The organism is Methylobacterium sp. Leaf399 (assembly GCF_001424525.1).
GTDB lineage: Bacteria > Pseudomonadota > Alphaproteobacteria > Rhizobiales > Beijerinckiaceae > Methylobacterium.
Window position 1 is genome coordinate 1 of record NZ_LMQK01000008.1, and the last position, 55,102, is coordinate 55,102.

At 66.6% G+C, this 55,102-nt stretch carries 57 protein-coding genes, 2 tRNA genes, 3 pseudogenes and 2 riboswitches (1 of these 64 cut by a window edge); of the genes and pseudogenes, 23 read left to right on the top strand and 39 right to left on the bottom strand.

Annotated features, from left to right (window positions below):
- Positions 1-377: 377 nt before the first annotated feature.
- The 5 genes and pseudogenes from ASG40_RS21620 to ASG40_RS07255 all read left to right on the top strand — a co-directional run.
- On the top strand, positions 378-913 hold a 536-nt coding region (locus ASG40_RS21620; protein ID WP_443136593.1), incomplete at its 3' end, for a calcium-binding protein.
- An 83-nt stretch (positions 914-996) separates the two neighbouring features.
- Positions 997-1,283: pseudogene (locus tag ASG40_RS21625) on the top strand (calcium-binding protein); the annotation flags it as partial.
- Positions 1,284-1,342: 59 nt separating this feature from the next.
- Positions 1,343-1,650, top strand: a pseudogene (locus ASG40_RS21845) (calcium-binding protein); the annotation flags it as partial.
- Between the two features lie 46 nt (positions 1,651-1,696).
- Positions 1,697-2,284, top strand: coding sequence for a calcium-binding protein (locus ASG40_RS22510; RefSeq protein WP_443136594.1), 588 nt, complete (start codon positions 1,697-1,699; stop codon positions 2,282-2,284).
- Positions 2,285-2,752: 468 nt separating this feature from the next.
- A tRNA-Gly gene (locus ASG40_RS07255) sits at positions 2,753-2,827 on the top strand.
- Between the two features lie 87 nt (positions 2,828-2,914).
- On the opposite strand, the gene ASG40_RS07260 is transcribed toward ASG40_RS07255, so the two are convergent.
- The 6 genes from ASG40_RS07260 to ASG40_RS07285 all read right to left on the bottom strand — a co-directional run bounded on the left by ASG40_RS07260 (position 2,915) and on the right by ASG40_RS07285 (position 6,339).
- A complete protein-coding gene (locus tag ASG40_RS07260) occupies positions 2,915-4,138 on the bottom strand; it encodes an integrase (RefSeq protein WP_055883029.1) in 1,224 nt (407 codons plus the stop codon).
- Positions 4,128-4,379 carry a hypothetical protein gene (locus tag ASG40_RS07265; protein WP_055883031.1) on the bottom strand — a complete coding sequence of 84 codons (252 nt, stop codon included), beginning with the start codon at positions 4,377-4,379 and terminating at the stop codon, positions 4,128-4,130. The genes ASG40_RS07260 and ASG40_RS07265 overlap by 11 nt, the downstream gene beginning before the upstream one ends.
- Positions 4,380-4,383: 4 nt before the next feature.
- On the bottom strand, positions 4,384-4,950 hold the full coding sequence (locus ASG40_RS07270; RefSeq protein ID WP_156387613.1) for a MerR family transcriptional regulator: 567 nt from the start codon (positions 4,948-4,950) through the stop codon (positions 4,384-4,386).
- Between the two features lie 386 nt (positions 4,951-5,336).
- A complete protein-coding gene (locus ASG40_RS07275; RefSeq protein ID WP_055883037.1) occupies positions 5,337-5,564 on the bottom strand; it encodes a hypothetical protein in 228 nt (75 codons plus the stop codon).
- Positions 5,564-5,932 carry a hypothetical protein gene (locus ASG40_RS07280; protein ID WP_055883039.1) on the bottom strand — a complete coding sequence of 123 codons (369 nt, stop codon included), beginning with the start codon at positions 5,930-5,932 and terminating at the stop codon, positions 5,564-5,566. The genes ASG40_RS07275 and ASG40_RS07280 overlap by 1 nt, the downstream gene beginning before the upstream one ends.
- Entirely contained in the window at positions 5,929-6,339 is a 411-nt protein-coding gene (locus ASG40_RS07285; protein WP_156387614.1) for a hypothetical protein, read from the bottom strand. Before ASG40_RS07285 ends, ASG40_RS07280 begins: the two co-directional genes overlap by 4 nt.
- Positions 6,340-6,627: 288 nt before the next feature.
- Between ASG40_RS07285 and ASG40_RS22335 the strand changes: the two genes are divergently transcribed.
- Positions 6,628-6,942: an SH3 domain-containing protein gene (locus ASG40_RS22335; protein ID WP_082523950.1), complete on the top strand. Its 315-nt coding sequence runs from the start codon at positions 6,628-6,630 to the stop codon at positions 6,940-6,942.
- A 1,193-nt stretch (positions 6,943-8,135) separates the two neighbouring features.
- On the opposite strand, the gene ASG40_RS22340 is transcribed toward ASG40_RS22335, so the two are convergent.
- The 3 genes from ASG40_RS22340 to ASG40_RS07295 form a co-directional block, all read right to left on the bottom strand.
- A complete protein-coding gene (locus tag ASG40_RS22340) occupies positions 8,136-8,393 on the bottom strand; it encodes a recombinase family protein (protein WP_156387615.1) in 258 nt (85 codons plus the stop codon).
- A 189-nt stretch (positions 8,394-8,582) separates the two neighbouring features.
- Positions 8,583-8,963 carry a hypothetical protein gene (locus ASG40_RS07290; RefSeq protein WP_055883042.1) on the bottom strand — a complete coding sequence of 127 codons (381 nt, stop codon included), beginning with the start codon at positions 8,961-8,963 and terminating at the stop codon, positions 8,583-8,585.
- 97 nt (positions 8,964-9,060) lie between these two features.
- On the bottom strand, positions 9,061-9,285 hold the full coding sequence (locus ASG40_RS07295; protein WP_244480553.1) for a hypothetical protein: 225 nt from the start codon (positions 9,283-9,285) through the stop codon (positions 9,061-9,063).
- Between the two features lie 25 nt (positions 9,286-9,310).
- Between ASG40_RS07295 and ASG40_RS21100 the strand changes: the two genes are divergently transcribed.
- Complete coding sequence (locus tag ASG40_RS21100) at positions 9,311-9,367, top strand: hypothetical protein (protein WP_244480561.1); 57 nt, start codon at positions 9,311-9,313, stop codon at positions 9,365-9,367.
- A 42-nt stretch (positions 9,368-9,409) separates the two neighbouring features.
- Here ASG40_RS21100 and ASG40_RS20375 read toward each other — a convergent pair whose 3' ends face one another.
- On the bottom strand, positions 9,410-12,772 hold the full coding sequence (locus ASG40_RS20375; protein WP_082523953.1) for a M10 family metallopeptidase C-terminal domain-containing protein: 3,363 nt from the start codon (positions 12,770-12,772) through the stop codon (positions 9,410-9,412).
- Between the two features lie 254 nt (positions 12,773-13,026).
- Between ASG40_RS20375 and ASG40_RS07305 the strand changes: the two genes are divergently transcribed.
- Entirely contained in the window at positions 13,027-14,193 is a 1,167-nt protein-coding gene (locus ASG40_RS07305; protein ID WP_055883047.1) for an FkbM family methyltransferase, read from the top strand.
- Between the two features lie 118 nt (positions 14,194-14,311).
- Here ASG40_RS07305 and ASG40_RS21105 read toward each other — a convergent pair whose 3' ends face one another.
- Entirely contained in the window at positions 14,312-15,823 is a 1,512-nt protein-coding gene (locus ASG40_RS21105; RefSeq protein ID WP_162243300.1) for a calcium-binding protein, read from the bottom strand.
- Between the two features lie 434 nt (positions 15,824-16,257).
- Here ASG40_RS21105 and ASG40_RS22090 point away from each other — a divergent pair.
- A pseudogene (locus tag ASG40_RS22090) lies at positions 16,258-16,815 on the top strand (metallophosphoesterase).
- A 73-nt stretch (positions 16,816-16,888) separates the two neighbouring features.
- Here the strand turns inward: ASG40_RS22090 and ASG40_RS07310 are convergent.
- The 5 genes from ASG40_RS07310 to ASG40_RS07330 all read right to left on the bottom strand — a co-directional run bounded on the left by ASG40_RS07310 (position 16,889) and on the right by ASG40_RS07330 (position 19,996).
- Positions 16,889-17,218, bottom strand: coding sequence for a hypothetical protein (locus ASG40_RS07310; RefSeq protein ID WP_055883048.1), 330 nt, complete (start codon positions 17,216-17,218; stop codon positions 16,889-16,891).
- Positions 17,219-17,463: 245 nt separating this feature from the next.
- Positions 17,464-18,042: a hypothetical protein gene (locus tag ASG40_RS20385; protein WP_082523955.1), complete on the bottom strand. Its 579-nt coding sequence runs from the start codon at positions 18,040-18,042 to the stop codon at positions 17,464-17,466.
- Positions 18,043-18,268: 226 nt separating this feature from the next.
- Positions 18,269-19,306, bottom strand: a complete 1,038-nt coding sequence (locus ASG40_RS07320; protein ID WP_055883050.1) for a hypothetical protein — start codon at positions 19,304-19,306, stop codon at positions 18,269-18,271.
- Between the two features lie 24 nt (positions 19,307-19,330).
- Complete coding sequence (locus tag ASG40_RS07325) at positions 19,331-19,537, bottom strand: hypothetical protein (RefSeq protein ID WP_055883051.1); 207 nt, start codon at positions 19,535-19,537, stop codon at positions 19,331-19,333.
- 93 nt (positions 19,538-19,630) lie between these two features.
- A complete protein-coding gene (locus ASG40_RS07330) occupies positions 19,631-19,996 on the bottom strand; it encodes a helix-turn-helix domain-containing protein (protein ID WP_244480554.1) in 366 nt (121 codons plus the stop codon).
- 98 nt (positions 19,997-20,094) lie between these two features.
- Here ASG40_RS07330 and ASG40_RS21110 point away from each other — a divergent pair, with 98 nt between their 5' ends.
- The gene (locus ASG40_RS21110) at positions 20,095-20,349 is read left to right on the top strand and encodes a hypothetical protein (RefSeq protein WP_156387617.1); all 255 of its coding nucleotides are present in this window, start codon (positions 20,095-20,097) and stop codon (positions 20,347-20,349) included.
- 585 nt (positions 20,350-20,934) lie between these two features.
- Here ASG40_RS21110 and ASG40_RS07335 read toward each other — a convergent pair.
- From ASG40_RS07335 to ASG40_RS07350, 4 genes are read right to left on the bottom strand one after another with little or no spacing between them, the layout of a single operon-like run.
- Positions 20,935-22,341 (bottom strand): phage/plasmid primase, P4 family, encoded by a 1,407-nt coding sequence (locus tag ASG40_RS07335; RefSeq protein ID WP_055883053.1) that lies wholly within the window; start codon positions 22,339-22,341, stop codon positions 20,935-20,937.
- Positions 22,325-23,191 (bottom strand): bifunctional DNA primase/polymerase, encoded by an 867-nt coding sequence (locus tag ASG40_RS07340; protein ID WP_055883054.1) that lies wholly within the window; start codon positions 23,189-23,191, stop codon positions 22,325-22,327. Before ASG40_RS07340 ends, ASG40_RS07335 begins: the two co-directional genes overlap by 17 nt.
- Positions 23,188-23,565 carry a hypothetical protein gene (locus ASG40_RS07345; protein ID WP_055883056.1) on the bottom strand — a complete coding sequence of 126 codons (378 nt, stop codon included), beginning with the start codon at positions 23,563-23,565 and terminating at the stop codon, positions 23,188-23,190. The genes ASG40_RS07340 and ASG40_RS07345 overlap by 4 nt, the downstream gene beginning before the upstream one ends.
- Positions 23,565-23,816, bottom strand: a complete 252-nt coding sequence (locus tag ASG40_RS07350; protein ID WP_156387618.1) for a hypothetical protein — start codon at positions 23,814-23,816, stop codon at positions 23,565-23,567. Before ASG40_RS07350 ends, ASG40_RS07345 begins: the two co-directional genes overlap by 1 nt.
- A gap of 317 nt (positions 23,817-24,133) precedes the next feature.
- Positions 24,134-24,234, top strand: a riboswitch (glycine riboswitch).
- 1 nt (position 24,235) lies between these two features.
- A riboswitch (glycine riboswitch) is annotated at positions 24,236-24,332 on the top strand.
- A 57-nt stretch (positions 24,333-24,389) separates the two neighbouring features.
- On the opposite strand from ASG40_RS07350, the gene gcvT reads away from it, so the two are divergent.
- The 3 genes from gcvT to gcvP all read left to right on the top strand — a co-directional run bounded on the left by gcvT (position 24,390) and on the right by gcvP (position 28,927).
- Positions 24,390-25,547: a glycine cleavage system aminomethyltransferase GcvT gene (gene gcvT / locus ASG40_RS07355; protein ID WP_055883060.1), complete on the top strand. Its 1,158-nt coding sequence runs from the start codon at positions 24,390-24,392 to the stop codon at positions 25,545-25,547.
- 29 nt (positions 25,548-25,576) lie between these two features.
- Positions 25,577-25,939 (top strand): glycine cleavage system protein GcvH, encoded by a 363-nt coding sequence (gene gcvH / locus ASG40_RS07360; RefSeq protein WP_055883062.1) that lies wholly within the window; start codon positions 25,577-25,579, stop codon positions 25,937-25,939.
- 141 nt (positions 25,940-26,080) lie between these two features.
- A complete protein-coding gene (gene gcvP, locus ASG40_RS07365; protein ID WP_055883063.1) occupies positions 26,081-28,927 on the top strand; it encodes an aminomethyl-transferring glycine dehydrogenase in 2,847 nt (948 codons plus the stop codon).
- Positions 28,928-29,006: 79 nt separating this feature from the next.
- On the opposite strand, the gene ASG40_RS07370 is transcribed toward gcvP, so the two are convergent.
- Positions 29,007-30,173, bottom strand: a complete 1,167-nt coding sequence (locus tag ASG40_RS07370; protein ID WP_055883065.1) for a phosphoserine transaminase — start codon at positions 30,171-30,173, stop codon at positions 29,007-29,009.
- 240 nt (positions 30,174-30,413) lie between these two features.
- Between ASG40_RS07370 and ASG40_RS21635 the strand changes: the two genes are divergently transcribed.
- A complete protein-coding gene (locus ASG40_RS21635; protein WP_200944214.1) occupies positions 30,414-30,590 on the top strand; it encodes a hypothetical protein in 177 nt (58 codons plus the stop codon).
- Between the two features lie 13 nt (positions 30,591-30,603).
- Here ASG40_RS21635 and flgH read toward each other — a convergent pair whose 3' ends face one another.
- From flgH to flgF, 4 genes are read right to left on the bottom strand one after another with little or no spacing between them, the layout of a single operon-like run.
- Complete coding sequence (flgH, locus tag ASG40_RS07375) at positions 30,604-31,353, bottom strand: flagellar basal body L-ring protein FlgH (RefSeq protein WP_055883067.1); 750 nt, start codon at positions 31,351-31,353, stop codon at positions 30,604-30,606.
- A 41-nt stretch (positions 31,354-31,394) separates the two neighbouring features.
- Positions 31,395-32,435, bottom strand: a complete 1,041-nt coding sequence (gene flgA, locus ASG40_RS07380) for a flagellar basal body P-ring formation chaperone FlgA (protein WP_055883070.1) — start codon at positions 32,433-32,435, stop codon at positions 31,395-31,397.
- Between the two features lie 23 nt (positions 32,436-32,458).
- Complete coding sequence (gene flgG, locus ASG40_RS07385) at positions 32,459-33,250, bottom strand: flagellar basal-body rod protein FlgG (protein WP_055883072.1); 792 nt, start codon at positions 33,248-33,250, stop codon at positions 32,459-32,461.
- 15 nt (positions 33,251-33,265) lie between these two features.
- Positions 33,266-34,006 (bottom strand): flagellar basal-body rod protein FlgF, encoded by a 741-nt coding sequence (flgF, locus tag ASG40_RS07390; RefSeq protein ID WP_055883074.1) that lies wholly within the window; start codon positions 34,004-34,006, stop codon positions 33,266-33,268.
- Positions 34,007-34,299: 293 nt separating this feature from the next.
- Between flgF and fliL the strand changes: the two genes are divergently transcribed.
- The 6 genes from fliL (at position 34,300) to ASG40_RS07420 (ending at position 38,735) form a co-directional block, all read left to right on the top strand.
- Positions 34,300-34,803 carry a flagellar basal body-associated protein FliL gene (gene fliL, locus ASG40_RS07395; protein ID WP_055883076.1) on the top strand — a complete coding sequence of 168 codons (504 nt, stop codon included), beginning with the start codon at positions 34,300-34,302 and terminating at the stop codon, positions 34,801-34,803.
- A gap of 96 nt (positions 34,804-34,899) precedes the next feature.
- Complete coding sequence (fliM, locus tag ASG40_RS07400; RefSeq protein WP_055883078.1) at positions 34,900-36,117, top strand: flagellar motor switch protein FliM; 1,218 nt, start codon at positions 34,900-34,902, stop codon at positions 36,115-36,117.
- Between the two features lie 9 nt (positions 36,118-36,126).
- On the top strand, positions 36,127-36,663 hold the full coding sequence (locus ASG40_RS07405) for a DUF6468 domain-containing protein (protein ID WP_055883080.1): 537 nt from the start codon (positions 36,127-36,129) through the stop codon (positions 36,661-36,663).
- The gene (locus ASG40_RS07410) at positions 36,660-37,466 is read left to right on the top strand and encodes a MotE family protein (protein ID WP_055883082.1); all 807 of its coding nucleotides are present in this window, start codon (positions 36,660-36,662) and stop codon (positions 37,464-37,466) included. Before ASG40_RS07405 ends, ASG40_RS07410 begins: the two co-directional genes overlap by 4 nt.
- 167 nt (positions 37,467-37,633) lie before the next feature.
- On the top strand, positions 37,634-37,891 hold the full coding sequence (locus ASG40_RS07415; RefSeq protein WP_055883083.1) for a hypothetical protein: 258 nt from the start codon (positions 37,634-37,636) through the stop codon (positions 37,889-37,891).
- Positions 37,892-38,093: 202 nt separating this feature from the next.
- Positions 38,094-38,735, top strand: coding sequence for an invasion associated locus B family protein (locus tag ASG40_RS07420; protein WP_055883159.1), 642 nt, complete (start codon positions 38,094-38,096; stop codon positions 38,733-38,735).
- Positions 38,736-38,813: 78 nt separating this feature from the next.
- Here ASG40_RS07420 and ASG40_RS07425 read toward each other — a convergent pair whose 3' ends face one another.
- The 8 genes from ASG40_RS07425 to ASG40_RS07460 form a co-directional block, all read right to left on the bottom strand.
- On the bottom strand, positions 38,814-39,299 hold the full coding sequence (locus tag ASG40_RS07425) for a F0F1 ATP synthase subunit B family protein (RefSeq protein WP_200944216.1): 486 nt from the start codon (positions 39,297-39,299) through the stop codon (positions 38,814-38,816).
- An 81-nt stretch (positions 39,300-39,380) separates the two neighbouring features.
- Positions 39,381-39,944: a F0F1 ATP synthase subunit B family protein gene (locus ASG40_RS07430; RefSeq protein ID WP_055883087.1), complete on the bottom strand. Its 564-nt coding sequence runs from the start codon at positions 39,942-39,944 to the stop codon at positions 39,381-39,383.
- A 140-nt stretch (positions 39,945-40,084) separates the two neighbouring features.
- Complete coding sequence (locus ASG40_RS07435; protein WP_018044493.1) at positions 40,085-40,312, bottom strand: F0F1 ATP synthase subunit C; 228 nt, start codon at positions 40,310-40,312, stop codon at positions 40,085-40,087.
- A gap of 95 nt (positions 40,313-40,407) precedes the next feature.
- Positions 40,408-41,163: a F0F1 ATP synthase subunit A gene (locus ASG40_RS07440; protein WP_055883089.1), complete on the bottom strand. Its 756-nt coding sequence runs from the start codon at positions 41,161-41,163 to the stop codon at positions 40,408-40,410.
- 110 nt (positions 41,164-41,273) lie between these two features.
- Complete coding sequence (locus ASG40_RS22515; protein ID WP_443136592.1) at positions 41,274-41,453, bottom strand: AtpZ/AtpI family protein; 180 nt, start codon at positions 41,451-41,453, stop codon at positions 41,274-41,276.
- Between the two features lie 467 nt (positions 41,454-41,920).
- Positions 41,921-42,583 carry a DsbA family protein gene (locus ASG40_RS07450; RefSeq protein WP_055883093.1) on the bottom strand — a complete coding sequence of 221 codons (663 nt, stop codon included), beginning with the start codon at positions 42,581-42,583 and terminating at the stop codon, positions 41,921-41,923.
- 89 nt (positions 42,584-42,672) lie between these two features.
- Positions 42,673-43,158, bottom strand: a complete 486-nt coding sequence (locus ASG40_RS07455) for a DUF721 domain-containing protein (protein ID WP_055883096.1) — start codon at positions 43,156-43,158, stop codon at positions 42,673-42,675.
- Positions 43,159-43,227: 69 nt separating this feature from the next.
- Complete coding sequence (locus ASG40_RS07460) at positions 43,228-43,545, bottom strand: TM2 domain-containing protein (RefSeq protein ID WP_055883097.1); 318 nt, start codon at positions 43,543-43,545, stop codon at positions 43,228-43,230.
- A 151-nt stretch (positions 43,546-43,696) separates the two neighbouring features.
- Between ASG40_RS07460 and mutY the strand changes: the two genes are divergently transcribed.
- Entirely contained in the window at positions 43,697-44,986 is a 1,290-nt protein-coding gene (gene mutY / locus ASG40_RS07465; RefSeq protein ID WP_055883099.1) for an A/G-specific adenine glycosylase, read from the top strand.
- Positions 44,987-45,053: 67 nt separating this feature from the next.
- Here mutY and ASG40_RS07470 read toward each other — a convergent pair whose 3' ends face one another.
- Positions 45,054-46,223, bottom strand: coding sequence for an acetate/propionate family kinase (locus tag ASG40_RS07470; protein ID WP_055883101.1), 1,170 nt, complete (start codon positions 46,221-46,223; stop codon positions 45,054-45,056).
- 133 nt (positions 46,224-46,356) lie between these two features.
- On the opposite strand from ASG40_RS07470, the gene ASG40_RS07475 reads away from it, so the two are divergent.
- Positions 46,357-48,861: a phosphoketolase family protein gene (locus ASG40_RS07475; protein ID WP_055883103.1), complete on the top strand. Its 2,505-nt coding sequence runs from the start codon at positions 46,357-46,359 to the stop codon at positions 48,859-48,861.
- Positions 48,862-49,069: 208 nt separating this feature from the next.
- The gene (locus ASG40_RS07480) at positions 49,070-49,393 is read left to right on the top strand and encodes a c-type cytochrome (protein ID WP_055883105.1); all 324 of its coding nucleotides are present in this window, start codon (positions 49,070-49,072) and stop codon (positions 49,391-49,393) included.
- Between the two features lie 204 nt (positions 49,394-49,597).
- Here the strand turns inward: ASG40_RS07480 and ASG40_RS07485 are convergent, their stop codons facing one another.
- The 5 genes from ASG40_RS07485 to ASG40_RS07505 form a co-directional block, all read right to left on the bottom strand.
- The gene (locus ASG40_RS07485) at positions 49,598-50,449 is read right to left on the bottom strand and encodes a universal stress protein (protein ID WP_055883106.1); all 852 of its coding nucleotides are present in this window, start codon (positions 50,447-50,449) and stop codon (positions 49,598-49,600) included.
- A 621-nt stretch (positions 50,450-51,070) separates the two neighbouring features.
- A tRNA-Ser gene (locus ASG40_RS07490) sits at positions 51,071-51,162 on the bottom strand.
- A gap of 13 nt (positions 51,163-51,175) precedes the next feature.
- Positions 51,176-52,006, bottom strand: a complete 831-nt coding sequence (locus ASG40_RS07495; RefSeq protein WP_055883107.1) for a glycosyltransferase family 2 protein — start codon at positions 52,004-52,006, stop codon at positions 51,176-51,178.
- A 103-nt stretch (positions 52,007-52,109) separates the two neighbouring features.
- Positions 52,110-53,666, bottom strand: a complete 1,557-nt coding sequence (locus tag ASG40_RS07500) for an acyl-CoA synthetase (RefSeq protein WP_055883110.1) — start codon at positions 53,664-53,666, stop codon at positions 52,110-52,112.
- Between the two features lie 136 nt (positions 53,667-53,802).
- Positions 53,803-55,102, bottom strand: the 3' portion of a protein-coding gene (locus ASG40_RS07505; protein WP_055883112.1) for a methyl-accepting chemotaxis protein. 92 nt of this gene lie beyond the right edge of the window; the window shows 1,300 of its 1,392 coding nt (coding positions 93-1,392); its start codon lies off the right edge, out of view; it ends in the stop codon at positions 53,803-53,805.

The following is a 55,102-nucleotide window of genomic DNA, read 5'->3' on the forward strand; positions in this document are numbered from 1 at the left end:
TGACCGTTGGGATCACGGCGACGGACGGGGGTGGCGCGACGTTCACGAAGGACTTCACGATCGTGGTCAACGACGTGGACGAGGCGGCGACCGGGGCGGCGACGCAGACGGTGGCGGTGGAGCAGGGGGCGGTCGATGCGCCCCTGGCGATCCAGCCGCTGGTCGACCCCGACGGGACGGCGCTCGCCTACACGGTCACGGCGCTCCCCACCTCCGGGACGGTCCGCCTGAACGGYCAGCCGCTCGCCCTGGCCAGCGTCCTCACCGGCGCCCARCTYGCCGCCCTGGTCTWCACGGTGCCCGACGACGGCGCCGCGGGAACCCTCGGCTTCACCTTCAACGACGGCGCCGAGCGCGTCCTCACGATCAACCTCGATGTGCAGGCCGGGGTCTCGGCGACCTACGACGGCACGGCCGGGGTCGACCGGCTCGACGGYGCGGCGGGCGACGACCGGGTCAACGGCCTGGCCGGCGACGACGTRCTGCTGGGCGGYTCGGGCAACGACACCCTCGACGGCGGGCTCGGCGCGGACGCGATGCGCGGCGGCACCGGCAACGACACCTACGTCGTCGACGAKGCCGGCGACCGGGTGGTCGAACTCGACGGCCAGGGCAACGACCTCGTGCTGTCCGCGATCTCGTTCAACCTCGGCGGACAGAACGCCGAGAACCTCACCCTCACCGGCACCGGCGCCACGACCGGCATCGGCAACTCGCTCGCCAACGTCCTCACCGGCAACGGTGGCGCCAACGTCCTCAACGGGCTCGGCGGGGCCGACACCATGATCGGCGGGGCGGGCTCGGACATCTACTACGTCGACGACGCCGGCGACCGCGCCACCGAGGCCACCGGGGCCGCGGGCACGGATCTCGTCTACGCCGCGGTGTCGTACTCGCTCGCCGGCTCGGACCTNGGACATCTACTACGTCGACGACGCCGGCGACCGCGCCACCGAGGCCACCGGGGCCGCGGGCACGGATCTCGTCTACGCCGCGGTGTCGTACTCGCTCGCCGGCTCGGACCTSGAGAACCTYACCCTGACCGGCGGGGGCAACCTCAGCGGGACCGGCAACTCGCTCGCCAACGTCCTCACCGGTAACAGTGGCGCCAACGTCCTCAACGGGCTCGTCGGGGCCGACACCATGTCCGGCGGCGCGGGGGCCGACACCTACTACGTCGACAAYATCGGCGACCGCGCCATCGAGGCCACCGGGGCGGGCACCGATCTCGTCTACGCCGCGGTGTCGTACTCGCTCGCCGGATCGGACCTCGAGAACCTGATNCATCGGCGACCGCGCCATCGAGGCCACCGGGGCGGGCACCGATCTCGTCTACGCCGCGGTGTCGTACTCGCTCGCCGGATCGGACCTCGAGAACCTGATCCTGACCGGCACCGGCAACCTCAACGGGACCGGCAACTCGCTSGCCAACGTCCTCACCGGCAACGGCGGCGCCAACGTCCTCAACGGCGGTCTCGGGGCCGACACCATGTCCGGCGGGGCSGGGTCCGACACCTACTACGTCGACAACGTCGGCGACCGCGCCCTGGAGGCCAACGGCGCCGCGGGCACCGATCTCGTCTACGCCTCGGTGTCGTACTCGCTCGCCGGAGCGGAACTGGAGGCCCTGGTCCTCACCGGCGCCGGCAANCTGGAGGCCAACGGCGCCGCGGGCACCGATCTCGTCTACGCCTCGGTGTCGTACTCGCTCGCCGGAGCGGAACTGGAGGCCCTGGTCCTCACCGGCGCCGGCAACCTCACCGGGACCGGCAACTCCATCGGCAATACGCTCACCGGCAACGGCGGCGCCAACGTCCTCGACGGCCAGGGCGGCAACGACCTCCTGACCGGCGGCGCCGGGGCGGACACCTTCGTGTTCCGGACCATCGCCAACACGCTCACCGGCAACGGCGGCGCCAACGTCCTCGACGGCCAGGGCGGCAACGACCTCCTGACCGGCGGCGCCGGGGCGGACACCTTCGTGTTCCGGACGGCGCTGGGCCCGAGCAACCTCGACCGGATCACCGACTTCTCGGTGGTGGACGAYACSGTGCARCTYGCGCGCAGCGTCTTCACGGCGCTGGGAGCCGGTCCCCTGGCCGAGGCGGCGTTCAAGGACCTCTCCACCGGAGCGGCCGATGCCGGCGACCGCATCCTCTACGACAAGGCGACGGGSGCCCTGTCCTACGACGCCGACGGCAGCGGCCTGGCCTCGGCCGCGGTGCAGTTCGCCACCATCGACACCAAGGCCGCCCTCACGCACCTCGACTTTTTCATCGTGTGACGGCCGGGCTCACCCGACCTTCCGCGCGCTCGCCCGAGCGCAAGGAGCGGATCGGGTGCGACCGCATCGCGACCGGCACCNTCCTACGACGCCGACGGCAGCGGCCTGGCCTCGGCCGCGGTGCAGTTCGCCACCATCGACACCAAGGCCGCCCTCACGCACCTCGACTTTTTCATCGTGTGACGGCCGGGCTCACCCGACCTTCCGCGCGCTCGCCCGAGCGCAAGGAGCGGATCGGGTGCGACCGCATCGCGACCGGCACCGCCAGCCCGGGCATCCGGACGCTCCCAAGCGTCCGGATGCCCGTCTCGGCCGTCACCGCCTCACGAAACCAGACCGGTGACGGTTCGGCCTGGGAAACGGTGTCGAAGCCCGCTTCGGCACCGACGGACCCTGCTGCTTATGCCGATAGGGAGCCCGCAAGGGCGTTGACACGAGACGCCTAAACCGTTCATGAGGCATCGTGCTGCGGGCGTAGTTCAGTGGTAGAACGTCAGCTTCCCAAGCTGAATGTCGTCGGTTCGATCCCGATCGCCCGCTCCATATAACCTACTGGAACGTCAGCCTTTTTAACGCCCTACCGCTGATCTCGCGTTCCCCATGTTCCCCGTCGCGTTCCCTAAGGCCTGTTCAGGCCCCGTTCTTCACGGCTCGGTGCGCGATCCGAAGATTCGCGACAGCCCGTGATTTCCCGACCGCGCCGCGCGAATAGCGCTGCGTCGTCGATGTTTGCGCATGTGCCGCAGCTGACCGGATGTGGTCGAGGTCCGCGCCTGCATCCTCAGCTTCCGTGATGGCTCCAGCCCGCGCGTCCATGTTCCAGACATGGTCCGGGACGCCGGCGGCTTTGGCGACGAGGCGCCATTCCCGACCATAGGCAGACTCAGCGAATGGCCGGCCGGCGGTCTCGTCGAGGATGAGCGGCCCAATCCTGCGATCAGCCGGCACTCGGTCGAGCAGCGCAACCACCAAAGGGCACAGCTTGAGATCGTGGGCAGCGAACGCGCCGGTCTTCGTCGTGGCCTTGCGCACCACGAGGTCGGCGGCAATGTCAGCCCACGTCAAACCGTTTACCCAGCGCCGGCCATTCAGCACGATCCCTGTTGCAGTCTCACCCTCGGGGATGGGCTCCCACTCGCCGATCACATCCTTCTGACGCATCGCGGTCTCGAACTGGATTGCGGTGCCTAGGGCGAGCGACAGGTGGCCGGTCTCCAGAGCCTGAGTGATGAACGCCTCTACGTGGGCCAGTTCCATCGCGACGCGGCGACGGCCCGGCTGGGCAAATCTGGCATGCTCCAGAATTTCGTAAAGCCGCTTACACTCCGGCAGCTCGGCCATGATCCCGAAGGCCAGGAGTTCGCGCAGCTTCTTGATGATGCCGTAGGCGCGACGGACCCGCTCCGGACCGCCCGGCACCTTCGGTTTCTTGGCAGCGCCGTACCAACGATAAAAGTCGTCGATCTTCAACGCCGCCAGGGAACGTGTGCCGAAGGCCTTCTCGATCAGCACAAGGGTGTAGGTGTCTTTGTTGCGGGTCGAGTGCTTCAGCCGCTTGAACGGGCTCGCGTCATCGGTCTGGTAGCGTCGGGAAAGGCCGAGGATCGTGCCATCGAATCGGTTTGCGGCGCGGGCCCGGCCCGACGACCATTCCAGCATCTCGGCCTGCAATTTCATGCATGTGGCACTGATCAGGTCGCGGTGCTGCGGATCATCGAGACTATAGGGCAGCCGCACCGTTTCGGGCCGGTAGCCGGCCTTCACGAGGTCGGCGCGAGCGACCCAGTAGGCGACCTCAGGGCCGCTCTTTCGTTTCCGGCGCTTGAGGCCGGGGGCATTCATGTCAGAGGGCATTTAGGTTCTCCTGGCCGTCAAGGGCGGACGCCTCGACGTGGGAGAGACCGTAGCGCCGCTTGAGCCAAGCCTCGACAGCGAGCCAGCAGCGACCGCCCATCAAAGGGTCGATGCGCGGCAGGCCGTCACGCTCCAGTACGATGGCCTTGGCTGTCCACTCGGCCGGGTTCTGGCTGAGCCGGCGCGCTACTTCGGCTTCGCTCGGAAACAGACCCTGATCCTGATGGAGGCGACGCGGCATTGCTTCAGCCTCGCTGCCCGTTCCAGCGAAGAGCCCGCAGGTCGGCGATGTGCGTCTCAAAGGCTGCGATGCCTTCGGTGACGTTGCCAGGGTAGGGCGGCTTGTCTGACGCGCCTTCCCTCTCGATCTGGGCGCGCACACGGGGCCAAAGTTCGTCGAAGAGGGGCCAGCAGCGGATCTGGATACTCACCAGCGCGTCGGCGCTGTCGAACTGCACGTACTCTCCATCGTCGTTTCGGGAGAAGAACAGCGTGCCTGGGTAGTTAAAGAGCGGCACCTGATCGGGTCCATAACCATCGGTCAGCATGGCGTGGTAGGGGCCCCGGCTTCGGCGTAGGGCCTTCGCTGCCTCCTCGGCCGACAATCCGCCGTTCTTCATCGCCGCCTTCACGGCTGAGAGTTTGAGCAGGTCGGCCAGCTTGAAGTCGACGTGGTAACCCTTCCCCTTTGGACGAGCCGGGAAGAGGTCGTACCGCGTGAGGTAGTTGCCAATCTGGCCGCTCGTCATGCCGACGAGGACGGCCGCATCACTGCGGGCAAACGCCCAGTTCTCGATCTGCCTTGCTTCCACGACCCGCCCCACCAAAACGTCATAACGATGCTATGATGTTCTACGGTCCTTGTAAAGCATCGATTTGATTTTCTGTTCGGGTGACACCAAAACCGCAGGCTCGAAGTTGCCCATGCGTAAGCCGTGTCTGGCCCAGACGAGGTGACCCGATGACGCCACGGACAGCCGCGACCATTGCCGGAGCCGGGTGCGCCCTGATTGGGCCAGCGGTGGCCCATGCCTTCTCAGACGACCCGACGGATCAGATTGTCTTGTCTCTGATCATCGCCGGATCGGTGGTGCTGACGACGCTGGTCCTCGGACTCAGAGAATGAGGCCCAGCCGGGCCTGGCTGACTGTCCAGTGGGTGGACGGATTCGACCGCTCGAGCGGCCGGGCCCGGATCGCTAACGGTGGGCCCTGGCGAGTCCCATGGCATGATCCCACCGCGCCTGGAGCCTCTCGGCCAGGGCGTCCACGGCGCCGGCAATCACTGACAGCGCTTCGGGATCGACGGACGAGCCGCTGGCCCCCATCGCGTAGAGAACTTGAGACCACCGCCTCACGTTCGCGACGTCGTCCTCTATGTCGATGAGGGCAGACCAGACGGTTTCGGTCGTGGATTGCTGCGCCATCACCGCACCCTCCAATCGCATTCGACCGTGCTGAGCACGAGCGCGGCGCGGGTCGAGGCGGGCGGCTCTGTCCGGCCGTGAAAGCGAACGCCGCCGTTGGCCATCGGGATCATGTCGAACTGGTCAAAGCCGGCGATCTCGCTGGCGAAGGGCTTTGACAGTCGATAGCCGAGGTCGGAGTTGCCGTGCCGCTCCCATTGAAGCCACCGGCGCTCGTACTCCAGCCACGCATCGTAGCTGTCGAGGAGGTCGTCGGTGATGGGGGCGGCGACCGCACTCGGCGCACCAATGAGAGCCACGCTGCCGCCGACCAGCGGGAGGGTGGCGAGGCCGGAGAGAAAGCCCCGGCGGGATGCGGGGCGGCTCATCGGGCACTCACGGGGCGATAGTTGTAGCCGCTGAACTGAGCGGCATAGGAAACGGCGCCGGCATCGTCGGCCCCGCTGTCCTCCTCCGGGTCGAGCGGCTCGTCGTTGATGTCGCCGCCGTGCTCGTTCTCGTCCTCGATGTCCTCGTCGCCGTCCAGCGCGTCGAGGATCGCGAGGTCATGCTCGACCCGATCGGCGATGCGCTTGCGAAGGTTCTGGAGGGCCGTTCGGCCGGCAGCCAGATCAGCCAGCCACTCCGGCGGTAAGGGCGGTTCCTCGCGACGCATGGCGCGGATCGCGGCGGTGACGGGGCCAGGCTGCCGACCGGACCCCGTGGGTAATAAGGGCGTCAGGGCGCCGGCCAGGGGTAATAAGAGCGTGCGTGTGCTATGGGCGTGGTTAGCCATGAACAGCATCCTCCAGATGCGGTTGGTGGTCAGGGCCGAGACGGAAGTTGCTGCTTCCTCTCGGCCTGCTTGTGTGATTAGATGTAGTTGGATTAATTGTCAACTACATTTAATGGATGTCATGGGCCGCCCGCCTGCTACCGCTCCGAAATCCTTGCCAGTCTCCTTCCGGTTGCCGCCGGATGTGAAGGCGGCTGCAGAGAAGGCAGCAAAGGATGACACGCGGTCGGTATCGAGCTTCGTCGAAAAGCTTCTCACAGAGCACTTGAAGGCAAAGGGTTACCTGAAGTGAAGCTCCTCCTCGTCGTCTGCTTTCTCGCCGTTGGCACATCTGTCTGCGCTTATGCGCAAGGCACGCTGCGTGTCATCGACACTGCTCCAAATGACGTTCTGAACGTTCGAGAATTTCCGAGCACGGATTCAAAAATCGTGGGTTTGATACCTCCTGACGGCCGTGGGATCGCATCCACCGGCGAGCGCAACGGCAATTGGGTGTTCGTGCGTTATCGGAAGGTTGAAGGCTGGGTCTCACGCCGGTTTGTATACCCAGAGGCACCTCCTGTCAGGCGCGGGCGTAGTCTGGACCCCGACGAAGGCGAGTAGGTGGCTAGATCACTAGATCAAATGTGCTGTCTCCCTTGACGCCTGGATCGCAGACCAGCCCGAGCCGAAGCCCTCACGTCCGGTGGCTATACGTGAAGCTCTCACCGAGTACCTGAAGGCCAAGGGTTATCTGAAGTGAGCGAAAGCCAGACGCTTCAAGCCGATATGTCGTACAAGAGCGAGCGGCTGGTAAATACTGCCCGCATGGCGATTAACACATGAGATCCGCATGAAGCTGTCGCACCGCCTCTCAAGTCTTATATACCGCCCCAAGTCGCACACGCTTCAAACGCCACTTCCTGGTTTTGATGAGGTATATTATCGGTACTGGTATCGCGACACGCAGACTTATGCAGCAGGCCCACTAGCGCATTACCTAATACTCGGCTGGTTGGAGGGGAGAGACCCAAGTGCTGGGTTCAGTACAATGGGCTATCTTGCTGCGAACCCTGATGTGAAGCAGACAGGACTTAATCCGCTGATCCATTTTCTAGAGCATGGTTTGGCAGAGGGTAGGCTCGGCTGGCAGAAAGATCCTAGCGCTCCGGCACCAGTTCCAACGCATATCAAGCGACCACAGAAGCTTTTGGCCCCTCCCGCGACTACAAAGAGGGATTGATCAATTGCCTTAACCGAGCCAGCCGCGGCCCGCTGGTTGGTCGCAGGCCAAGGCAAATCAGACTCTGTCCGACGACCAAGTTACGCCTTCAACGAACCCTTAGCACTCAACGACTGCCACAGAGCGCCAATCAGCACCTGCAGCCCCAGGCTCACTCCCCAGGGCCCTACGCTTGCACCGCGTCAGTGGCATAAATTTGTGGGGATGATGAAAGCCTACCAAGCGGAGGATCGCCAATCACCCAGGACAAGAGCGGCAGTCAGGATCGTGCCGAAACCCGCGCTGCCAAAGCGGCCGAGAAAGCCGACACCGCCGGGCAGGTTTGGGAAGAGGTAAGGGTGCGAGAGACAGCCCGTGACGATCAGATCGTTCGCCTGAAGGCCGAGCGGTTGGCGCGAGATGCCGACGACGCTGCAGCGAAGGATGCAGCCAAGCCAGCCAAGGCGGCCAAGTCGAAGCCACAGGCGTCATCTTAATCGAGCAGAACGATGAGGGGCACGGACCAAATGCCACCGATCGCCATTGGAGCTGGCGTAGAGTTCTCTTTCGTTGGGCATCGCGACCGTGATTGCGATCAGAGAATCCGGGACACTTGAGTAGCTGTCCATTGACCGCCACGTAGTGCTGGAATGCCACGTTTGTTCAGCTCATTTGCGATACCCACCAGCGAGGTGTTGCCCCGTAGCTTCATTGCTTTGATAAGGTTCAACACTCCTGCCCGACGGTCATTTATGTCACTGCTCTGCTGAGCCCGATTTTGGGTCGAGGTGTGTTCTTGGTTTGACCCTGTGTCTTTCTCGATCTCTCTCTGAACGTTCGAACGATGGCTCATCACGTCTCCGCCGCAAGGTCCAATGAGCCCATGCTATCGGATTGGTTCACCGATCCAAGTCAAAAATTGTAGTGAGGGAAGAGATGGCGCCCCCCCCCTCCTACGAGGACTCAGAGGCTTTTCGTCTTCATCTGACAGCATTTCGGGACCGTCGCTTTCTAAACAGAGCGTCCACAGAAGCGCGGGGCCTCAATCATTCGCCCAGCGCGCCCTGAGCGTCACGTCCTTTTTCAGGTCATCGTAGAGCGCCTGGACCTCACGAATGGCAAGATGACCATGGCTCCAGTTGGTCTCCAGGGTGTTGGTTCCCGTGAAGGCGCTGTGCGAGGTGCCGCCGAAGCCGTTGAAGGCCACAAGGTTACCGTCCGAAGCCATGTAGTCCACGCGATATGAGGGGGCGAACCCCTTTGTTCCCTTGCCACTGACGCCGATCCGCACGCAGGCGTCGCCATGATGCTTCTGGCAGAAACGCATGTTGCCGAGGAGGCGGCGTAGATACTCCTCCGGTTCGGCCAGATCCCTGAAAACGTCGGCGAGGGTCGCGTTGGAAGGAAGATGCTTTCGGATCATGATGCCTCGGACAGGAACGACGGGCACTCGCTTCGACGCCAGCTTCGCCTCAGGGTTCGAGAGAATGCCCAGACCGAAGCGACATGCGGACGCTGCATCAAGTAGAGCGGGCCTTCGCCGCCTCTTCAGCCGCCACCGCCTCGACGGCTGCGATCGCGTTCTCAAGTTCCGAGATCCGTCGAAGGGTGCTGTCGGCAGGAAGGCTATCGGGTAGCGCCGCTTCCATGATGAGGTCGCGTTGGCGCGCCTTGAGGCGTTCGAGCAGGCTTACGAGGTTAGGCATGGTGGCGCTGTAACGAACGGCGCCGATCTCGACAACCACACCCCCGGTGTCGACGAAATTCGAGATGCGCAGCCCACGTTACACGACGCAAGTGGCCGAACTGCCGACGACTCGGGCTTAGCCGTCGGATTTCATCGCAACATCCTGACGATCCTGGCCTACCTCACACCACGAAGAAATCGAGATGAGTAAGCGCGGCCTTGGTGTCGATGGTGGCGAATTGCACCGCCGCCGAGACCAGGCCGCTGCCGTCGGCGTCGTAGGACAAGGCCCCCGTCGCCTTGTCGTAGAGGATGCGGTCGCCGGCATCGGCCGATCCGGTGGAGAGGTCCTTGAACGCCGCCTCGGCCAGGGGACCTGCTCCCAGCGCCGTGAAGACGCTGCGCGCGAGTTGCACCGTGTCGTCGACCACCGAAAAGTCCGCGATCCGGTCGAGGTTGGCCGGGCCCAGCGCCGTCCTGAACATGAAGGTGTCGGCCCCGGTTCCCCCGGTCAGGATGTCGTTGCCGCCCTGGCCGTCGAGGACGTTGGCGCCGCCGTTGCCGGTGAGGGTATTGGCGATGGAGTTACCGGTGCCGGCGAGGTTGCCGGCGCCGGTGAGGACCAGGGCCTCCAGTTCCGCTCCGGCCAGCGAGAACGACATTGAGGAGATGACCAAATCGATGCCGACGGCCCCGGTGGCCTCGATGACGCGGTCACCGACGTTGTCGACGTAGTAGGTATCCGAGCCGGCGCCACCGGACATCGTGTCGGCGCCAAGGCTACCGTTCAGAATGTTGGCGCCGCTGTTGCCGGTGAGGATGTTGGCAATTGAGTTACCGGTCGCGTTGAGGTTTGCAGTTCCGGTCAGCTGCAGATTCTCCAGCTCTGAGCCGGCTAGAGAGTACGATACGGACGAATTCACGAGATCGGTGCCGACTGCTCCATTGACCTCGATGGCGCGGTCGCCAACATTGTCAATGAAGTAAGTGTCGGATCCCAATCCACCGATCATTGTGTCGGCGCTGCCATATCCGTTTAAAACGTTGGCGCCATTGTTTCCAGTGAGGATGTTGGCTAGACTATTTCCGGACCCATTCAGATCAGCGGTTCCCGTGAGAAAGAGGTTCTCTAGCTCCGAAGCCGCAAGTGAGTATGAAATCGAAGCATAAACTAGGTCGATACCAGCAGCTCCATTGGCCTCGATGGCGATGTCGCCAGAATTGTCCACGTAATAGGTGTCCGAGCCGGCCCCACCAATCATTGTGTCCGAGCCGGCGCCACCGATCATTGTGTCAGATCCAAGGCCACCGGTAATGGTATCGGCGCCGCCCAGACCGTTGAGGACATTGTCGCCATCGTTGCCGGTAAGCCTATTAGCGATCGAGTTACCGGTGCCGTTGATTCTGAGGCTTCCTGTCAGGATCAGGTTCTCCAGCTCCGAGCCGCCCAAAGAGTACGACACCGAGGCGATGACTAGATCGATGCCAGCGGCGCCGTTGGCCTCGACCGCTCGGTCACCGACATCGTCGACGGTGTAGCTATCCGATCCCGATCCGCCAATCATCGTGTCGGCGCCGCCCAAGCCGTTAAGGATGTTGGCACCGCTGTTGCCAGTGAGCGTGTTCGGGAGCGTGTTGCCGGTTACGTCGAGATTGCCAGCCCCGAGCAGCCGCAAATTCTCGATGTTGTCCACCAAAGCGAAGCTAATCGTACTTAGTGCAATGTCAGTTCCTTCATTCTCATACTCGTAAATATCCTCACCGGACTCGCTGATTATGAACGTGTCATCGCCGGCTCCGCCAAGGAATATATCTTTTCCAGCGCTGCCATCGAGAGTGTCGTTACCGGCCCCGCCGTCCAGCAGATTGGCCAAGCCGCTGCCGAGGATGCGATTATCTAGGCCGTTTCCGCGGGCTTCATAGCCCTGACCGACGATCTCCATGTTCTCGATATCGTCGTCGGCCTCGATTGTGAAAAAGGACGCACTCGTGACAACGAGATCTATGCCATCACCCAACACGAACTGATCGCCCGCAATGTACCAATCATGTATATTATCTTGTATGTCATCGACGTAGTATGTGTCGTTGCCGAGCCCGCCCGATATCTCGTCGATGCCAGTGCCTCCGTACAAGAGGTCGTTCCCATTGTATCCGTCGAGCTTATCGCTCCCGTCTGCACCATTTAGTATATTGGCGAGCTCGTTACCGGCAATGACGTTGCTCGAACCATTTCCGGTTCCCGTATTTGCCGTGCCGGTCAAGTATAGAACTTCAACGTTGTTGGGAAGGATATACGATGACGTCGTGAAGACGACGTCACGACCCTCGTTTTGATTCTCGACGATGAGATCGCCAGCTTCTTCCGGCCCGAATTCGACGTAATAGGTGTCGTCGTCTGTGCCGCCTTGCAGGGTGTCGCTGCCGGCGCCGCCTTGCAAGACGTCTGCACCCCCGTTGCCGTAGATCGTATCGCCGCCGTCACCCCCTGAGAGAAAATTCGAGACATTGTTGCCGATGATGGTGTCGCTGCTGTAGCCGCCATAGGCGTTCTCGATAATCGTTCCAATGTATATGGAAACGTTTTTCGTCAGTCCGAGTACGCTTGAAAACGAACCATCGTGCAAATCAATCACGTCCGAATAAAACGACTGCGATAGATCGATAGAATCGATTCCGCCGCTATCGTAAATGCACAGGACTGGTCTCGCGTTCACAGAAAAGTCGTAGATGGGCTTTTCCCCACTTGCGGCGTCAAAACTCGAATTGTAGCCGTAGGTATCGTCAGCCGTGCGGACAGTCTGCGCTCCATATAAACGCTGCATGGCTGCGATATCGTGCATGAGCGGGGTTTGTGGACGAGAACTGCCAAAATAGGCGCCTGTTTCACTTTCACTAAAATAGCTCATTATAGTATATTGGCGACTATCTTCAATGTACGACGCTGAATTAGTATAGGTTATTAATTGGCCTGGAGCAGCATTATATTCGCCCGGATGCGAAAGACCAATCGCATGACCTAATTCGTGCAAAATGGTAAGATACCCATACTTGCCAATGTCAAAATAGGTATCGTATGAAGCTTCGGCCGAATTGATCCAGACGTCGCCTTGCTTCCCGTTCGGGCTTGTATCCTTACTCTGCGGACGGTATGCAAAGCCGGCCGAACCATCGTCCGGATTAGAATATAGACCAAACAATATCGCCGCATTGCTAGTGTAGGGCGTCGGTTTCACTTGGACGCCGGGTGGGTAAACGTCGAATCCTTCGCTGAAGGATATGTTGGCAACGTCTCCCCACAGCTGCATAATCATTGTTGTCGTCGTTCTTAAAACTTGGTCGAACGGAGAGAACGTCGATTGAATGCCCTTTGGCTTGATAGTGTTGTCAGCGGCCTTGTAGTACTCCTCGTAAGACGGCTGTGAGCCGCGAAACCCGTACGTGACCGTCGCGCCCTGTCCGAGAGACGGCGACCAAAATTCATTCGTACGGGAGATCTGCCCCCCCCCTTCTGTGGCGGATTTTGAAACCGATGGACCGGGCATGACGTCGTCTTGTGCAAGGTGTGGACGTTTCCGACGTATTCGGTTTTATGTTTTACGTCAAATTGATAGGCAAAGATCGCAATCCAAGATAATAATGTCGTGACTTTAAAATTTTAGAATCCGCTTTTATGGCCGACAGGCCATACCTCTGGTGGGATTACTTATGAGGGGCGAATCAGTGAATGACGGGTTTTGGAAGGAATCCAAATCCAGCTATAAGTAGGTTCCATCCTGTAACGCCAGAAATGACCCGTATGAACGAGACCTCCACCCTGGGAGCGCCGATCGTCTCCACCCGCATCGGGGACATGGTCCTGCCCGATATCGAAACCGACATCATCGGGCGGCATGTGGATCGTTACGGCGAGTGGGCCTGGAATGAGGTCCTGTTCGTCGCCGACCAGATCGGCGCGGGAGGCCGCGTGCTGGATGCGGGCGCCTTTGTGGGCACGTTCGGCCTGGGGTTGGCTTCGCTGAAGCCGGTGGAGTTCCTCTGCTTCATCGAGGCGAACGGTCAGGTGTCGCCGCGGCTGCGGACCAACGTGGAGACGCTGAGGCAGGCCGACGATGCGATCGTGGAAGCCATCCTGACGGACGGATCGCAAGAGGCGGCTCCAACGGGATTGTCGGAAAGCGGCAACCTGGGCTCGACCTCCTACGCACAGGGTGCGACCGGCGACGTGGTGGCCTCGGAGGCCCTGCGCACCGTCACCCTGGCGCAGATCCGCGCTCTATACGGGCCGTTCGATCTTATCAAGCTCGACGTGGAAGGCCTGGAGGCGGACGTTCTGCGGGCCGACGAAGACTTTGTCCGATCCGGACAGTCGGCGATATGGCTCGAATGCAACGAAAGCATCGCCTCCCTCCAGTTGGCAGACATGCTTCTGTCCTGGAATCTGCCTGTCCACTATTTTGCGTTCCCGGCCTTCAATCCTGACAACTTCAGGGGTGCGGCCGAGGCGATCTTTCCTATGGCCTACGAAAGCGGTCTTCTCGTGTCACCGCGCAACCCGCCGGTTCTATCGCCTGCGTTGGTGCGCGCCGAATGCATCCTGAAGCCCGTGACGTCTGTAGAGGACCTCAAGCGGGCGATGTGGCTGACCCCGCGCTGGTGCCTGCCATCATGGGAACGGGCGCCGCGCCCAGAACTCGTTGCGCTCGCCGCCCACGAGATCTGCTGCGACGTGTACGACCGCTACCTGGAAGCCGGCTGGACACGGGGGGAGTTTCTTCTCACCCGAACGGAACGGGCTGAGCATGCTTTCATCGAGGCCGATGCCGAACTCCTGCGGCACAAGAACGAGATCGTCGCTCTGCGGGATGACCTCGCACAAGCCCGCGCCGAATTGGCGCTTCTACGGCTAGAGATGGAGGCCGCACCGGTAGTAGCCACCCCAGCGGTACCGCCAAATGCATTATAAAGCGCAGATTAAATAAAGCCTTTTATTAACGGTATTTGTAGTTACTGATTAGATACAAAGATGCCCGCACAGTGATGCTGTGCGGGCTTTTATATTATACGCCTAAAATAGCGCTATATTAAAACACTAAAAAATCACTTGCGGTCAGCTGAGACAGCTGAACACCGTTCAGGATGACCAGATTTCCATTTCCGCAGTTTACATAGGCAGTCCTTGAGCCTGGATCTTCGATTGTTGCAGCAAAGGCAGCTTCTGCAGAATTGAATATCGAAGTCGAGAAGGTTAATTTGTCCTCGCCATGTGTGAAGCCATTGACGTAATCAATGCCATCGCCTTGCCTGAAGCCGTACACATCACTCCCTGCTCCACCGATGAAGATATCCGTTCCACCACGCCCAACCATCGTATCGTTGCCGTCTCCACCAACGAGGAGGTTATCTCCGCCATCGCCCACCAAGAAATCAGCGAACGAGCTTCCAAATAGCCATTCTACACTCGAATAGTTATCTCCGGCAGCTTCACCAGTATTTGAAAACGAAGCTTCTAGGCTTGCGGTAACGCCAGATGCACTTAAAGCATAATCAGCAACGTCGATGCCGGCGCCTCCAACGATGTTATCTGCACCTATTCCACCGCGAAGAACATCGTTGCCTCCGCCACCAACTACGGTGTCGTTTCCACCATTTCCAGCTATAATATCGGCGCCATCGAGACCATCAAGGTAGTTGTTGCCTGAGTCGCCAGAAATTGCATCTCCAAACTGGGTTGCAATTACGCCTTCAATGCTGAAGAACGCATCTCCAGCCGCGTCGCCGGTATTCGTGTTGTTGGCAACTAAATCGACTACAATGCCACTCGTCGCATTGGCGTAAACGGCAAGATCGAAGCCATCATCTCCGCCTAAATAGTCTGCTCCAGCGCCGCCGTATAGGGCATCATCCCCTTCGCCGGCAGATAAGAAATCGTTTCCACCATTACCACCCAAGGCATCGGCGCCTTTACCGCCATATAAACTGTTGGCTGCCGCATCTCCACTCAAGACGTCGTTGAAGTCCGAGCCGATCAATCCATCAACGCTAACATAACTATCACCGAGAGCCTCGCCTGTATTGGTATTACTATTTAAAAAATCCGCAATCACACCTGAGGTGGCGAAGGAATATGAAATAAAATCAAAGCCATCGCCTCCGTCCAGATAGTCTCCACCTGATCCGCCAGACAAAAAGTCAGTGCCAGCGCCACCAAACAAGAAATCATTTCCTCCAGACCCAAATAAGGAGTCTGAGTTATCAAATCCAAAGATACTATTGTTTCCGTTGTCACCCGTTAATGTATCATTATAGAAAGTACCGACAACATTTTCGACTGAATTGTATGTGTCTCCTGCAGCATCCCCCAGATTTTGGGACGCATCAGCTAAATTCACTACGACCCCACTTGCCGCGCTATCGTATGTCGCGGTGTCAAAACCTACTCCACCATTCAGACTATCGGCCCCTAATCCTCCCCTTAGAGTATCGTTGCCTCCATTACCTAGCAATGTGTCGTTTCCTCCAAATCCATCAAGATAATCGTCTTCAACTCCGCCAGTTAAAATGTTCGGATTATTGTTCCCAGGAATGTATGCCACTGTTGTTTCTCCCGCCGATTTTGCACCACGAGTCATATTGGACCGGATATGCGTTTGTCTAGCGGTGCATGAGTGCTCTTCTCATGGTGCGTTGCAACGGCAGCCCGCTATACAAATTAGAGCGATGACGCTGTGATCAGGCATCCCGTGCTTGGCCCAGTAGGCGTCAAGCACAATCATGGCCTAATCGACGGTCTTGATAAGGGCTATGCTACCAATTTGGCTCGATGGTGAATCGTAGGCACACATCCTCGGGATCATTGTTATGGGTCGCTATGCACTTCGATCCGCTACCATGCCTCTGGATCCTCGGAACTGTCTTGCAAAGCAAGCGACAGAGCGCCGACCCGCTGCTCCCGAAGTCTTTCCCATTTCCATCTGCGACGACACTGCCGTCTTTTGCTCACAGTGAGCGCATCTCACCCATAGGCCGCATGACAACCTTCTTCACGGCCGACACGCACTTTGGCGATGCGCCGCTCGTGCACTGGCGCTAAAATGCTTTCGGCTCCGTCGAGGGACATGATGAGGCGCTGATCGATCTCTGGAACGTGGTTGTCGGAACGTCCGACGAGGTTTGGCACCTCGGCAATTTCGCTGCCGGCGCCAGCCGTGAGCATTGTGCCGCCGTGTTTACCCGCCTCAACGGCATCAAGCGCCGCGTGCGTGGCAACCACGATACGAACCGCGTGCTCGACCTTCCGTGGGCCGATCCGCCCGTCGAGAACGCTCGCATCACTGTCCGGGATGCCGAGGGCCGGCCATGGCGGCTCTTCCTCTCACACTATCCGCACCGGTCCTGGCCGGGGTTCTGGCGAGAAACCCGCCACCTCTATGGCCACACGCATGCCTGCCTGCCGGACACCAGCCGGTCGTGTGATGTCGGCGCTGACGCATGGGGCTACCAGCCGGTCGACGTCAGGAGACTCCTTGCACGCCTAGAGGCGGCCGAGAATGCACCGGAGGAAATGGCGGTACGGGGCCTGCGGTGAAGGTGACTGCGAGTCCTCGATACAACCGTCAGTGAGCCGCGATCGCGTCGTCATCGTGCGGCAGGATCTCCCGTCAAAACTGCGGTAGCCCTACCAGAGACGGTGTAGCCTCCACGGCAGGAGCCACCGCCTCCGCAACTTCGATATCCTGCAGTCCAGCCCAGAGCTTCCAATCGCTCCAGGCGATCGCCAAAGCGGCCGATGCCTCCTTTAGGGATCCGACAGTCGCGCCCCGGCGGAAAGGCGTTGCTCCGATGTCGAGTTGCATGCCCCACATCCACTGTTCGTCAGAAGCAGGGCCGGCAGAGATGCAGTCGATCCGGCCGACGATCAGCGATCCGCTCGTTGCGAAGTAGGTCTCGCGCGGGTGGTCCTGCGGGTGAGTGAAGATAAGTTTGGCCATGGCGATCCCGACGGGTGCGGTGCTAAACGCCGCGCTGAATCAACCGATTTGCTATCCAAATCTAGTGTGTTCGAGGTCCATATGGCAGTTTGATGTTGGGTTTGAGCACCCTTCGAGAGTCACTGCAATCACGGCCACCCGACCCTGGCTCAGCCCCTTATCGGTCAAGCCCTGAGAAGGGGTCGAGCGTCTCTGCCTCCATTTCCGCACCGACAGCGTGTCGGTTAATAGGCCCATTCGCCGAACTACCGTCGAAGGGGTCCCGCCTCAGGCTCGCCCATCTCGGCGAGGTGCTGACGGACGTAAGTGGTGAGGATGGTGGTGAGGGCTCGGGCGTCCACGTTGAGCTCGTCGGCCATCGTGATGGCGATCCGACCCGGCCAAGACTGCCAAGCGTCGCGGTTCTCGCGGGCGGTGTCGAAGAACAGCTTTTCGGCCAGTACGCGTTCGACGAGCTTGCCGGCCTGTTCAGCCTGATCGAGTTCGCGCTGACGCGCCTTCAGGATCAACTCGGCGGTACGCACCTTGCCGAAGTCGACTCCCTTGCCGTCGTCCTGCATGCCTTCTTCGGACAGGATGCGGGCAATCAGGGTGATGGCTTCGCGGGCATCCTTCTCGGTTTTTACCTGCGCACTTTGGTGCGCACCATCATGCGCACCCTGAGTGCGCACTTTACCAAAGGTGCGCACCCTGCTGCGTGACGGGTCTGTCTTGCCGGCCCAGGACGCCCGCGCCGAAACCGGATCAATCCGGCCGTCTGGCAAAACATTGATGCGGTTGTTCTTTATGGCGCTGCGGACGGCGCTCTCCGTCACGCCAAGCATCTTTGCGAACTGGCGACGGGATACCGGGCCGGGGCTGGACGTGCGCACCTAGAATTCAGCCTCTCGCGCTAGAAACACTGGGGGCCCCGACCACCCGTATACGATCTGAGGGCGTAGGGTCCCTGCCGGTCGGTATAGGGGTGGCACCCGCGGCCATGGCCTGAGCCACGCGCCTGCCGCGGGTGCCTACGCCGGGCGAAGGAGAGGAACTCCCGGCGATCTCAGATCAGGCGGCCTGACGCTGATCGGTGAGCCAGGCGCTACGCTGGCGTTCGGTCTCGGCTCGCCGCCAGGCCGCTAGATCGAACTCGATGTCGACGCAGTCCTCCCAGCCGAAACGCCCGCGGACGGCAGCGTGGGAGCCTGCATCCTGGTGAGCGGCCTGCCACTCACGGGACTGATGGTCCGAAGCGACGCTTAACTCGATCGCACGCTCGGCAACCGGGCGCGGGAGGTTCGTGCTCGGCGAGGTGACCATCGTCGGAACGCGGTCGGCGCCGATGTACTGGAAGGGGGAGATCACGAAGACCTGCACCTCGTCGCCGGCCGGGGTGAAGTCGGGCAGAGCATCGTAGTGGATCGGAAGCTCCTGGCCGATCTCCTGCTTGCGGATCTGATCGGCGACCTCGCGGAGGCGCTGGCCGAAGGCGCTGGCCGTCGCAGCCGGGTCCGTCCCCTCGACCGGCTGGCGCATGCCGTAAATCGACCAGGGATTCACCTCGGCGTGGATCTCCAGCCCGGGCATGGCATGGATGAGGCCCTGCAGGACGAGGGCGTTGGCGACGTTGACCGGGCTCGCTGTGCCATATGCGGGGTCGAACTGGCCGGCCGCCGCACCGCTGATGGTGATGGCGAGCATGCTGTGCGCCTTGGCGACGGCGGCGAGGGATTTGGCTAGGTTGGCGGCCGCGGCCTCGATCTCGCTGGCGTTCTGCTCCAGGCCGCCGGCAACACGCTCCCGCTCGGCATCCACCCGGGCCACCTCGATCCGGGCTTCCGTCTCGCTGATGCGGCGCTCGATCTCCGTGAGGGCGTCGGTGATGCCGTAGGCCGTACCCTCGATCTCGCGGCAGGCACGCTCGGCCTCGGCGATGGCGGCGGCGTCACCGTCTTCGATCAGCAGCCGACGACGGGTGGCGACGGCCTGATCGACCTCGACGGCGAGGGCGGACTGACGTGCCTGCAGATTGGTACGGGTGGTGATGAGGCCGGTGAGTTCGGTCTCCGAGTTGGTGCTCGTCGGAATGGGTTTGGCTTTAGCCATAGTGGCGCTCTCCTTCGGTGCGGGTCAGGCTGCGTTGCGGTTGGCTGCAGGCTCCAGCGGTGGGAGATCGACGCCATCGCTGACGAGCTGAGTACGGAGGGCATGGCGCAGGTACTCGGAGGCCGACGTGCGACGCTTGCGAGCCGCCTCCAGAACGGCATCGGCGACACCGCGCTCGGCCCGGAATCGCAGGAACTCGGGGAAGGTCATGGAACGGGCGGCGGTCTGCACGACGGGCTCCTCGGGTAGGGACTTGAAGGTGTGCAGAGGATGCCCGATCAGAGCCGTCCGGGACTACCGACGGCTTCGGGATCTTCGGAGGTTTCAGGCCGATCTCGCCCAGTCCCTCAACAGGCTATCGAGGCCGAGACGATGGAAGTACGGCGCCACGTCCTGCTCCGAACGGCTCCCGGAGAGGTAAGCATTCAGGGCATGCCGATCGTCATCGAGGAACATCGTCAGGGCGACCCGGCTCACGACCCATGAGCCACCGCCGACCCGGCGGCCGATGTCATGGTTCAGGCACCAGAGGCGGACAGTGTCGACCGACTTGCCGGCGATCTTGGCGGCTTGGGCCAGGGACAGCCCCTCACGCCGGTCGAAGGGGATCAGGCAGCAGGGAGTGCTGTGCATAACCCTCGGTGTTGGAAGGTGCCGTTGCTGCACCGCCTGCCGCTCAACCTCAGTCATGGCTTGGCCTCGCGGGCTTTCCAAAACCTGATGCGGCTCGACGGGATGGAAAAGGAGCGTATCATCTTGCTTGCTCCTCTGGGGCAAGGGAGGGAAAAATGTCCGCGAACTGGAAATCAGTTAAAGAGGACTTGGATTGGAGCCTGAACCAAGGCGAAGCCGTGAAAGGCCGCACCGAATTAAAAGAAGCTTTGAGTAAAGGCGACCATAAGGAAATGGGACATGTCATCGAGGCGTTTAATTTAGGCCAGCGAGACAGCCATAAGCAGGCCAACTTAGCGAGGTGCGCGCATGAAGATGACAAGCGTTTGTACAACATCGGCCGAAAGCTGATTGAGCTCAAAGCATCATAGTATCCATTGAGGCAGGTTGAGGCGCCCCTTCCGATTACCTCGCTATTCGCGCCCGTGCGCGTGTGCGTGCAGTACGGCGAACCCGCCTCAACCCGCCTCATCTCACTCAGCCTCATGGCCCACCGCAGTCGTACGGACGCTTCCATGACACGCACGAAGATCGCCATCGCCGCCGCACTGACCAGCGTGCTCGTAGGGTCCGCAGCTGCGGAGACGCTGGCGCCGACTGGCGGCGCCGGGAACACGGGCGTGATGACGCCGTCAATGGCCCCCGGCAGAGTGCCCGAGGCGTCGGATGTGGACGAGCGTCCTGCCCAGCCCATCCCTGGCAATCCGAGCCCCGCGTCTGTCCCAGGAACCACGCCTGGCGTGAATATTGGCGGCACGCCGACGAGTGGTCCGCCCGGCACTGGCGGAACGTCCGGTGGGCCGTCGATCGGCAACCAGTAGGCAGGGTTAGACCACCGCCGACCATCGACCGCGGTCCTGCTGGGGCGCTTTGGGGCGGTCCATCCGGTTACCTTGCTATTCGCGCACGTGCGCGTGTGCGGGGAGACCGGAGGAAGCGCCCCAAAGCGCCCCAACTCACTCTGGCCCATGGCCAGCCTGTGGCCGAACCTCGACCCCTTCGTATCCGCGCGCCCGTCCACCGACCCCAGTCGGGACGTGCTTTTTCTTCCGAAACCCGAGCTTTTCCATCCGGTCGCCGAAGGAGTGCTGGGTGCCAGTCGGTTCATTGTTGAGCCTCGTGTACTCAGACCAGGAGGCAAACAGCTCCTGCGTCGTGGCCATCCGATAGCTGTTCGCCTTGTCCACGATGCACCTGTCCTCCAACCACTGGCTGAAGGTGTCCTGGGCGGTGAAGTACTCGTCGGTGGCGTCCTTCACGACGTCGGGCCGCACGAGGCGGTTGGCCTGCCAGTCGAGGCAGCCCTCGATCATCCAGCGCAGGATCGCCGGCCATTCGGCCTGCAGCTTCTCTTCCAGCCTCGGATCGGGCACCGCCGGCTTGAACAGGAATGGCAGGAGGTTGAACCGGCGCTTGGCGGCGTCATCGACGCTGGAGAGCCCCGGCTTGTTGTTGCCGATGATGAGGAGCTTGAGCACCGGCATGAACTCGAACTCGTCCTGGCGCATGTAGCGCGCTCGCATGACGTCGCCGCCGGTGAGCTGCTTGATCCGGCTCTCGGCCCATTGCCGGCCCTGCTCGGTCTCGGAGGCCGTGACCAGGCGGGCCCCGCGAAGGGCGGCGATCTCGGTGGGATGGCGGTCGTGCTTGGCCGCCGTGAACGTCTCCATGGCCGCGTTGAGGGCGTAGTCCTTCAGGATCCCGGCCAGGACGTGGATGAGCACGCCCTTGCCGTTACCGCCGCCACCGAAGGCGAAGCACAGGGCCTGCTCGCTGGTGTCGCCGGTCAGGCAGTACCCGGCCCATTGCTGGATGAACCGGATGTAGCCGGCATCGCCCTGCGTGACGTCCTGCAGGAACTGGAACCAGGTCGGGCAGTCCGACGCCTCGGCCGGGGTGACCGCTGTCAGCTTCGTGATGCGGTCCTCGCGCCGGGCCTCGCGCAACTGGCCGGTGCGCAGGTCCACCGTCCCGCCGGGCGTGCCCAGCACCCACGGATCGCGGTCCCAGCCGTCGATGGTCGTCGCGAAGACCGGATCGGATCGGCAGAACTTCTCGACGCCACCGGCAAAGCTGACCTTCGAGGCGATATACCGGGTCTTCGGGTCTTCGTCGGCGCACAACTCGCGGGCAAGCTCGCGAGCCCACTGGAAGGCCTTACCCTGGCGGTTCGGCACCCAGGCCGCGCCGGTCCACTCGTGCCATTTACCGGTGTCGTGACAGAACAGAAGCTCGCCGGTATAGCGCTCGGCGAAGGTTCGGGCGGCATGGTCCTCGGTGAGGAGGTCGCCGTTGCCACCGCGGGCGCCACGGTGCTGGCTGAACTCCGCCAGACTTAGGATATCCTCAAGCCCGGCTGCCATGCTGAGCCTCCCTGCGCCGAAGCTCCTTCCGGGCGATGGAGCCGACTACCTTCGTCACCTGCGCGGGGTTCAGCGGCGGCTGGCAGCGCGCCTCATTCCAGGCCTGAAGGAGCTCGTGCACCACGCCTGGGTCGACGTATCGGCGCATCAGGTGGCCGGCGAGGCGGGTGACGGCGACGTCACGCCCGCCCTCGGCAACACCGTCGGCGACGAGCTGGCGCCATTCGGCCGGATTGCGCGACGTGCCGGCTCCTGGCTGCCCAAGCGCCCGCACCATCCAGTCCGGCATCGGTGCCGGCGGGACGTCGTCGGGGTGATGGTCCACCGACCAGGCGTAGGAGCGCCCGGAGACGTGCAGGCTCGGCGGGGCGACGATGTAGCCGCCCGCACTCCGAATATCGAGGCCGGGGGCGAGGCCGCCCTTGTCCCCGACGCTGTTGCCGATCTTCACCCCGGCCGGGGGCCGGAAGAAGATGTGCTCGCCACCGCCGCCCGTGATCGAGCGGCACGTCTCGGGCAACGCCCCGTGCTCGGCCTCCAGGCCCCGCAGGCTCTCGTCGCCACCGTGGCGCGGGTCCACGTCGAGAACGATGGTCGGGCCCGTCACCAGGCCGATGTTGGCGAGCGGTTCGCAGGTGAACCAGCGCCGGACGATCTTTTCCTCGTTGGTCGCGTTGGTCGGGCCCTTCGGCGCCAACTTCGCCATGGGGTGCTTGCCGGCGTCCGTGCACTCGGCCTTGCCGCAGGTGCAGACGAGGTGGCCATCGGGCGCCGGGCGGATGCCATGAAGGGGGAACACCCGCCCGCCGCGGCTGGCAAGGTAGAGGGCGGCTTCGAGGCGCTCAGTCATGACCGCGCCTCCATCGCCAGACGCAGGGACTGCTCGATCTCCACCTCGCGGGTGCTGCGCCCCCGCTCGTAGACCGACCGGCAGACCTCCTCGGTCTCGTCGCAGTCGAGGTCTGCGAGCCCGATCGTGAAGCCCCGGAGACGCACTCCTTTCCGGATCTGCCGGACGGACGTGTACCAGCGCATTCCCGGCGTGATGACGTTGTCGGGATGCAGGAGCCTGATCATCTCGACCTCGGCGCGCGAGGCGAGCCGGATGCGGTGGTTTCGATCAGGCCGGCGCTCGAAGAAGCGCGCGTCGGCGAGGATGCTCGTCTCGTTCTCAGCCGTGAGCCGCTTGAGCCTGCGCTGAGCGGCGCTGGGTAATGCAGCCATCAGGCATGGCCTCCCTGTAGGAAGGCACGCGCGTCGGCAGGCTGCCGGAACAGGCCGGCGACCGTGCCGTCCCGGTCGATCAGGGCGACCAGACGGCTTGCCAGGGGAGGGCGCAGAGCGGTACTGCTGGCGCTGAGGTTCTTCCCCAAGACCTTCTGTTCAGCGCCGTTGCGGGCCTTCACCCCCGCGACGGCGTTTCTCGTTTTTTTACCCACGACATGTTCCCTTCGTCGTTGTGCGACGAGGAACAAGGGTCAATGAAACCAAAGGCCTACCAGGGCTTCCCAAGCTGAATGTCGTCGGTTCGATCCCGATCGCCCGCTCCATCGCGTCATGCCCGATTGTGGCTGTCGGACACGCCATTTGCCGATCCGGTTTCGACCATCGGCCGGACCGAGTTCCCGTTTCCCAGTTTGATTGGGTCGCCACCCGCGGGGGATGCCGTCCGGCCCGCCCGGAGCGTGACCGCCGGTCTGGCAAGGCGTCTCGTCGACCTTGCTCGGGTCGATGTCCGGCAAACGCCGGGGTTGCATGAACCCGGACGACGTGACACCTTGACCGCGTCCGATACGACGATGCGGGAGAGCCCAGGCGAACGTTGCGTTCGTCATGGCGCCGACGGAGCAACCACCCCCGGAAACTCTCAGGCACAATCACCGCAATCGTTGGACAATCTGGAGAGAGGCGCCTGAGGGCGTCCACCGAAGGAGAAATCCTGGCGTCGTTTCGGCGTCTGGGAGAAGCTCTCAGGTAACCGCGACAGATGGGGGCAACCGGAACGCTCGTCCGAGCAGTCCGGAGCCTTTCTTGTGCGGGGTTTTCCGATGCAGCCGTTTGCGGCCTCCAGTCCCGGCGATTCCGTCCTTCGGACGCCGCTCCATGCCCTCCACGGTCGCCTCGGCGCGCGCTTGGTCCCCTTCGCGGGCTACGCGATGCCGTTGCAGTATCCGGCCGGCGTCCTCGCGGAGCATCTCCACACGCGGGCGTCGGCGGGATTGTTCGACGTCTCGCACATGGGACAGATCGCGGTGACGCCGCGCTCGGGCGACATCGCCGATGCCCTGCGCGCCCTCGAGGCCCTGCTGCCGGTCGACCTGCTCGGCCTCGCGCCCGGTCGCCAGCGTTACGGCCTCTTCACGAACGAGGCCGGCGGCATCCGCGACGACCTGATGGTCGCCCATCTCGGCGATCGCCTGATCCTCGTCGTCAACGCGGCCTGCAAGGGCGCCGACGAGGCCCACCTGCGATCCTGCCTGTCGCAGGTCTGCCACGTCGCGCGCCTCGACCGGGCCCTGATCGCGCTGCAGGGCCCGGCGGCGGTCGTCGCCCTCGCGGCCTTCGCCCCGGAGGTCGCCGACATGCGTTTCATGGACGTCCGGCGGGTCGTCGTCCTCGGCGCCGAGGCGATCGTGACGCGCTCCGGCTACACCGGCGAGGACGGGTTCGAGATCTCGCTGCCCGCGGATGCGGCGGAGCCGGTCGCCCGGGCGCTCCTGGCGCAGGACGGCGTCCGGCCGGTCGGGCTCGGAGCCCGCGATTCGCTGCGGCTGGAGGCGGGGCTCTGCCTCTACGGCGCCGATATCGGGCCCGACACCGATCCGGTGGAAGCCGGTCTCGCCTGGGCGATCCAGCCGGCGCGCCGCGCCGGGGGGACACGCGCGGGCGGATTTCCGGGAGCGGAGCGGGTCCTGTCGGCCCTCGCATCGGGTCCCGCCCGCCGCCGCGTCGGGCTGCGGCCGGAGGGGCGGTTGCCGGTGAGGGCAGGGGCTCCGCTCTTTGCCGGCGCCGACGACGATGACGCGATCGGCGCCGTCACCTCGGGCGGCTTCGGCCCCAGCGTCGGAGGCCCCGTGGCCATGGGCTACTGCCCGGCGGCCCATGCGGACGTCGGGACCCGCCTGTTCGCCGAGGTGCGCGGCCAGCGCGTTCCCGTCGCCGTCGCGACGCTCCCCTTCGTCGCCGCGGGCTTCAAGCGCCGCTGACCCTTCCTTTCCAAGCCGAGGAGCGAACGATGCTGAGATTCACCGACGAGCACGAGTGGCTGCGGGGCGAGGGCGACATCGCCACCGTGGGCATCACGACCCACGCGGCCGAGCAGCTCGGCGACCTCGTCTTCATCGAGCTGCCGAAGGTCGGGGCCAGGCTGACGAAGGGCCAGGCCGCGGCGGTGGTGGAATCGGTCAAGGCGGCCTCCGACGTCTACGCGCCCCTCGACGGTACCGTGACCGAGGTCAACGCCGCGGCGGTGGAAGACCCGACGGTCGTGGGTGGCGACCCCCAGGGTGCCGGCTGGCTCTACCGCATGCGCCTCGACGACCCCGCCGCCCTCGGGGCGCTGATGGACGAGGCCGCCTACGCGGCTTTCCCGAAGTAGGCGGCGCCCTCCTCCCCCACGAATCCCGAGCGTCTGCGAGATCCGCACGTCCGTCGTCCAAGGTCCGAAGGTCCGACTTGGGTGGGGGGCGGGGAGTGCGATCCGTTTGCCGTCGTTCCTTCCCGATCACGAGGCATCCCCATGAGCGATGACCGCTACGATCCCTACGATTTCGCCAATCGCCGTCACATCGGTCCCACGACGGCCGAGATCGGCGAGATGCTGGCGGTGGTCGGTGCGCCGAGCCTGCACGCCCTCATCGACGAGACCCTGCCCGCCGGCATCCGCCAAGCGGAACGGATCGATTTCGGGCGTTCGCTCACCGAGCGGCGGGCGATCGAGCGCATGCGCGAGATCGCGAACAAGAACCGCCTCCTCGTTTCGCTGATCGGCCAGGGCTACCACGGCACCACGATGCCGCCGGTGATCCAGCGCAACATCTTCGAGAACCCGGCCTGGTACACCGCCTATTCGCCCTACCAGCCCGAGATCAGCCAGGGCCGGCTCGAGGCCCTGATCAATTTCCAGACCCTGGTCTGCGACCTCACCGGCCTCGATGTCGCCAACGCCTCGCTCCTGGACGAGGCCACCGCGGCGGCCGAGGCGATGGGGATGGCCAGACGCATCGCTTCGAGCGAGGCCGACGCCTTCTTCGTCGACCGCGATTGCCTGCCGCAGACCATCGCGGTGCTGCGGACGCGGGCGGCACCGCTCGGCTGGCGCATCGTCGTGGGCGATCCGGCCACCGACCTCGACCCCGGGGCGGTGTTCGGCGCCGTCTTCCAGTATCCGGGCGTCGGCGGGGCGATCCACGATGTCTCCGATGCCATCGCGCGGTTGCACGCGGCCGGGGCCGTGGCGGTGATGGCCGCCGATCCCCTGGCGCTGACGCTGCTGAAGCCGCCCGGCGAGATGGGGGCCGACATCGCCGTCGGCTCGATGCAACGCTACGGCGTGCCGATGGGATACGGTGGCCCGCACGCCGCCTACATGGCCACGCGGGACGCGCACAAGCGGACCCTGCCGGGACGGCTCGTCGGCGTCTCGGTGGATGCCCGCGGCAACCGCGCCTATCGGCTGGCCCTGCAGACCCGCGAGCAGCACATCCGGCGCGAGAAGGCGACCTCGAACATCTGCACGGCGCAGGTGCTCCTGGCCGTCGTGGCCTCGATGTACGCCGTCTTCCACGGTCCGCGCGGGCTGCGCGCCATCGCCGACAGGGTCCATCGCGACGCCGTCAGGCTCGCACACGGCCTCGCCAGCTTGGGCTTCACCGTCGCGCCGACGCATTTCTTCGACACCATCACCGTGGAGGTCGGGGCGTTCCAGGGGCTCATCCTCCGGCAGGCGGTCGCCAACGGCGTCAACCTGCGCAAGGTCGGCAACGACCGCATCGGGATCACCGTGGACGAGCGCACCCGGCCGGACATCGTCCAGGCGGTGTGGCGTGCCTTCGGCGGCGAGCATCTCGTCTACGACGAGGCCTGGCCGACCCCGCGCCTGCCCGCGGACCTGGTACGGACCTCCCCCTACCTCACCCATCCGATCTTCCACATGAACCGGGCCGAGAGCGAGATGACGCGCTACATGCGCCGCCTCGCCGACCGCGACCTGGCGCTGGATCGGGCGATGATCCCGCTCGGCTCCTGCACGATGAAGCTCAACGCCACCGCCGAGATGCTGCCGATCTCCTGGCCCGAGTTCTCGGAGATCCACCCCTTCGTGCCGACGGATCAGGCGGCCGGCTACCACGAGATGATCGACGACCTGTCGGAGAAGCTCTGCGCGATCACCGGCTACGATGCGATCTCGATGCAGCCGAACTCAGGCGCGCAGGGGGAATACGCGGGCCTGCTCGCCATCCGGGCCTGGCACCTGTCGCGGGGGGAGGGGCACCGGGACGTCTGCCTGATCCCGTCCTCGGCCCACGGCACCAACCCGGCCTCGGCGCAGATGTGCGGCATGAGCGTGGTGGTGGTGGGGGCGGACCCGCAGGGCAACGTCGACATCGACGACTTCCTGGCGAAAGCCGACCAGTACCGGGACCGCCTCTCGGCCTGCATGATCACCTATCCCTCGACTCACGGCGTGTTCGAGACGCGGGTGCGCGAGATCTGCGACATCGTCCACGAGCGGGGCGGGCAGGTCTACCTCGACGGGGCCAACCTCAACGCGCTCGTCGGTCTCGCCCGCCCCGGGGACATCGGCGCCGACGTCAGCCACCTCAACCTGCACAAGACCTTCTGCATCCCCCACGGCGGCGGCGGACCGGGCATGGGGCCGATCGGCGTCAAAGCGCACCTGATCCCGTTCCTGCCGGGCGATCCGCGCACCGGCGAGGAGGGAGCGGTGTCGGCGGCGCCCTACGGCTCGGCCTCGATCCTGCCGATCTCGTGGAGCTACTGCCTGATGATGGGCGGGCGCGGCCTCACGCAGGCGACCCGCGTCGCGATCCTCAACGCCAACTACATCGCCCGCCGGCTCGAGGGCGCGTTCCAAGTCCTCTATGCGGGGCAGAACGGCCGCGTCGCGCACGAATGCATCATCGATGTGCGGCCGTTCCAGAAGAGCGCCGGCGTCAGCGTCGACGACATCGCCAAGCGCCTGATCGATTGCGGTTTCCATCCGCCGACCATGAGCTGGCCGGTGGCGGGCACGCTGATGATCGAGCCGACCGAATCGGAGACCAAGGGCGAGATCGACCGCTTCTGCGACGCCATGCTGGCGATCCGCGAGGAGATCGGCGCCATCGAGGCGGGCCGGATGGACCGCCAGAACAACCCGCTCAAGAACGCGCCCCACACGGTGCAGGATCTCGTCGGCGCCTGGGAACGCCCGTATTCGCGCGAGGCCGCCTGCTTCCCGGCGGGATCGCGCGGCATCGACAAGTACTGGCCGCCGATCAACCGCGTCGACAACGCCTACGGCGACCGCAACCTGATGTGCTCCTGCCCACCGCCGGAGACCTACGTGAAGGCCGCGGAATAGCCGCCGGGACGACCGCCTCGCGCGCGCCGCCGCATCCCGGACGATGCGGCGGCCGTCGTCCCGGCCGTCAGGCCGCCTTTCAGGCCGCCTTGGCGAGCTTGGCCTTCTCCACGGCGAAGGCCCAGTCGAGCCACGGCGTCAGGGCCTCGAGGTCGGATGCCTCCACGGTGGCGCCGCACCAGATCCGCAGGCCTGCGGGCGCGTCGCGATACGCCCCGATGTCGTAGGCGACGCCTTCGGCGTCGAGGGTGTCGGCGATGCCCTTTGCCACCGCCGCGACGGCGGCGTTGCCGTGGGCGAGGACGTCGGGATCGGCGATCACCAGGCACACGCCGGTGTTGGTGTAGGTCGCCGGATCGACGGCGAGATGGCCGATCCAGGGGGTACGCGCCACCCAGTCGTGGATGACCTTGGCGTTGGCGTCGGCCCGTGCGTGGAGCGCGTCGAGCCCGCCGATGCTCTCCGCCCACGCCAGGGTGTCGAGGTAGTCCTCGACCGCCAGCATCGAGGGCGTATTGATGGTGTCGCCCTTGAAGATGCCTTCGATCAGCTTGCCGTCCTTGGCCATCCGGAACACCTTCGGGATCGGCCAGGCCGGGGTGTTGGATTCGATGCGGGCGACCGCTCGGGGCGAGAGCACGATCATGCCGTGCGCGGCCTCCCCGCCCATCACCTTCTGCCAGGAGAAGGTCACGACATCGAGCTTGTCCCAATCGAGCGGCATCGCGAAGGCGGCCGAAGTCGCGTCGCAGATGGTGACGCCCTCGCGGTCGGCCGCGATCCAGTCGCCGTTGGGCACGCGCGCGCCGGCGGCGGTGCCGTTCCACGTGAAGATGACGTCGTTGTGCCGGGTGTCGATCTTCGACAGGTCGGGAACGGTGCCGTAGGGCGTCTGGTGGACGATGGGCGAAATCTTCAGCTCGTGCAGCGCATCGGTGACCCACTCGGAACCGAAGGCTTCCCAAGCCGCGACCTCGACGGTCCGGGGGCCCAGCATCGACCACATCGCCATCTCGACGGCGCCGGTGTCGGAGGCCGGAACGATACCGATCCGGTAGTCGGCCGGCACGCGCAGCACCGTGCGGGTGAGGTCGATCGCCTGCTTGAGCTTGGCCTTGCCCACGGCGGAGCGGTGCGAGCGCCCGAGGGCGGCGTTCTCCAGGGCCTGCACCGTCCATCCGGGACGCTTGGTGCAGGGGCCGGAGGAGAAGTTCGGCACGCGGGGACGCTGGTCGGGTCGGTTCATGATGCGTCATCCTTGCAGATGAAAGCTCCTCGTTGGGGAGGAGTGGCCCGTCGTCGCCAATGAACCCGCCCCGTCGAATAAGCAAGATGCGCATCGCCTCGCACCGTTGGGCGGCTCGTGCCTGCGCCAGTGGGCCGCCGCACGATCTCGGCCCAACCACGGCGTCACAAGCTCGGCCGGAGGAACATTGATTCCTCGTTCCGGCTTGCCCGTAGAGACAGTCTTTACAGGAAGCCCATCATGAACAGCGACGTCCTCATTCCAGTCCTGGCCATCGCGACATTGGCCATCGTCATCGCGGTCGCTTTGTGGCAGCGGGCCCGTGTCGCGCAATCCAAGAACGATCCCAAACGGTCGGCCTTCACGCAAGCCCATGGCGAGGCCCCGCGTCCGAACCGTCCGGGCACCGAGCACTGAGCGCGGGCGTCGATCAGAACGGCAGCAGCACGTCCACGAGCTGCTGACCGTAGCGCGGCTGCTGCACGTCGGTGATCTGGCCGCGGCCGCCGTAGGCGATGCGTGCCTGGGCGATCTTGGTCGATTCGACCGTGTTGTCCGACTCGATGTCCTCGGGTCGGACGACGCCGGCCACCACGAGTTCCCGGACCTCGAAGTTGATCCGGATCTCCTGCTTGCCCTCCACCACGAGATTGCCGTTGGGGAGGATCTGCGTGACGATCGCCGCGATGCTGGTGGTGACGGTCTCGTTGCGCTGGACCGATCCGGCGCCTTCGCTCGTCGTGTCGGAGGTGCCTCTCACGAGCGACGACGGGTCGATGCCGGCAGCGAGGACGGCCTTGTTGCTTTCCAGGCCGAAGGCGTTGGGAAGTCCGACGTTCTCGGAGTTGGTGCGCGACCGCTTGGTCTCGTTGTTGAGGTTGGCCCTGTCGGTAACGTTGACCTTGACGGTCACGAGGTCGCCGATCCGCGCCGCCCGCTGATCCTTGAAGAACGCCCTCGAGCCGGTGCGCCACAACGAGTTCGGCGCATAGGACACCGGCTGCACGTCCGGCATCGGCAGCCGCACCGGCTTGTAGCCGGCCTGGGCGGTGGGGTCCTCGATGGCGGAGAGCGGCGGCGTCGCCCCGATCTGCGACAGGCGGTCGACGGTGTTGCAGGCACCGAGGGCGGCGCAGGCGACGAGGATCGCGGCGGCGCGGATCGAACGGGATGCGGTCATCGGACTACCGGATGGGAGGACAGCGAAGGGCATCGGGACCGTCAGCGCGCCGGATCGAGGGCGGCGCTGGCCTGGCGCACGGGGGCGGCCGGCCCCACGGAGACACGGCCGGGACCGATCACGGTGCCCGTCACCACCTTTTTCGAGATCGGGTTGGTGACGCCGACCATGCCGCCGAGCTTGCCGCTCTCGTTGGCGAGGCCGCGCAGGGACAGGTTGAGGCCCGGGCTGTCGAAGACCAGGGTCACCGCCTCGCCGCGGGTGACGAGATCGGGCGGGGCCACGTCGCCCGAGCGCAGAACGGCACCGGCGCCGAGGGTCCGTAGCGCCACTTGCCCGAAGAGGTTCGCCGTTCCCGCCTGGGCGTCGGCGGGCGTCGCCTCGCGCGGACGCCGCTCGATGGCGACGTCGGCCGCGGTCACGGCTTCGCCCCGGTTGAGCGCGCGTCCGAGCACCACGACCTCGCGGATCTCCACGATCTGCCCGGACACCCGCAACGAGGCCTGGCGGTCGCCGAGCGTGATCAGCGCCGCCACCCGCTTCAGGCGTGGGTCGTAGGTGAGGTCCATGGCGGTCGCCTGCCCGTCGAGGTCGAGCGGCGCGAGCAGGACCGGCGATTCGCCGTCGAGGCGCAGGGCCAGGCTGCGGCTCTCCAGGCCGTAGCCGGATTCGAGGGCGCGCTTGATCGCGGCCTCGATCTCGGTGGCGCCGACGCGGCGGGCGGCCCTCTGGACCGCCACCTGGACGCGGCCGCCGGTCTCGATCTCGCCGAGCCCGAGCCGGGCCACGGCCTCGGCGATGCGCCGGGCCTGGATGGTGCCGGATGCGCCGAGCGCCGGTGCCCGGAACAGGGGGTGGCGCGCCGCCTCGGCACCCGCCCCCTCGAGGAGGTCGCCGAGCATCAGCACGTCGCCCTTGGCGGTGACGTCGCCGCGCAGCCGCAGCCGGGCCGGCTCGGCCAGGACCGGCAGCGCGATGAACCCGAGGATCGCCAGCGCCAGCAAGGTGCGCAGCACGACGCCCGCCCCCAGGGGGATGACGCGGGGACGACGGACCTGCCGGACGGGCTTGAGGACGTACATGGCGGCAACCCTCAACGAAGCGATCAGCTACGGAACATCTGCGAGGTGGTGGAGAGCATCTGGTCGGCGGCGGTGACGACCTTGGAGTTCATCTCGTAGGCGCGCTGGGCCGCGATCAGCGACGAGATCTCGGTCACCGCGTTGACGTTGGCCTCTTCGAGGTAGCTCTGCTGCAGGTTGCCGAAGCCCTCCGCCCCGGGCAGGCCGGTGATGGCGGGGCCCGAGGCCGCGCTCTCGACGAACAGGTTGTCGCCGATGGATTCGAGGCCGACCTTGTTGACGAAGCGCGAGAGCTGGAACTGTCCGAGCGCCTGAGGCGCGGTCTGGCCCGGCACCGTCGCCTGGACCGCGCCCTGCGCGCTGATGGTCACGCTGGTGGCGTTGTTGGGCACCTGGATGCCGGGATCGACCAGATAGCCGTCGCGGGTGACGAGCTGCCCCTGCGCGGAGAGGTCGAACGAACCGTCGCGGCTGTAGGCGAGGCGGCCGTCCGGCATCGTCACGCGGAAGTAGCCCTCGCCGCGGATGGCGACGTCGTAGTCCTTCTCGGTGCTCGACAGCGTGCCCTGCGACATCACCCGGGCGGTCGAGGTCGTCTTGACGCCCGAGCCAATGGCGAGGCCGGCGGGAAGCTGGGTGTTCTGGTCGGAGGTCGAGGAGCCGGCCCGGCGCAGGTTCTGATAGAGCAGATCCTGGAAATGCGGCTGCTGGCGCTTGTACCCGGTGGTGCGCAGGTTGGCGATGTTGTTGGAGATGACCTGGACGTTGAGTTCCTGGGCCGCCATGCCGGTGGCGGCGGCGTAGAGGGCGCGCATCGCTCAAAGCTCCTTTTAAGCGACGTCGGCGAGGCGGCGGATCGCCGTGCCGCGCAGCTCGTCGAGGCGGGACACGATGCCCGAGACCATCGTGTAGGTGCGGTTGACGTCCATCAGGCGGGTCATCTCGATGACCGCCTTGACGTTGGAGCGCTCGAGCGCCCCGGATTCGAGGCGCCCCGCGAGGCCGGCCGGCTGGGGCGGTGCGTCGGCGGCATAGAGGTTGGTGCCCTCGTTGCGCAGTGCTTGCGGGTTGGCGAAGGTGACGAGGCGCACCCGGCCGCGGATACCGAGGTTGGTCGAGACCGTCCCGTCCGGGCCGATGGCGATTCCCGTCTCCTGCGGACCGATCTGGATCGGGCCGCCGTCGCCCTGCACCGGATAGCCGTCGCTGGTGACGAGGGTGCCCTGCGCGTTGGTCTCGAAGGCGCCGTTGCGGGTGAAGCGTTCTCCGGCGGGGGTCCGCACCACCAGGAAGGCCTCGCCGCGCACCGCCACGTGGAGCGGGTTGCCGGTCTGCTCGATCGGCCCCTGGGCGAGGTCGAGGGCGGTACCCTGGTCGATGACGTAGGAGAGGCGCCGGTCCGGCCGCTGGAACGAATCCGCGCTCGCCACCGGCATCAGGTACTCCTGGAAGCGGCTGTTGCGCGACTTGAAGCCGTTGGTGGAGACGTTGGCCATGTTGTTGGCGATCACCTCCAGCTCGCGCTGGAGCGCCATCTGGCTCGAGACTCCCACGAAGAGGGCGTTTTGCATCGGTCGACCAAGCCTCAAGCCGCAGCGGCACCAACCATCAGCGCATGGGCCGTGCCACGATCGGACGATCCAATTTCCTTTGACTTATGAATGGTTTGATGGACGCTCGAGATGAAACGGAGGGGGGAAGCCCCGGTGCCTACGGCAGATCCGACCCGGCAGCTTTTGCCGCCTTAACGACACGTTAACCGTCACGATCGATATCTTGAGCCTCGGAGCGGGCGCGGTGTGCCTCGCACAAGCCGGCCTCCTTAATCGGTCGGCATCGTTCGTTTCGTCCGGGGGCGCGTCAGATGGCCAAGAAGCCGAAGAAGGCCCCCGCCGAGGGCGAAGCCGCTGAGGGCGAGGGCCCGGTCAAGTCGAAGAAGAAGCTCCTCGTCATCGCGGCTGCGGTACTGCTGCTGGCGGGCGGCGGCGGCGGTTTCTTCCTCATGAAGAAGAAGTCCCCCGAGGCGCATCCCGACCCGGCCGCGGTCGTCAAGGTACCGGTCGTCTTCCTCGACGTGCGCGAGATGCTGGTGAACCTCAGCAGCGAGCCCGGCCAGGACAAGGCCCGCTTCGCCAAGCTCAGGATCGCCCTCGAACTGAAGGATGCGAAGGTCGAGGGGGAGGTAAAGCCCCTGATGCCGCGCATCGAGGACACCTTCCAGGTCTACCTGCGCGAACTGCGCGCCACCGACCTCACCGGCTCGGCGGGCATCTATCGCCTGCGCGAGGAGCTGCTGCGTCGGGTCAACGTCGCGATCCATCCGGCCCGCGCAGAGGCCGTTCTGTTCAAGGAAGTGGTGGTCCAGTGACGACCCTCGCCATGGCCCGTGCCGATCTCCATCCCCTCGGACCGATCCGGTCCGAGCCCGTGACCTGAGGCCCGTCGGAGCGCAGTCGAGACAGCCATGGCCGGACCCGGAGACGAGATCGAAGAGGACGATTGGGCCGCTGCCCTGATCGAACAGAACAACGAGGGCGGGGGCGACTCCCTCGCCGACGAATGGGGTGCGGCTCTCGCCGAGCAGGGCACCACCAACACCTCGGGCGACGTCGCGGCCGAATGGGCGACGATGATCGAGGACGGGGAGACCGACAATCTCCCCGAGCTGGCCGGCAACGACCGCATCCTGAACCAGGACGAGATCGACGGCGTCCTCGGCTTCTCCCTGCGCGAGCTGTCGGCCTCGGGTGCCGGCGGCGTGCGTGCCATCGTCGATTCGGGCGTCGTCCAGTACGAACGCCTGCCGATGCTGGAAATCGTCTTCGACCGGATGATCCGGTTGTTGTCGACGAGCCTGCGCAACTTCTTCCAGGACAACGTCGAGGTGACGCTGGACAACATCACCTCGGTGCGGTTCGGCGACTACCTCAACGCGATCCCGCTACCGACCCTGCTCGGCGTGTTCCGGGCCGACGCCTGGGAGAACTCCGGCCTCGTCACGGTGGAATCGAACCTCGCCTATTCGACCCTCGACCTGCTCCTGGGCGGCAAGCGCGGCGGCACCTCCACCCGCCTCGACGGGCGCCCCTTCACGACGATCGAGATGCAGCTCGTCCGTCGGCTCGTGGAGATCATCCTCACCGACCTCGAACTCTCGTTCCAGCCGCTCTCGCCGGTGCGCTTCGCCATCGACCGGATCGAGACCAACCCGCGCTTCGCCACCATCACCCGGCCGGGCAACGCCGCGATCCTGATCAGCCTCAAGCTCGACATGGACGGGCGCGGCGGACAGCTCCAGATCCTGTTTCCCTACGCCACCATCGAGCCGATCCGTGAACTGCTCATGCAGAGCTTCATGGGCGAGAAGCTCGGCCGCGACCACGTCTGGGAAAGCCACCTCGCCACCGAGATCTGGCAGGCCGATGCCCAGATGGACGCGGTGCTGCACGAGATGATGCTGCCCCTCAAGAAGGTGCTCTCGCTCAAGGTCGGCGACACCATCATGTTCGATACCAAGCCCTCCGACCTCATCACCGTGCGCTGCGGCGACTGGGCCCTGACGCAGGGGCGGATCGGACGGATCGACGACAACATCGCGGTCCAGTTGACGCGCCCCCTCCGGCGCTCGCGGACCACGCTCCAGGCCTTCGAGGCCTCCATGAACAACCGCAACGACGGGTGAGCCTGCGCCATGAGCCTCCTCGTCACCCTCACCGCCGACATCCTCGTGGCGATCCTCCTCGTGGCGACCATCGTCTCCTCGATGCGGCTCAGCCGGCGCATCACCAAGCTGAAGGGCGACGAGGCCGCCCTGCGCCAGACCATCGGCGACCTCGTGACCGCGAGCGCCACCGCCGAGCGCGCCATCGCCGGCCTGCGCGCCACCCTCGACGAGTGCGACCGCACCCTGGCCGAGCGCCTCGGCACAGCCGAACGCTACGCCGCCGACCTCTCGGCGCATGTGGAGGCGGGGCACGGCGTCATCGCGCGGATCGCGGCCATCGTTTCCAACGCGCAGCCGGGCCGCCCCGTCGATGTGCCCGCGCGCGCGCGGGAACCGGAGATCACGGTCGCACCCCGCCCCGTCCCGCGCTCCGTCCCCTCGGTCGTGGACGCGCCGGCCCTCCCTCCCGCCAGCCCGAACGGCGAGCGGATCGGCGTCGCCGCGGCGGCGGCCCTGGCCATGTCCGAGCGTGCCCTCGGGCGCCTGCGCAGCCGCGCCGCATGACCTCGCCGGTCCGCCTGTCGGCGCTCAAGCCGCCGCGCCCCTTCCGGCTCCGGCTCATCGACGCGGTGACCCTCGCCGCCGCCGGGCTGCTCGTCCTGAAGCTGTCGGCCATCGCCGTCGAGGATGCGCCCCCGCCGGGACCGCCGCCGGCCGGGACGCCGCTGCCGGATTTCGCCCGCGTCCTCGCCAAGGCCCGCACCGGCTACGAACCCATCGACCCGACCACCACCGGTTCGGTGACGCCCAAGGAGGAGCCGCCCGCCATCCTCGAGGTCAAACAGGAGCCGCCGGGCAAGGCACCCTCGTCGCCACCGCCCGAGGCGATCCCGGCGAGCGAGCGCGCCATCCTCGAGCGTCTGGGGACCCGCCGCGACGCCCTCAAGCAGCGCAGCGAATCCCTCGACCTGCGCGAGCAGATGCTCGGCGGCGTCGAGAAGAAGCTCGAGGACAGCGTCCCCGTGCTCCAGCGCGGCGAGGAGACGGGGGAGGGCGGACCGGCCCAGCGGGCCGAGGCCGAGCGCGCCGCCTTGAAGAACATCGTGACGATGTACGAGACCATGAAGCCCAAGGATGCGGCGCGGGTGTTCGACCGGCTCGGCCTCGACGTCCTCGTCCCGATCGTCGTCGCCATGAACCCGCGCAAGATGGCCGAGGTGCTGGCGCTGATGCAGTCCGAACCGGCCGAGAAACTCACCGTCGCCCTGTCGGCGCGCGCGCGCGGCGAACGGCCCGCAGCCGTCGCCCAGCCCGCGGCGGGCCTGCCGGCCAACGAACTCCAGGCGATCGAACCGCCCGCCCGGTAGAGCCTTCCGCCTCGAAGTGTTGCGCAAGAACAACAGGAATGCGTCCTGCGGGAACCCGACCGTCGCCTGCGTAGCCGGCCGCCGCGCTGCCGGCTTGCGATCCGCCGCCGAAGGGCGCTTATTCGACCGACCGCGGTACTCGGCCGCGGGCGGACGGGGGCGTCGGCGTGTCGGTCTTCCACCTGCGGATTCGTTCGCCGGACACCACCATCTGGTGCGACGGCAACGCCCTCGAAACGACGGATCTCGCCGTGGCCGTGACCATCGCGGATCGCCTCGCCCTGGCCTGCCGGCGTTGCTCGGACGCCTATCGCGACGTCACCGCCGGCTGGAGCATCGACATCATCAGCGAGTGTGGCCAGATCTTCTACACCGCGCGGGTGGCGTGGGCCTCCTCGCTGACCAGGGGCTGCGCCGTCCACTAGCCTGGTCGCGCTTGCGGCCACCGCCGTGGGGCATGTGTTGCGAAGGCCGGGTCGCCCGGCTAGAGCGGGCGAGGATTTTCGTCGTACGGCCGGCACCGGATCGACGCCGCCACCCGGGACCGGCGCAGGCGCCGCCCTCGCTCGCAAGGCCGGTCCGACGATCGATATGGCCGCCTCGTCCCGCCTTCGGATCAAGGATTCCATGACGTCGTCTCGCTGCCTCGCCCACGGCCTCGTATCGGTCATCCTTGCCGTCTGGATGGTACCCGGCGCCCTCGCGCAGGAGATCCAGGAGGCGCCCGAGGCACCTACCGCGGCCGCCCCCAAGCCGCGTCCGCGCAAACCACCGCCGAAGGCTGCGGCGCCCGAAAAGCCCGCGTCCGTCAAATCCGTCTGGCCGGAAGGGGCCAGCGCGATCAGCGAAAGCTACGGCGACTGGACGATGACCTGCGCCCGTCCCGAGGGAAAGCCCACCTGCCTCGTGACCCAGGCCCAGGGCAACGCCCGCACCGGCAAGCGCGAATTCGTCATCGAACTGAAGCCGCCGGTGGAGGGCCGCGCCGAGGGCACCATCCTGATGCCGTTCGGCTATGCGATCGAGCCGGGCATCGGCTTCAAGCTCGACGAAACCGTGCTCGGCAAGGGCGCCCCCTACGCCCTCTGCACGCTCGACGGCTGCCTCGTGCCGATCAGCCTGCCGACGCTCGCCACCGACACCATGAAGACGGCCAAGACGCTCAGCGTCAGCGGGATGAAGCAGGACGCCAAGGAGCCGACCGTGATCGCCGTGCCGTTGGCCGGTTTCGGGGCGGCGTTCGCCAGGGCCATCGCCTTCTCGGGGTGATCGTCTTTTTTCTCCATCCGCCCCCCGAACGAAAAAAGCCGCCCGGAGGCGGCTTTTGATCGATCACCCGTTGCCCGATCAGGCGCGGAGGCGGTTGCGGACCTCACCGAGACTGAGGCGCACCAGATCCTGGGCGGCGTCGCCCTGCATGCGCTCCTTGAGGATCACCTCGGAGACCTGCACGGCCGTGTCGGCGGCCGCGGCACGGACCTGGGCGGTGGCCTGAGCCTCGGCCTGGGCGATCTTGGATTCGGCGGACTTGGTGCGCCGGGCGATGAAATCGTTCAGGCGCTCGTGGCTCTCGGCGGCGATGCGCTCGGCTTCCGCCTTGGCGCCGGCGACGATGGCCTCGGCCTCGCGCTCGGCCTCGGTGCGGCGGCGCTTGTAGTCGGCGAGCACGCCGGCGGCCTCCTCACGCAGGCGGCGGGCTTCGTCGAGCTCGGCCCGGACGCGCTTGGCACGACCGTCGAGGCCCTTGGTCAGCTGGTCGAAGCCGCCGACCTTCCAGACCACGACCATGAACAGCACGAAGGCGGCCGCAACCCAGAATTCCGCTTCCATCAACATGCGTGTCGTCCCAATTTCCCGGCATCCGGCGCCACGGGCGCGGACGCGATTGTCCGTTGTAAGGCCGACCCGTTCGGGTCAGTGGGCGCCGGCGGCCCTGTCGAGGGCGCGGTCCAGGGCGGCCTGGTCGGGCGTCTGACCGGTCAGGCGCTCGACGATGGCCGCAGCGGTCTCGCTGGCGATGCCGCGCACGCTGCCCATGGCCTCGGTGGTGCGGGCCTTGATGGTGGCTTCGGAGGCCGCGAGCCGCTCGTTCAACTCGCCTTCGAGGGCCTTGCGCTTGGCATCGGTCTCCTGGGCGAGGGCGGTGCGGGTCTCCTGGGCGATGGCGCGCGCCTTGGCCTGCGCATCCTGCAGGGATTTCTCGTAGGCCGCGCCGGCGGCCTCGGCCTCCGTCTTCATGCGGTGGGCCTCGTCGAGATCCTTGGAAAGACGGGTGGCGCGGTCGTGCAGGATGCCCTGGATCCGGGGCAGCGCGACCTTGTCCATCAGGTAGTAGAGAAGCCCGAAGGCGAGGGCGAGCCAGATGAGCTGCGAGAGGAAGGTATGGCTCTCGAACGGCGGAAAGCCGCCGCCATGCTCGGACGCGGGCACCACGACGGTGGCCTGGTGGGTGTCGGTCGAGGGGGCCGGCTGAGCCATGTCGTCCTTCGCTTAAACGTCGCGAGCGCGAGGTGTCGTCTGTCGGGAGACGTGTCGTCTGTCGAGAAATGCGTGGAGACGGCCGGGAAAGGTGACCCGAAGGTCGCTCCACCCGGCCGTGAGAGGGTCGCTGGCCTGGATCAGACCGCGAACAGCAGCAGCAGCGCCACGAGCAGCGAGAAGATGCCGAGCGCTTCCGTCAGGGCGAACCCGAGGAGCAGGTTGCCGCGCTGGCCGTCGGCGGCCGAGGGGTTGCGCAGGGCGCCGGCGTAGAACTGGCCGAAGAGATTGCCGAGGCCGATGGCGGCACCCGCCATGCCGAGACAGGCCAGGCCGGCGCCGATGTACTTGGCGGCTAAGGGATCCATCAAAGTGCTCCTAAGGGTCGCTTGCGTGCGTTGCGTGGAGAGAAATCCGGCCTGCGACCGCGGGCCGGGGACGAAAGGGGTATCCGGGCCGCGCCTCAGTGGCCGGGATGCAGGGCGTCGCTCAAGTAGATCGAGGCCAGCGTCGCGAAGACGTAGGCCTGCAGACCGGCGACGAGGAACTCGAGGGCGGTGACCGCGATGCTCAAAGCGAGCGGCAGGGGCGAAATGATGCCCCAGGCGCCGGCCGCCAGCAGCGCCGGCACGAAGCCCGCGAAGATCTTGAGCGCGATGTGCCCGGCGAGCACGTTGGCGAACAGACGGACGGCGAGGCTGATCGGCCGCGAGATGAACGACACGATCTCGATGGCGACGATCATCGGCATCAGCCAGCCGGGCACGCCCGACGGCACGAACACCTTCAGGAAGCCGGTGCCATGCGCCATGAACCCGTAGACGATGACGGTGCCGATCACCAGCAGGGCCAGCGCGAAGGTGACGATGATGTGGCTCGTCACCGCGAAGGCGTAGGGGATCATGCCGAGCATGTTCAGGACGAGGACGAACATGAACAGCGAGAAGATCAGCGGCATGAACCGCTCGCTGCCGTGGCCGGCCGACTGGCGCAAGGTCGAGCCGATGAAGTCGTAGAAGATCTCGGCGACCGACTGCATCCGCCCCGGGACCACCGACCGCTGCGCGGTCGCGACGATCGTGAGCAACGCGATGATGCCGACGGCGGCGAACATGTAGAGGGACGATTGCGTGAACGCGATCTCCTGGTTCCCGATATGGCCGAAGGAAACCAATGGCTTCAGTTCGAACTGGTGGATCGGATCCATCTTTACGGCCATTGCCGCTCCCGTCCTTCTGAAACCCGGCGCGACGCGCGCCTTAGCCATTCTCATGTGCCGCCATCGCGGGCGGCGGTTGTCCGCCCGGCTCCCCTCGGGAAGCCCGGCCTTCAGCTCGGCGGCTTCGAGAGCGATCCCGACGCACGCATGACGTTGTAGACGCCGGTTGCGAAGCCCAGCATCAACAGGACGATCAGCCCCCAGGGTTTCGTCCCCAGGAAATGATCGGCCATCCAGCCCAGGATGCCTCCTGCCAGGACACCGGCCATGAACTCGGTCGAGAGCCGCATCGCCTGACCGAGGGGAGAAGGCCCGGTGGAAGAACCGGAACGCTGCGATGGAGAGGAACCAGCATCGCGCTGCGTCCGCTCGATCCGCGTTTCGAGCCGCCGGAGCCTCGCAGCGAGGTCGCCGTCCCGTGCCTCATCCGGCGATGCCCTACGCCCGTCGCTAGGTTCGTTGCCGCTCACGGCGAAAACTCACATTGGCGAGAGCGAGGGGAACCGACCTGACGGCCCCCTGAAGCGCGGCGCACCATAGTTTCGCCTATCTTGGGTGTCAAGGCGCCGCACGGTTGATCTAAGTTGTTGACCCAGATCGTGAATTCGCGGGTTTTTCAAGGTTTTCGGAAGATCGGTCGAGGTCGCCGGCAAGGCCATGCGCCGGGCGCAGGGAGCCACCGAGGCTTGCACGTCGAAACCGGCCGACGAACGCTCCGATCCAGACGGAACGGAGCCACGACGGCCGATGACGAACCTCAGGCGCCGAGAATCGGCTTGATCACCTTCTCCATTCCCTCGATCGACATCTCGCCCTTGTAGCGCTCGCCGTTGATGAAGAACGTCGGCGTCGAATCGACCTTGTAGACGTCCATTCCCCGCTGCTTGACCGCGTTCACCGCGCTGTAGACCTTCTGGTCCTTGAGGCAGGCCTCGAACTTCTCCTTCGAGTAGCCGGCCTGACGCAGCATCTGCTCCATGGCGTCCACCGGCGATTGCGGCTTCTGGACGTAGGCCCAGTTCGCCTGCTGGTCGAATAGGAGGTCGGTGATCGGATAGTATTTCGCGTCGCCCTCGCAGCGCGCCAGCATGAAGGCGGCGGTGGCCAGCGGATCGAGGGGGAACTCACGCAGGGTGAAGCGGACCTTGCCGGTGTCGATGTAGCGTTCCTTCAGGGTCGGCCAGGTCTGGCGGTGGAAGGCCGCGCAATGCGAGCAGGTCATCGAGGCGTACTCGATGATCGTGACCTTGGCGTCCTTGGGACCGAGCCAGACGTCGCCCAGCGGGCCGGGCTCCATCAGCGTCGAAAGGTTGGCCGCAGGGGATTCCTGCGCCAGGGCCTCCAGGGACAAGCGCGGCAGGAGGACGGCGGCGCCGATGGCGAAGCCGGTGAAGGTGAGGGCGTCGCGCCGGGTGATCATGGGTCAGGCTCCGCTGGCGTGCTCGTGAGCGAACTGTCGGTGCCTGCGGTAGAATCCTCTCGCCCGCCTGACAAGGCATGGGCGTCGCTTCAACGTCGGGGCGTGTCCGAGACGATGGCGATCCCGAGGCGGTCGAGGGCGTCGCGCAGGCCGTCGTCCTCGATCCGGGAGACCGCGAGCGCCACTTCGCCGCGGCGGGCGGGGTCGAGGGGAGTGGGGGGCTGGCGACGGGCGGGGCGTTCGATCCGGCCCTGCCGCAGCACGATCCGGCCGATGCAGGCCCAGCCGTAGTGGGCGTTGACCCGCTGGATCACCACCGGGGCGAGGTGCTGTAGTTCAAGGGCGAACGCACCTTCGACGCGCACGATCAGGGCGCCGGGGTCGGGCCGGCCGTTCTCGTTGCCGCGCTTGCCCCGCGGCCATTCGATCCTGGAGGGCTGGCAGAAGCGGGCGAGGCGCTCGCCGACGATCTCGGGCCAGGCCGCGATGATGTCGGTGGAGGCGAAGCCCTGCGCGGCAAAGGCCTTGCCGACGCAGGAGTCGAGCAGTTCCGCCAGCGGCTTGATCCGTGCCATCGCCTCAGCCCCGCATCTTGTGTCCGGCGCAGGCGCCCACGACGGCCGATCGGCCCGAGGCGCCGCGCATCACAGCCTGGCCAGGGCCTGGGCGACGAGACGGTCGCGGATCTCGGCCTGCTTGGCGCGGACCATGCCGGGGATCAGGAAGGCGTCCACCAGGAGCCAGACGAACCCGATGAGCACCACGAACAACACGATCTGGCAGATCGCCGAGATCGGTCGGCCGAGGTAGAAACGGTGCCCCGACAGGAAGCCGAGGACAAACCACAGGCCGTAGGCGAGGCCGACGTTCGGCCCCTCGTTGGTGACCCGCGCTTCGATGAGAATGAGGTCCTGGGTCGTGAGGAGGTCCTGGGTCGTGAGGAGGTCCTGGGTCGTGAGCATGACGGCCTGTTCTCGAAGGCGGTGGCCAAGCGTGGCGATCGAGCGTGGCTATCACGGCGCGTCCGCTCCGGTCGAGGCGCCGGGCTTCCCTCGGCCGCATTCGGACGGAGGCTTGGACCCACGGCGAGCTTGCGCGTAAGGACCGTGCCGCATGCCAGCGTCCGACGCGTCGATCCTCCGGCCCCAGGCCACAGATCTCCTGACCTGGTACGACCGGCATCGCCGTGTCCTGCCCTGGCGGGCACTCCCCGGCGAATCGCCCGACCCCTACCGGGTCTGGCTCTCGGAAGTGATGCTGCAGCAGACGACGATCGCGGCGGTCAAGCCGTATTTCGCGGCGTTCCTGGCGCGGTTTCCCGACGTGGCGGCGTTGGCGCAGGCGCCCGAGGAGGCGGTGATGTCGGCCTGGGCCGGGCTCGGCTACTACTCGCGCGCCCGCAACCTGCACGCCTGCGCCAAGACTGTTGCGGCGGCCGGCGCCTTTCCAGACACCCTCGACGGCTTGCGCAGGCTTCCCGGGGTCGGCGCCTACACGGCCGGGGCTATCGCGGCGATCGCCTTCGGGCGCCAGGAGGCGGCGGTGGACGGCAACGTCGAGCGGGTGGTGACCCGGCTCTTCGCCATCGAGACCCCGATTCCCGCCGCGCGCCCGGCGATCCGCACCCTCACGCAGGAGCTCGTGCCTCCGGACCGTCCGGGCGACTTCGCCCAGGCCGTCATGGACCTGGGCGCAACCCTGTGCACGCCCAAGCGCCCGGCCTGCGCGCTGTGTCCGTGGATGGCGCCCTGCCGCGCCAGGTCGCTGGGCACCCAGGAGACGTTTCCGCGCAAGCTCAAGAAGGTGCCCGGCGTGCCGCGCCGGGGCGCCGCCTTCGTGGCGATCCGCAGCGGCGACGAGGCGGTGCTTTTGCGAACCCGCCCCCCCGAGGGGCTGCTCGGCGCCATGGCGGAGCCACCGACCAGCGCGTGGCAGCCGGATTACGACGTCGCCCGGGCGCTCCTCGACGCGCCGCTGGACGCCCGCTGGAAGCGCCTGCCGGGTGTCGTCCGCCACGTCTTCACGCATTTTCCGCTGGAACTGACGGTGTTCGTCGCCAGGGTCGGCCTGGGCGGCGCGGCACCCGCCGGCATGCGCTTCACCCCGCGCCGGGACCTGGAGGGCGAACCTTTGCCCGGCGTGATGCTCAAGGTGATCGCGCACGCCTTCGATCCCAAGGCCGAGCCGGAGAGGAAGCCTCGGGGCCGGCCGAGGAAGGACCCCGGCCCGGCGCCCCTGCTGGCGGTGACGGACCCCGACGAGGGCCCGCGTTTCCGGCCGGCGCCGAAGCCGACGCCGCGTCAGGCGCCCGTCGCGACCGATCTGGATTCGGCCGGCGAGGACACCCCGCCGCCGCCGGCACCGGCGAGGAAACGCGCCAAGCCCAAAGGCCGACGTCCCTGACGGGACGTCGGCGTCGCGGCGACGTGGTGATCCGCCGCGCCGGATACGGGCGGTCGACCCACCTTTCTCATCGCGGTTGCGCGCCCCCACCGATCAATCCCCACGTCTCGTCGGCGATTTGGCGCTCTTCGTCGGCGGCAATGACGAGGATGGGGATGGCCGAGCCGGTCCGGTCGATGCGCGGACGGCCACCGGCATTGCGCTGCGGGTCGAGGTCGAGGCCGAGGAACGTGAGCCTCGCGCAGACGGCGGCCCGGATGGAGGCTGCGTTCTCGCCGATGCCGCCGGTGAACACGAAGGCATCGAGACCGCCGAGGGCAACGGCCAGCGAGCCGGTCTCGCGCGCGATCCGATAGGCGAACAGGTCGAGGGCCTCGTGCGCCTCGGGCGCGTCGCTGGCCTCCAGGACCCGGACATCGTCGCTGATGCCCGAGACGCCGAGCAGGCCCGAGCGCCGGCCGAGGAGGTCGGCGACCTCGGACGCGCCGAGGCCGCGCGAGCGGATCAGGTGGAGCACGAGGCCCGGATCGACGGTGCCGGAGCGGGTGCCCATCATCAGGCCGCCCAGCGTCGTCAGGCCCATGGTGGTGGCGACGCTGCGCCCATCGGCGATGGCGCAGAGGCTGGCGCCGTGCCCGAGATGGGCGACGACGACCCGTTTCCTGGCCCGCGCGCCGACGAGCCGGGGCAGCACCCCCGCGATGTGGGCGTAGGACAGGCCGTGGAAGCCGAAGCGCAGGAGCCCGTCCTCGGTCAGGCCGCGCGGGATCGCCTCGATCTGTGCGAGGCGGTCCTGGGTGCGGTGGAAGGCGGTGTCGAAACAGGCGACCTGCGCCACGCCCGGCCATGCCTCGTCGACGGCGGCGATGCAGGCGAGCCCTTGCGGCTGGTGGCCCGGGGCGAACGGGACCAGCGTTTCCAATTCCGCGATGAGGCCTGCATCGATGCGGGCGGGGCCGTCCCGGCGGGCGCCGCCGTGGACGATCCGGTGAGCGACCGCCCGGAGGCGGAGGTCCGGCCGGCGGCGCAGGCGCGAGAGGACCCAGCCGGCGACCGCCACGATGTCGGCCCCGGCCGGCGGCTCGCCGTCGAAATCGAGGTCGCCCGTGACCGTTGGCGTATCGGCACCGCCGATCCCGGCGACGTGGACGCGCAGGAGGGCGGCCTCCGCGCCGCCCCGGAACAAAGCGCAGCGCAGGCTGGACGAACCGGCATTGAGGACGAGGATCACGCGCATCTCCGGGCAAGCCCCCGAGTGGCACGGCCCGGCCGAGCCCGGCATGATCCAGATCAAAGAACCGGCCGGAACGGAATGCGAGGAAAGCCGCCGATGGGGTGGAGCGTCACCCTCCAGCGCGCGGGAATCCCAGATGCCAGTTGCGAGCGATCCGAAGCTTCCCGCCCTCGGCGATCTCGGCGACGCGCCGGTCCATCTCGATGTCGTGCCCGGCCCCCTCGGGCCGGACGACCTTGCGGCCATCGACGCCTATTGGCGGGCGGCGAACTACCTCTCGGTCGGCCAGATCTACCTCCTCGACAACCCGCTGCTGCGCGAACCCTTGACCCTCGGGCACGTCAAGCCGCGGCTCCTCGGCCACTGGGGTACGACGCCTGGCCTGAACTTCATCTCCGCGCACCTGAACCGGGCCATCGTCCTGCGCGACCTCGACATGATGGCCGTGTGGGGACCGGGCCACGGCGCGCCCGGTCTGGTGGCCAATGCCTGGCTCGAACGGACCTACAGCGAGGTCTACCCGGATGTCGGCCACGACACCGACGGCATGCGCCGCCTGTTCCGGCAGTTCTCGTTCCCCGGCGGCATCCCGAGCCACGCCTCGCCGGAACTGCCCGGCTCCATCCACGAGGGCGGCGAACTCGGGTACTCGCTGATCCACGCCTTCGGGGCGGCGCTCGACAACCCGGGCCTGATCGTCGCCTGCGTGGTCGGTGACGGCGAGGCCGAGACCGGACCGCTCGCCGCCTCCTGGCACGCGTCGAAGTTCCTCGATCCCGTCGGCGACGGCACCGTCCTGCCGATCCTCCACCTCAACGGCTACAAGATCGCGAATCCGACCCTGCTGGCGCGGATGCCGGCGGCGGAGCTGCGCAGCCTTCTCGTCGGCTACGGCTACGAGCCGCTGTTCGTCGAGGGCGACGAGCCCGGCCCGATGCACCAGGCCATGGCGACGGCCCTCGACGACGCCCTCGACCGCATCGCCGAGATCCGTGAGGCGGCCCAGCACCGCGACGTCGGCCGGCCGACCTGGCCGATGATCGTGCTGCGCAGCCCGAAGGGATGGACCGGGCCGAAGGTCGTCGACGGCAAGCCGGTGGAGGGGACCTGGCGGTCGCATCAGGTCCCGGTGGCGGCGCTGCGCGAGAACCCGGAGCATCTGGCGATCCTGGAGCGCTGGATGCGCTCCTACCGGCCCGAGGAACTCTTCGACGAGGCCGGCCGTCTCGTGCCGGCGCTGGCCGCCCTGCATCCCCGCGGCGACCGTCGGCTCAGCGCCAATCCGCACGCCAACGGCGGGCGCGATCAGCGGCCGCTGCGCCTACCCGACCTCGCCGCCTACGCCGTCGCGATGCCGTCCCACGGCAGGGCGGTCGCCGAGGGCACGCGGGTCCTCGGCCGCTACTTGCGCGACGTGCTCGCCCTCAACGCCGAGGCCCGCAACTTCCGGGTCATGGGTCCGGACGAGACCCTGTCCAACCGCCTCGACGCCGTCTTCGACGTCACCGACCGTGTGTGGCGCGACGCCATCCTGCCCACCGACGAGCACATCGCCCGGCAGGGGCGGGTGATGGAGGTCCTGTCCGAGCATCTCTGCGAGGGCTGGCTCGAAGGCTACCTGCTCACCGGACGCCACGGCGTCTTCGCCTGCTACGAGGCTTTCATCCACATCGTCGATTCGATGGTGAACCAGCACGCCAAGTGGCTCAAGGCCTCCCGCGCGCTGGCCTGGCGCAAGCCCGTGCCCTCGCTCAACATCCTGCTGACCTCGCACGTCTGGCGCCAGGACCAGAACGGCTTCAGCCACCAGGACCCCGGCTTCATCGACTTCATCGCCAACAAGAAGGGCGATACGGCGCGGGTCTACCTGCCGCCGGACGCCAACTGCCTGCTCTGGGTGATGGACCATTGCCTGCGCACGCACGACCGCATCAACGTCGTCGTCGCCGGCAAGCAGCCGGCCCCGCAGTGGTTGGGCGTGGACGAGGCGGCCCGGCATTGCACGGCGGGCATCGGCGTGTGGGAATGGGCTTCGAACGACGGCGGGGCCGAGCCCGACGTGGTCATGGCATGCGCCGGGGACGTGCCCACCATGGAGACCCTGGCGGCCGTCGAATGGCTGCGCCGGCGCATCCCGACGATCCGGATCCGGGTGGTGAACGTCGTCGACCTGATGACGCTGCCGTCGCCCGGCATGCATCCGCACGGGCTCGACGACGCCACCTTCGACAGCCTGTTCACCCGCGACCGGCCGGTGGTGTTCGCCTACCACGGCTATCCGTGGCTGATCCATCGCCTGACCTACCGGCGCACCAACCATGCGGGCATCCACGTCCACGGCTTCGTCGAGGAGGGCACGACCACGACCCCCTTCGACATGGCGGTGCTGAACGGGCTCGACCGCTATCACCTGGCGCTCGCCGCCCTCGAGTGGTCGACCGGGCTCGGGGCACGCGTCGAGCACGTCGAGGAGGAATTGCGCGACCTCCTGGCGCTGCACCGCGAGCACGTCTGCGCCACCGGGGAGGACCTGCCGCAGGTGCGCGACTGGGCCTGGGGTGAGGCTGCCGCTCCCGCGGACATGCGGGTCGCCATCGACGTCGTCGCCTACGAGACCGGCCCCGGCACCCGGCCGACCTGAGCGGGTGTTGCGAATGCCATCCCCGACTGTGCGTCATACCATTTCCGGCTGATCACTTCGTGATGCGGAAATGGGCTTCGCTCAGGAGCCGCGCGGGCTCGGTGATACGGTTCCCTCTTGATCCAAGCGGAAACCGTATCAGTCGACCGCGAGCCGACGAATTCGGCCCGTCGTGGGCTTTGCCGATCATCGAACCCGGAGCCGTCCCATGTCCAAGCGTCTCGCCTGCCTCTCGCTTCTGCTCGCCGGGCTCCTGCCGTCCGGGGCGTCCGCGACAGACGGGCAGGTCCAGCGTGGAAAGACCTTCGTCGGGGCGAACTGCGCGCGATGCCACGCCGTCGGGCGCGCCGATGCGAGCCCGCTCACGGGCGCGCCCGCGTTCCGGACCCTCCACACGAAGTATCCGGTGGAGGATCTCGGCGAGGCCCTGGCGGAGGGCATCACCACCGGGCACCCGACCATGCCGGAGTTTCGCCTCGATCCCGATCAGGTCGCGGACGTGATCGCCTACCTGAAGTCGCTCGAACGCTGAATTCTCGGATCCCCCCAGCTCCGTCCGGTCGACCCCGAGGATCGGCTGCAGCCGCCGGGAGCCCCTCGCCCGCCGGTGAGGAAGTCCCCGTTGGGCAGCGCTTGGTCGCCCCTCGATCCACCGCGCGGTTCCCACATGGGATGCTGCGGGCTCGTGAAGGGGCCGTGTCGCGAGCGGCCGTCCGATGGTGGGTGAGGCGACCGCTTAGTGAGCGAGGAACAGCGGCACCGGGCAGGCCTCCATGAGCGACTGCGTCAGTCCGCCGAAGATCCATTGGCGCACCGGGCCGTGCCGGTAGGCGCCCATCACCATCATGTCCGCCTCGAAGCGACCGATCTCGCCACGGAGGGTCTCGGCGATATCGCCGTCCGGCCTCAGTGCCAGGTCGTTCACCGTGGCGGCAATGCCGTGGCGGGCGAGGTGCGGCGCCAGTTCGGCCCCGGCGACCGACGTCGGCAGCTCCTTTTCGCCGACGACCGAGACGATCTCGACGGCCTCGGCCGCCCGCAGGAACGGGAGCGCGTCGTTGACGGCCCTGGCGGCATGCGCGCCGCCATCCCAGGCGATGACGATGCGCCGCCCGGCAAAGGTGTCGTGGCCGGCCGGCACGACGATGACCGGCCGGCCGCTGCGGAACAGCGTCGCCTCGATCAGCTCGCGGTCGAGGTCGATGGTGTGCGCCTCCGAATCCAGGATCGTGAGGTCGTGCAGCCGGGCCCTGGCGGCGAAGGCGGCCAGAACGTCCTGATGCCTCAGCTGCGGGCTGGCCACGGTGCAGGCGACGCCGGCCAAGGCCGCGTCGTGGAGGACCCGGTCCGCAACGGCCCGGCTCAGGCCGTCGAGACGCCGGTTCTCCTCGGCGACGAGGCCACGGACCAGACCTCCCCCGAGGGCGCTGGTGACGACCAGACGCGGCGAGGCCGCCTGCACGGTCAGATGCGCTCGCGCCGCCACCGCGAGCGACAGCCCGTAGCCGATGGCGTCGGAGGGCTCGTTCTCCTGGCCCTCCTCGGTCAGTCCGACGATGACGTTCTTGATGTTCTGAAGTGCCGACATGGAAGCGTCCGTTGTTGCCCGACGACGCAGCCTAGTCCCGGCCCGGGACGCGTCCTTGATCCAGCGCAAATCCGGATGCGACGCAGCGTGGCCGCACCGCGATCCCGCCCGCCCGTGGGCCGATGTCTGCCGGTGGGAAGTGGGTCGGCCCGCCGACACTCCCTCTCCTGCGACGGTCGCGGATGGCTCGGCCCCCCCTGGGACGTCAGACACACGATGGATCGCCCGCGGACCCGATTGGCCGGAAGCGGCCCCCGATGGAGACGTGCCGAATGGCGGCGACCCTTCCGCCAACCGACCATCGTCCCGGACCACCGGAGCACGGAGGCGGTCGCTTCCGAGCGCTGGGATAGCGTCGTCGGGCGCCCTCGACGCAGAAGGGCACAAGCCACTCTTGGAGCGCAGCCGCAGCGTCCGGAACGGCATCGCTCGGCCTCGGGAGCGCGCAGTCTCGTCTCGTGACGGGGGACAACCGTCACACTCGGGCCGTCCTCTCCCCGCGCCTCGATACGACCGTGTCGTTCGGGAACCCGACCCCGTTGAGAAGAATGGGAAACGCCTGCGCGGCGAACGCAAACGAAAACTGTTACGCCGCAGGAAGTTGTGAGGAGAAATCGTGAGTGGCGGAGACGGAGGGATTCGAACCCTCGATACCCCTTTCGGGGCATGCTCATTTAGCAAACGAGTGCCTTCAGCCGCTCGGCCACGTCTCCGCAGGCCACCGCTCTAGAATTTCGTGTCGGGTGGGTCAACCCGGTTTGCATGCGGGCGGGCGGATGGATCCCTGTGGCGCTGCAGGAGGCGCCGTTCGTAGTGCTTGGCCACGCGCAGGTGGCGCGAGATGGCGTAGTTCATGGCCGTGAGGAAGCCGTAGGCGCCGCGCACGGCGTGGCGGCGGCCGATGTAGGCTTTCAGGAAATTGCCGGGCAGCTCCACGAACAGGCGCCAGGTCGGGATGGTGACGCCGCGGGCGTCGAGGTCGTCGGCCTGCTGGTCGGAATAGCGGTTGAGCTTGTCGAGCTGGTCGCCCAGCGAGCGCACCGAGAAATGATGGACCACCCCGGGCAGGCGTCCCGCCTCGACCCCCGCCTGCAGGTCGACGCGGTCGTGGACGGGAGAGGGCGAGTAGCGTCCGCGATCCCGGCGGTAGAGGCGCACCGGTGTCAGGCGATAGGCCCAGGGGTGCGGGCGCGCTTCTCCGGGAAAGATCTCGGCGATGGCGAGGCGATAGGCGGCCAGCGCCGGCTCGCCGGCCGAGAACACCGCACGGATGCTATGCGCCAGATCCGGCGGCACCACCTCGTCGGCATCGAGGTTCAGGAGCCAGACGTGGCGGCACTGCTCTTCGGCGAACCGCTTCTGGGGGCCGTAGCCCGGCCAGTCGTTGTGGATGACGCGGGCGCCCAGGGACACGGCCAGGGCCTGGGTCCCGTCCGTCGACCCGGAATCCACCACGACGAGATCGTCGGTGAGATCGCTTACCGCCGCGATGGTGGCGCCGAGGCGGTCGGCCTCGTTGCGGGCGATGATGAAGATCGAGAGGGGCAGGACGGTCATGAGGCCGGGTTCGCGTGAATGACCGGCCGGACGGGTATCGGTGCCGGACCCGCGCCCGCTCTATCGGCCGGCGGGTCCACGGACAAGCCGAGGGGCCTGCCCGTCACGGCGACGCCGTTGCGGACCGGTCCAGGGTCTCGGCGAGGCGCTTGCGCTGGACCTTGCCGTTGGCGGTGCGCGGCAGGGCGTCGAGGAAATGGATCGCCCGCGGGCATTTGTAGGCGGCGAGCCGCTCGGAGCACCACGCCATGAGCCCGGCTTCGTCGGCGGTGGCATCGGCCTTGAGCACCACGAAGCCGGCGACGACGCCGAGGTCCGGCCGCGGCCGCCACTCGGCGACGCCGACTTCCGCCACGTCGGGGTGGGAGGCCAGCACGCCCTCGACCTCGTTGGGCGAGACCCGGTAGCCGAGGGCGTTCATCAGGTCGTCTGCCCGCCCATGAAACCGAACGTAGCCGTCCGCGTCGATGCTCGCCCGATCGCCGCCGACGAACCACTCCCCGCGCAGCACGGCGGCCTCCTCCTCCGGCCGGTTCCAGTAGCCGAGCATGAGGCCGGGTTCGGAACGATGCACCGCGAGCAGGCCTTCTTCCCCCGGGGGCAGGGGCCGGTCTCGGCCGTCCTCGGACAGGATCGCGATCCTCCGGCCCGGTTGTGGCCGCCCGGGCGAACCGGGCCGGACCGGCGTCGTAGGGCCGCTCGAGACGTAGGTGGAGATCTCGCTCATCCCCAGCGCCTCGTAGAGCGGCTTGCCGGTGGCCCGCTCCCAGGCGGCCAGCAGTTCCGGCGGCAGGGCCTCGCCGGCCGTGAGGCCGTGTCGCAGACGGCTGAGATCGTGGGCGCCGAGGTCGGCGTATTTCAGGATCTGTCGGTACAGGCTCGGCACGGCGGCAAACAGCGTGGCGCCGTGCGCGGCGATCAGGCCAGGCCAGCGCGCCGGATCGCGCGGCCCGTCGTAGAGCACGGCGGTGGCGCCGCAGGCCCACGGATCGGTGATGCCGACGCCGAGCGTGTAGGTCCAGTTCATGGTGCCGGCGTGCAGCATCACGTCCGCTTCGCCCAGGCCCTGCCAATGCTCGTGCATCGGCCGCCGCCCGAGCACGGCACGGTGGGCGTGCAGAACGCCCTTGGGCCTGCTGGTGGTGCCGGAGGTGTAGACCAGGGTGGCCGGATCGTCCGCGGCCGTGTCGGCATAGGTCTGCAGCGGCGGTCCCTCCGCCATGGCGTGGATCTCGTCCGGGCCGATCGCGATCCGGCCGTCGAGGTCGGCCGGTGTCAGCGCGCAGGCGGGGCTCGCCGCCACCACCGCCGCACCCGAATCAGCCACCAGGAAGGCGGCCTCCGCCGGCGTCAGCTGCGGGGACGAAGGCAGGGCGACCAGCCCCGCGGCCAGCGCCCCGAAATACACGAGGACGTAGTCGGCGTCGTTGCCCATCCGGATCATGACCCGCGCGCCCGGCGCGAGGCCGAGGCCGAGGAGGCCGGCGGCGATGCCGCGCACGGCCCGGTCGATCTCGCCGTAGGTGAGGCGCAGCGTCGGCCCGCTCTCCCCGACCATCACCAGGGCGGGCTTGTCGGGGAAGCGGCCGGCCTGCCGTTCGAGGCAATGGCGCGCCGCGTTGAAACGCTCGGGTATGACGACGGGGGGCGTGGAGGTCACGGCATGCGATCCGGCGGTGGGTCGTGATGAGACCTACGCGAGAACGCCCGTCGCACAAGGCCCGGCCGGGAGGGTTTCGACGGAGCCCCCGGCGGTTCTACGCCGCCGGGGGCTCCGTCGGGGATCGCATCCGCGATCAGTTCGCGGCGGAGGGAAGTCCCGCCATCGTCGCGGCGGCCTCGATCATGACGCCCATCGCATCCGTGGCCGCGGTGTAGGCCGGTGTACCGGTGCCCCAATCGCTGGCAACGATGGCCGCGATCATCCTGGCCGCCTCGTCGAGCGCGGTCCTTTCGGCCCTGGCGAAGCGGGCCATCGCCGGGTGGTTCGCGTAGTCGGAGCGGGCGAGGGTCTCGGCGATGGTCGGCCCGGGCCGGCCGGAGATCGTGGCGGCACTGGCCTCCGGCGGAGCAAGGCCGACCAGGATGGTGGCGAGCTTGCGCTTCCAGACCCCGATATCGGCCGGCATCCGGACGAGGACGAAATTCGGGATGTTGGCCCCGGCGGTGTCGAGGGAGGTCTGCCCGAGGTCCTCGGCCTGCTTCAGCCGGACCGTGATCTTCTCGATCTCCTCGTGCGTCTTGGAGGCCTTGGCGGCGATGCCCTGGACGCTGGTGGAGATCTCGGCGGTGGCCGAACGCTGCTGCCCGAGCATCTGCGAGATGGCCTGGTTCAGGTTGCTCGCCTGCGAGATGCGGTCGTTGGTCTGAGCGACGCGGGATTCGAGCTGCTCGACGATCGTGCGACCGGTGGTGACCGCCGCACGGCTCTCCCCGACCGCCACCGAGATCGATGACATCTCTGCGGTGAGCGTGCTGAGGAGCGCCCGGATCTCGCCGGTGGAGCGCGCGGTCTGGGCGGAGAGCGACTTCACCTCGGCGGCGACCACGGAGAAGCCGCGGCCGGCCTCGCCGGCCCGGGCCGCCTCGATGGTCGCGTTGAGGGCGAGGAGATTGGTCTGGTTGGAGATGGAGGCGATGGCGGTGGCCATCACCTCGATCTGCGAGATCGCCCGTTCGAGGACCACGACGCGGTCCGAGATGAGGGAGGTGCGCGATTCGATCTCCTGCATGGCGTTGCGCGCCTGCTCGCCGTCGCCGACGCAGGCCTGCATGGCGGTCAGCGCGTCCTGGGCCACGGTGACCACCGTGTCGGAGGTCTGTGAGACTTCGGCGATCGAGGCGGCCATCTCCTCGGTGGCGCCGGCGATGGTCTGGGTGGCGCGGGCCACCTCGCCGACGTCGTAGGTCATCCAGCCGATGTTGATGGTGGCCTCGGAGGCTTCCTTGGCGATGGCGGCCATGTTGCCGAGGTTGCGGCGGCGCTCCTGATCGCGCTTGCCCATGAAGGTGGTGAGCGAGGCGCGCAGCGGGCCCTCGGGCAGATCGAGGGTGGTGAGGTCCTGTGTCGCCATCAGGGTCTCGACGGCCTTCGTC

Coding starts and splice junctions, on each gene's coding strand:
- ASG40_RS07450 (WP_055883093.1), bottom strand. CDS start 42,583: ATGATCACCCGGCGCGACGCCCTCACCTTCACCGGCTTCGCCATCGGC.
- ASG40_RS07345 (WP_055883056.1), bottom strand. CDS start 23,565: ATGGCTGCATTACCCAGCGCCGCTCAGCGCAGGCTCAAGCGGCTCACG.
- ASG40_RS20385 (WP_082523955.1), bottom strand. CDS start 18,042: ATGCTTGGCGTGACGGAGAGCGCCGTCCGCAGCGCCATAAAGAACAAC.
- ASG40_RS07285 (WP_156387614.1), bottom strand. CDS start 6,339: ATGGCTAACCACGCCCATAGCACACGCACGCTCTTATTACCCCTGGCC.
- fliM (WP_055883078.1), top strand. CDS start 34,900: ATGGCCGGACCCGGAGACGAGATCGAAGAGGACGATTGGGCCGCTGCC.
- ASG40_RS07310 (WP_055883048.1), bottom strand. CDS start 17,218: ATGGCCAAACTTATCTTCACTCACCCGCAGGACCACCCGCGCGAGACC.
- ASG40_RS07475 (WP_055883103.1), top strand. CDS start 46,357: ATGCCAGTTGCGAGCGATCCGAAGCTTCCCGCCCTCGGCGATCTCGGC.
- ASG40_RS07455 (WP_055883096.1), bottom strand. CDS start 43,158: ATGGCACGGATCAAGCCGCTGGCGGAACTGCTCGACTCCTGCGTCGGC.
- ASG40_RS07435 (WP_018044493.1), bottom strand. CDS start 40,312: ATGGATCCCTTAGCCGCCAAGTACATCGGCGCCGGCCTGGCCTGTCTC.
- ASG40_RS07330 (WP_244480554.1), bottom strand. CDS start 19,996: ATGACTGAGGTTGAGCGGCAGGCGGTGCAGCAACGGCACCTTCCAACA.
- ASG40_RS07265 (WP_055883031.1), bottom strand. CDS start 4,379: ATGCCGCGTCGCCTCCATCAGGATCAGGGTCTGTTTCCGAGCGAAGCC.
- ASG40_RS22515 (WP_443136592.1), bottom strand. CDS start 41,453: ATGCGGCTCTCGACCGAGTTCATGGCCGGTGTCCTGGCAGGAGGCATC.
- ASG40_RS07335 (WP_055883053.1), bottom strand. CDS start 22,341: ATGGCAGCCGGGCTTGAGGATATCCTAAGTCTGGCGGAGTTCAGCCAG.
- ASG40_RS07340 (WP_055883054.1), bottom strand. CDS start 23,191: ATGACTGAGCGCCTCGAAGCCGCCCTCTACCTTGCCAGCCGCGGCGGG.
- ASG40_RS07280 (WP_055883039.1), bottom strand. CDS start 5,932: ATGAGCCGCCCCGCATCCCGCCGGGGCTTTCTCTCCGGCCTCGCCACC.
- ASG40_RS07260 (WP_055883029.1), bottom strand. CDS start 4,138: ATGCCCTCTGACATGAATGCCCCCGGCCTCAAGCGCCGGAAACGAAAG.
- ASG40_RS07320 (WP_055883050.1), bottom strand. CDS start 19,306: ATGGCTAAAGCCAAACCCATTCCGACGAGCACCAACTCGGAGACCGAA.
- fliL (WP_055883076.1), top strand. CDS start 34,300: ATGGCCAAGAAGCCGAAGAAGGCCCCCGCCGAGGGCGAAGCCGCTGAG.
- gcvT (WP_055883060.1), top strand. CDS start 24,390: ATGCAGCCGTTTGCGGCCTCCAGTCCCGGCGATTCCGTCCTTCGGACG.
- ASG40_RS07370 (WP_055883065.1), bottom strand. CDS start 30,173: ATGAACCGACCCGACCAGCGTCCCCGCGTGCCGAACTTCTCCTCCGGC.
- ASG40_RS07485 (WP_055883106.1), bottom strand. CDS start 50,449: ATGTCGGCACTTCAGAACATCAAGAACGTCATCGTCGGACTGACCGAG.
- ASG40_RS07275 (WP_055883037.1), bottom strand. CDS start 5,564: ATGGCGCAGCAATCCACGACCGAAACCGTCTGGTCTGCCCTCATCGAC.
- ASG40_RS07420 (WP_055883159.1), top strand. CDS start 38,094: ATGACGTCGTCTCGCTGCCTCGCCCACGGCCTCGTATCGGTCATCCTT.
- flgA (WP_055883070.1), bottom strand. CDS start 32,435: ATGTACGTCCTCAAGCCCGTCCGGCAGGTCCGTCGTCCCCGCGTCATC.
- ASG40_RS07410 (WP_055883082.1), top strand. CDS start 36,660: ATGACCTCGCCGGTCCGCCTGTCGGCGCTCAAGCCGCCGCGCCCCTTC.
- flgH (WP_055883067.1), bottom strand. CDS start 31,353: ATGACCGCATCCCGTTCGATCCGCGCCGCCGCGATCCTCGTCGCCTGC.
- ASG40_RS07460 (WP_055883097.1), bottom strand. CDS start 43,545: ATGCTCACGACCCAGGACCTCCTCACGACCCAGGACCTCCTCACGACC.
- ASG40_RS07430 (WP_055883087.1), bottom strand. CDS start 39,944: ATGGCTCAGCCGGCCCCCTCGACCGACACCCACCAGGCCACCGTCGTG.
- ASG40_RS21635 (WP_200944214.1), top strand. CDS start 30,414: ATGAACAGCGACGTCCTCATTCCAGTCCTGGCCATCGCGACATTGGCC.
- flgF (WP_055883074.1), bottom strand. CDS start 34,006: ATGCAAAACGCCCTCTTCGTGGGAGTCTCGAGCCAGATGGCGCTCCAG.
- ASG40_RS22340 (WP_156387615.1), bottom strand. CDS start 8,393: ATGAGCCATCGTTCGAACGTTCAGAGAGAGATCGAGAAAGACACAGGG.
- ASG40_RS07470 (WP_055883101.1), bottom strand. CDS start 46,223: ATGCGCGTGATCCTCGTCCTCAATGCCGGTTCGTCCAGCCTGCGCTGC.
- ASG40_RS20375 (WP_082523953.1), bottom strand. CDS start 12,772: ATGCCCGGTCCATCGGTTTCAAAATCCGCCACAGAAGGGGGGGGGCAG.
- ASG40_RS07405 (WP_055883080.1), top strand. CDS start 36,127: ATGAGCCTCCTCGTCACCCTCACCGCCGACATCCTCGTGGCGATCCTC.
- ASG40_RS07495 (WP_055883107.1), bottom strand. CDS start 52,006: ATGACCGTCCTGCCCCTCTCGATCTTCATCATCGCCCGCAACGAGGCC.
- ASG40_RS07440 (WP_055883089.1), bottom strand. CDS start 41,163: ATGGCCGTAAAGATGGATCCGATCCACCAGTTCGAACTGAAGCCATTG.
- mutY (WP_055883099.1), top strand. CDS start 43,697: ATGCCAGCGTCCGACGCGTCGATCCTCCGGCCCCAGGCCACAGATCTC.
- gcvH (WP_055883062.1), top strand. CDS start 25,577: ATGCTGAGATTCACCGACGAGCACGAGTGGCTGCGGGGCGAGGGCGAC.
- ASG40_RS07290 (WP_055883042.1), bottom strand. CDS start 8,963: ATGATCCGAAAGCATCTTCCTTCCAACGCGACCCTCGCCGACGTTTTC.
- gcvP (WP_055883063.1), top strand. CDS start 26,081: ATGAGCGATGACCGCTACGATCCCTACGATTTCGCCAATCGCCGTCAC.
- flgG (WP_055883072.1), bottom strand. CDS start 33,250: ATGCGCGCCCTCTACGCCGCCGCCACCGGCATGGCGGCCCAGGAACTC.
- ASG40_RS07305 (WP_055883047.1), top strand. CDS start 13,027: ATGAACGAGACCTCCACCCTGGGAGCGCCGATCGTCTCCACCCGCATC.
- ASG40_RS07480 (WP_055883105.1), top strand. CDS start 49,070: ATGTCCAAGCGTCTCGCCTGCCTCTCGCTTCTGCTCGCCGGGCTCCTG.
- ASG40_RS21110 (WP_156387617.1), top strand. CDS start 20,095: ATGTCCGCGAACTGGAAATCAGTTAAAGAGGACTTGGATTGGAGCCTG.